The organism is Leptolyngbya sp. FACHB-60, from assembly GCF_014695775.1.
GTDB lineage: Bacteria > Cyanobacteriota > Cyanobacteriia > Phormidesmidales > Phormidesmidaceae > Nodosilinea.
This window is the reverse complement of sequence record NZ_JACJOX010000077.1, coordinates 1-57671: the sequence shown is the minus strand read 5'-3', so window position 1 is coordinate 57671 and position 57671 is coordinate 1. Positions and strand designations below refer to the sequence as shown.

Below are 57671 nucleotides of genomic sequence, written 5' to 3'. Positions count from 1 at the left end.
GCAGGTCATCGGGATGGGTGCGGCTGGCCCACATCTCGTAGCTCGGTTCGCATTCGTCGGGTTGATAACCCAGGATAGTGAAATGCCCCGCCGACCAACGCATTGTATTGGCCTGCATGTCCCATTCCCAGGTGCCCATGCGGCCAATGTTGAGGGCGAGCTGTAGCCGTGCTTCGCTCTCACGCAGTTCGGCTTCGGCCCGCGATCGCTCTACGGCCAGCCAGGTTTTTTCAGCAATGCGCTCTATCATGGCCACGTTGTCGGCCGTCCAGCGGCGTGGCGTGACGTGATGCAACACCAGTATGGCAACAAACCGCCCGCGCTTTACCAGGGGCACACAGAGCAGCGACCGGGTCTCAATGGCGGCAAAGGCCGCCGCACTGGTCCTGGTGCGAGGGTCGCGATCGACATCATCGACCACAATGGTTTTGCCCTGCTTGAGCTCGGCGATGATGTCAGCCCCAAACGAATCCATCTGGTGGATTCCCACCACGCTGGTGACGCCATTGCAGTAGTCGCGCTCAACGATTACGTGCTCTTGGGCGGCATCAATTTCACCGTAGGCGCAGCGCGTGACGTTGAAGTGCTGACCGGTGGCGTTAACGACCTGCCAGACAATTTCCTCTGAGTCTTGCAGGGTGCGAGCGGCATCGTTTAGCTCAATCAAAAATTGCTGCTGCTGTTCTTTGCGCTGGAGTTCTGCCAGTAGGGCCTCGCGATTGGCTTCGATGTGCTTGCGCTCGGTGATGTTGATTGAAACCCCGGCCACGCGTACCGCTTGCCCAGCTTCGTTGAGGTAAACCTGCCCCTGAGCCTTAAGCCAGCGCACTTCACCGTCGGCAGCGACCACTCGATACTCTTGGGCAAAGGACTGATCGCCCACAATGGCCTGCTCGGTCGCCTGCATCAGCAGGAGTCGATCGTCTGGGTGAATCGGAGCCCGAAACTCGTCTGCGGTGCCCACCTCCATGCCCCAAATTTCTTGGGCATTGGGAGAACAGACGACCTGATCTGTTTCTACATCCCAATCCCAAGCGACCATTTGGGCTGATGAGAGGGCAAGCTGTAGGCGCTCTTCGGTCTGGCGTAGGTTCGCCTCAATTTGTTTGAGGCGGGTCACATCTTGAAACATGCCAATGCCGATCGCCCCATGCCCATACATGGCGGGCATGGTTTCTCCCCAGCAGAGGGTGGCCCGAACGCCGTCGGGGGTATGCCAGTTCATCTCATAGTTTTGTAAGCGCTCCCCCCGGGCAACTAGTACAGCTGGCATTTGCTCGGGGGCAATGCGATCGCCCTGGGCATTGGTGCAGTAATAGGCGTCGGTATATTCCTCTAAGGATTTATTTTTGGGTAAATCTCCCCCGGCTAACTCATTCGCAATTCGGTTGGCAAAAATGACTTTTGCGGTGTCTGGTTCAACAAAAACCGTTGGCGTTGGCATTAGATCGAGAACGGCTTCTAACCATTTTTGCTGGTTTTCAAGATCTTCAGCCTGCTGCCTGAGTAGCCTTTCGGTTTGCTGACGTTCGGTAATGTCTTGAAACACGACGGCAGCCGCTAAAATTTGCCCTTGCCGATCCAAAATTGGGGCTGAACTGACGCTAATTACAGTCCGCTGACCGTCTTCTTGGCGGAGCTCTATCTCCTCGTTGATGATGACTTCACCGGCTCTCAGCGATCGCGGCAGGGGATAGTCATGGGGCGCATACTTCTGCCCATCGGGGCGAAACGCTTCATAGGGAGTGATGGGTACATAGGCTTCTAGTTCGTAGGACTGCTCATAGCTACAGCCCAGCGTTCGTTTCGCCTGCTCATTGGCCAGCACTAATTTGTTAGACCCGGCCTCGGCAATCAGCACGCCCGCCGGCATCTGGCGTAGCACTGCTTCAAACTGGGCATGTTCTGTTTCTAACTCGCGGAGCAATCGCTCTCGTTCTACCTCGGCCTGTTTGCGTTCGGTCACATCTCGAAAATAAACTGTGAGACCCTCCGATGAAGGGTAGGCTTTTGCCTCCAGGCAGGGATGAAGAGGCTCGCCGAACTCTTCCCAGGCTACCGGAATTTGCTCAGCGATCGCCCGATGCATGGCCTGGTAGGCCACCCCGCCCACCAACTCAGGAAAAACGTCGTTCCAAACCTGTTTGCCAATCAGCTCTTCAGGGGTTTTGTGCAAAATTTGGGCGGCGGCCTGGTTGACGTAGGTGTAGTGCCAATCGCGGTCAAAGGCCACAAACGCATCGGTGATGCTTTCTAAAATAGTGACGACTTTAAGCTCTGTTGCCCGATCAACTTGACCTGGGGTATGGGCTAACCGCGCCGCTAACGCCTGGCTCTGCTGTGGCTCAAGCAGTTGGTTTTGCAGCCTCACAACTTGAGGACTTTCTCCATTGGAGCTGCCGTTGGAGTTGATGCTATCCTTCACCTCCAAACTGCGGGCAAACCGTTCAATCACTTCGGAGCGAGACGTACCTCGCTGTTGCGCCGCTTGATCGAGCGATCGCCAAGCTGTGTGGGTTAGGGATAAGCTGACTCGATGCTTGGTCTCTTGATCCCAATTGTTCACAAACTTTCCGCTCGCGTCGCGTTTCATTGAGGGTGGAGCCGTATACATAAACGGTAAATCCATTCAACTCGACTCTGACGGAAATATAAATCATCCCCAAGATAGACGTTTTAATTTAAGCAAGACTTGTTTAGTGCGTGCTTTAGGCCACATCTAAGCCATCCGGCTTGCCCCTGCGCGACCCTCGACCAATTGGGGCAACCTAGGTTCAGCATATTTGCGATACATCCTGAGAATTTCCCACCAGCTGCACTGGCTGGTGGGATTTATTTTGGTCGGTGCTGACCCACTGGCTAAGATTGCGAGCCCTTACAAGCGCTCACTTAAGTTGACCACAACTGCAATAAATTCAGCGGGCTCTACTGGCTTGGGGACATGGGATTGAAAGCCAGCCGCCAATGCTTTGATGCGATCTTCCGTACGTGCATAAGCGGTAAGGGCAATGGCTGGCATTCTGCCTCCCTGCTCTGGCGTTAGGGCACGCACTTGCCGCATCAGCGTATATCCATCTACCTCGGGCATGCCAATGTCACTCACCAAGATGTCAGGTCTTTGCTCTAACGAGCTTTGGGTGATGGTAGCCAACGCTTCCTGCGCCGATGCCACAATGGTGACCACGGCCCCACTTCGCCTCAACAGTGTAGCTAGAAGCTCTCGGGCATCAGCTTCGTCATCGACAATCAAAACCTTGATCCCAGCCAGGCTGGGTGTGTCTATGAAAGGAGCCGTATCGCAGACCGTCGGATGCACACGTTCACTAGTAGCTGGTTCGGGTCGAAAGATCGTAATGGGTAAATTAACTATGAAAGTTGTTCCCTTACCTTCCCCCGCACTCGCCACATGAACCTGTCCGCCATGAAGTTCAACCAAATGCCGTACAATCGCTAAGCCTAACCCCAACCCACCATGAGTTCTAGTGGTGGTACTGTCCGCTTGCTGTAAGCGGTCAAACACATAGGGCAGAAACTCGGGGCTGATACCCTGTCCGGTGTCGCTGACTGTGATCTCAACGTGTGAATTAATGCGCTCTAAGCGAAGCTGAATGCGACCGCATTTCGGGGTGAACTTCACGGCATTCGACAACAAATTCCAAAATACTTGCTGAAGCCGGTCTGGGTCGCCAGAAATGGGTCCCGCAGCCGGGTCTAGAAGACTTTGCAGGCGAATGCCCTTGGCTTCTGCGGCCGGCCGGATCGAATCGATCGCCGCCTCCAGCACCGAAACCAGCGCAACAGGACGCACATCTAGGCGAAGTTTGCCAGTAATGATCCGAGAGACATCTAACAAGTCATTAATCAGTTGGTTTTGCGCTCTAGCATTACGCTCGATCGTCTCGATCGCGCGCTGTTGAGTGGCGTCATCCAGCTGTTTCTCACGTAGCATGGTTGCCCAACCCAACATCGCATTTAGGGGTGTCCGCAATTCATGGGAAACGGTCGCAAGAAACTCATCTTTCAGTCGATTGGCCTGGGCTAAAGCCTCCGCTTGTTGGCGCAGTAAGACCTCAACTTGCTTACTTTCTGTAAGATCCAAAACAAAACAAACCCAAGCCAGTTCGTCGCTTTCGAGCTGTGCGGCACCGAGTAGAATAGGCACATGGCTGCCGTCCTTGCGGATGTATACTTTTTCAAACGGGGCACAACTGCCAGTGCTCGCCAGTTCCTGTAATACTTGCTCGTCTTGTTGACGGTATTCTAATGGGGTCATCTCACCCCAATGCATCAAGCCATTTTTCAGGTCTTCACGGGTGTAACCCACTATTTTGAGGAAGGCATCATTCGCCTCCAGAATGGTGCCGTTAGGTGCGGCCAAAAGGACGCCAATAATATTGGCTTCTACTAAGCGACTGAAGCGGGCTTCACTTTTCTTCAGCGCAATCTGTTGTGTTCTTAAATCTTCTGCTAGCGCTTCGGCTTGCCGCCGGGCCACAACTTGAGTGGTGACCTCAAAGCTAAAGGTAACGATCCCTTCTACCGCACCGTTAACGTCGAAAAGCGGCTGATAGACAAAGTTAAAAAACCCTTCCTCGAGCGTGCCATTGCCTTGTCGGTCAAACTGAGCAGCAATTTCGTTGCCCACAAACGGTTGGCCGGTTTCAAACACTTGATCCAGCAGTTCAAAAAAACCTTGTCCTTCCAATTCAGGGAAGGCTTCTCGCGCCGTGAGTCCAATTAATTCACGATGCCCTACCAATTGAGAGTAAAGCGGATTGGCAAACTCGAAGACATGCTCAGGACCGCGATCGATACAGATAAGCGCTGGGGCTTGCACCAAGAGCGAATGCAGCCGATTTCGCTGCATTTCCGCTTCGGCTCGGGCCGCTTGCTCTCGCAGCAGCGATTGTTTACGTTCGGCTTCTGCTTGCTTGCGGTCGGTAATATCGCGAGAAATGACCACTACAGCGTGTGTTGATGAGGCTGTACTCAGCGGCGTAAGAATATATTCGTAGGACCGTACCCCATTCCCTGTGACAAAATCAGTTTCACTTTTGAGCGACCGCCCGGTAGATATCACCTGCTTTCGCTGGGCATCCACTGGCTCCATGAGCGCAGCGGGTAAACCAATGTCTCGCCAGGTTTTGCCCAGCAAGGCATCGGGTGAAAGACCAAGTACCTGAGCAGCACCATCGCTGACATAGCCATAGCGCCCCTCTTGATCAAAAACGTAGATATGGTCGACGGACGCGGAGAAAATTGCTCTTAACGTCTTCGCCTGTTCCTGCGACTGCGTGGCAAGTCGCAGGTATTCCCCTTCACTGCTCCGTAGCTTTGACAACGTGCGCTCAAGCCGGTGCTTAGCCGCCCGCAGTTTGCCAGCGAGGACACTAACGAGCACACCCTCCAGTAAAAATAAACCCAGCCGCGAGCCGCTGGACCAGTTGAAAGAGAGGGAATAAAGGGGCGGGATAAAGTAGTAGGTGCTAATCAACCCAGATAAAGCCGTGGCAACCAGGCCCGGACCGAGGCCGCCAGACCAAGCGCTGACCGTAACAGCGCCAAAGAATAACAGAAAAGGACTCTGAGTCATGGCCAGCATAGGGTTTAGCAGCAACATCAGCAGGGTTGCTAGTAAAACGCTGAGACCAGCGATGCCATAGCGCGATAGTTGAGAGCGGGTCAGATTTGGCATCCTCTTGGTTGAAATCACGTTGCGGAGCAATGTAGCGGGAGTAGGTCGGACGGCTAATACCTAGAGAATCACAACTAGATAATACCGATCGCTGAGGGCTCAATAGGTAATGTTTATGCCTGCAAGCGCGTCAGCTCCACCGACTAAGCCACCTGGCCGATTGCATCCTGCCCCGGCTACCGCGCCCCAGCGACCGGGGCACCCTAACCACAGCAGCGAGTTCCTGAGAACGTCCTGTAGATGCACCCTAACCTCCACCGGCACCACTAGCCCGTGGGGGTTTTTGTTTGGGCATCATAGTCTGGCCAGATCGCGCAACTCCTAGGGCCTAACAGTATCAGCATGACAGCGCAGCCTGAGCCACATGTACCACCCCAGCGATCGTCTCCCTCGACTTGAGCACTATAGACCGACAGCGGCGACTGCCATATCAAGGTAGATGCACTTTAAGCGCGAACCTCCAGCAAGCCAGCGGTGCCGGTGGGTTTTTTGTTTTGGAACGCTCCTGTGTTGTCGAGCGGTGTTCGGTAGAGGATGCCCTTTGGTTTTTCTGTGATGGATGAGAAGCAAGTGCGGGCTATGGATTTTGCCTATTGTGATGAGCGTTGCCCTAGAATGCCCATTAACCAAAATTGCAAGAGCGCGCGCGTTTATGAAAAATATTGGACCGGTTTCTCGCGAGTGGCTCGCTGAGATTGAGGTATACACGGCGGAAGACCTCAATCGTGTTGGCGGTGCAGCTTCGGCCTGGATGCAAGTAAGAGATCGTCATCCAGGCAAAGTGACAACGAACCTTTTGTGGGCGCTTCTTGGAGCAGAGGCGGGTATGGACTGGCGAGAGCTACCACCTGATGTGAAAGAGAAAGCGCTCGCTGAGGTCAATGGCCTCTTAGTGTAGGCAAAGCTACAGGCTAGAGCTAAAAGAATCTGCCTAAAGCACCGAGCCACGCGCTGTCGGTGGCGCCAGGAGACGTAGATATTCATGCCGAACACAGAATTTCCTGGCGCTAGCTAGGGCTCCATGCTAGCTATTTCAAGGCAGTTCATAGAGCAGTGAACGAGTAGTTAGTTGAGGCGATATAACCCCTACTAGCTGAAGGGCTTAGCTCTACTGCGAGTGAATGGGCTCGTCTTTTGATAAATCACTGTGGTGCACCAGTCTTCCATTTCTCCCGCTCCCGACGACGATGATGCCGAGCAGCTCTGTCTCTTTGATGCGGAGGGACCGGCAACTATTGATGAAGGGGATGGTGTTGATAATGCCCGGGTGGAAGCGTTTGTGACCAAGGTGCTCAGCGAGGTGCCGAAAGAAGACCAGCGATATTTCCTGTTACGGTTTCGGTTTAAGGCCTTGCTCCAGGAGCTTGAGCGATTTTCACAGCGGGAGCGAGAGCAGTTTACTGTTTGGCTTGTTGAGGCTGTGCTTAAGACGCCGCCAGAAGAGCAAAACGAAACGCGGGGCATGAATAAATGACTGGGCAAACTCCAGACTTCGTTGCGTTCGATCCCCCTTCTCCCCTTCCCTTAGAGTTTGAGCATTTCTCACGCTGGAGTACTCCTAATACGACGAGCGACGAAGCTCACCACTACGCGGCAGCAGATTTGTCGAGGCCAGAGTACACGCTCCGCGTGAAAGACATGGCCTTAGGAGAACGCCCTCGCGAGCGGCTCATTCACCTTGGTCCCAAAGCACTTTCCACCGCAGAGCTTCTATCTATCCTCATTGGCCCCGGTCAGGGTTTTCCAGGCCCTTCAAGCATTGAGATAGCCCACGCGATTATCGGTGCCTTCCATGAAGGTGGTGGTGATGCTGCTGCTGATAGTGGTATTGACCGGCTTCAGAGGATTACCTTTGAGGAGCTGCTCCACATCCCTGGTGTAGGGCCAGCGAAGGCAGCTGGTATCGTAGCCGCAATTGAACTTGGGAAACGGGTGTTTTACCGAGCACCTTTTCCTAAAACTGTGGTGGACGATCCGGCAATTGCAGTAGCAGCGCTTACCCCGTATCTCATGTGGGAGCCCAGAGAGCATTTTGCTGTGGTGTGCCTCAACGTTAGGCATCAGATCCTAGCAACGAAAGTGCTCACGATAGGAACTGATACAGAGACCCTTGCGCAGCCGAGGGATATTTTTCAGGCTGCGCTTAAGGTTGGGGCAGCACGGATAATCGTTGCGCATAATCACCCTTCCGAGAGCCTTGAACCGAGCCCAGAAGACATGGCTCTTACAAGACAGATCCTTGAAGGGGCTAAGATTATTGGGGTGTCGGCGCTCGATCACCTTATTTTGGGTGGGGGCACGTACCGGAGCTTGAGGGAGACAACGAGATTGTGGCTTGAGGAAGCGTAAGAGGGATTGGGAAAAGCCACATTCCATAATCTATTTTCTAGAAAATAGATTATGGAAAATAAATTCTATTTTCCTCTGCAATTTTCCTTAAGTTCACTGAGCTTAGCTCGCAGTTCGTCTAGGTCGCCAATGTCCGTCCAATCGACTGGCATCGAGCGAAGTAGCTCGATACCAGCTTGGATGATGACCTGTTTTTTAAGTTTCTTGCCGTGTTTGCGTCGGCCTTCTTTGACTACCTCATCGAGCCAGTCATTGACATCGCGTGTTACTTGAAGACCAATGGACTCCTTATCACTTCCTTCGACCCCCACCAAAAACTCTGGCGTTGTTTCCTGCGAGGCAGGGGGCTGTAGTGGTTTTTGGAGCTCACTTGGTTTAGCAATGGAGACGACCTTCTCCACTGGCTGCTCTGATTCCGGTTCTGGTTCGGGCTCAACCTGGACAGGTACCCTTTCCTCTGGATCAGTCGTTGGTGAGAACAGGCTAAGAGGGCTATCTCCTAACCCGGACCTTTTCTTGGCTGATTGTTTATCTGACACGCTTCATAACCTCCTCTGTTAGCTGCTGGTAGGCCATGGCTCCAGAGGAACCTGGAGCGTGGTCAAAGATGGAGGCCTGAAAGCTAGGAGCCTCTCGAATCTTGACCGTTTCAGGGATCACCGTTTCGAATAGGCGATCACCGAAATGTTTTTCGAGGGAGTCGAGCACGTCTTTGGCAATATTGAGGCGGCTATCATAGCGAGTCGCTAACACTCCCAAAATCTCAATTGGATGTTCGAGGCGGTTTTGGATCAAGCCCAGAATTCTCTCAATGACAGGGATCCCTAAGAGGCCTAGGTAGCTCATATCGACTGGAACGAGCACCTGTTTAGCGGCCATAAGAGCGTTAACCGACAGAATGCCTACGTTTGGAGGGCAATCGGTCAGAATTACGTCATATTCATTGATGATTGAGGAAACAGCCCTTCTTAGGAGCACCTCGCGGCCATGAAGACCAGAGATGGGAATCTCCGCTTCAGCCAGGAGAATATTTGAGGGGACTACGTCAACCCCTGCTTCGGTCTTAACGATTGTGTCTTTGATAGAGGCTTTCTCTTGCAGCACCTCGTCAATACGGTGCTGTAGATCGGCAATGTTAACGCCGAGCGCGACACCAGCGTGACCTTGCGGATCAATATCAACTAGTAGTACGCGCAGGTCGTGGAACCGGTGGAGGCCAACGGCGAGGTTATACGAAGTAGAAGTTTTCCCTACCCCACCTTTGGCGTTAAAAACGGCAATGGTATGTGCTGGCACGGCCCTGCTCCTTAAAGAAGTGCGGTAGATAGAAGGCCAAACATAGGAATTATAAACTATAAAATAAACTCTACAACACAGAATATATTTTCTAGAAAATAGAAGTTGCATAGACAGGGCATGGGCCGTACCTCATAGTGAGTGGCTGCAACAGGTGTCTCCACCTAAAGGTTCGCCAACGGGATCGCACTATGGCTCATAGAAGTCTCCTTCCTGATCGGCACCGCCAGCTTGATTTTTTTGTGTGCGACATCATCGATACTGCGCCAAAAGACGATCTGGGCAGTATGGAGCATCCGCTTTTTACGCTGGCGAAAAACCCTGATACGCGCATTCGGCTGTACGAGCACAACGGAAATACGGTTAAGATTGTGCCGAGCGTGCTTGGGCTTGCGACAATCTTTGACAAAGACATTCTGATCTATTGTGTGAGCCAGCTTACGGAGGCTATCAACCGTAAGCGTGACGTGAGTAGAACGGTACGCCTCACGGCCTATGATTTTTTGGTCGCTACTAACCGCGATACTGGGGGACGAAGCTACCAACTCCTGGAACAGGCCTTCCAGCGGCTTACGGGGACGAAGATTTTCACCAATATTGTGGTGGGTGGCCGCCGGTTCCGTGAGGGGTTTGGGTTAATCGAAAGTTATCGGATTATTGAGAAGAGTCCCAATCATGCCCGTATGGTGGCAGTTGAGGTGACTCTTTCAGAGTGGCTTTTTCAAGCAGTGTGCTCGCAAGAGGTGCTTACCCTGCACCGCGATTACTTCCGCCTGGGGAAAGGCTTAGAGCGGCGGTTGTATGAGCTTGCCCGCAAGCACTGCGGCAGCCAGCCACAGTGGAAGGTAGGACTCGCTCTTCTACACAAGAAATCCGGTTCTAGCTCCTCTCTCAAAGAGTTTCGGCGCATGGCGAGGAATATCTGTGAGGCCGACCATCTACCCGGCTATCTTCTTAGCTTTGATGAGCCATCAGATTCGGTACTGTTTCAATGTAGAAGTGAGCGAGCGCAGGCAAGAGCTGCTATCAGACAGTTCCTCGATCTATAAGCTCAAAGGCGGTAAGGAGGGCAGCAAGACATAGCTTCTATTTTCTAGAAAATATATTGCAGAAACTTAAGACCTGGTCAAAAGCCTCTGTTGCTGTGGCTTCTAGCTTACTGTGAGGTGCGGAAACCTTCGCACAACAATGAATCTACAAACTATTTTCTAGAAAATAGTTTGTAGATTCTAGGTGTAAGGTTGCTTTAGGCTTTATGTAGATGCGTTGCTTCCTTCGTTTTGGTGCAAGGAGCTGGCCCATCGGCAGGAGCCTTCGGGCTGTGGATATGTTGTTGGTATCATGTGAACAACCTGTGAATTGTATCGGTATTTCACCCACCAACAAGCGCTTAAACTTCGGTACTTCACCCACCAGGGGCGGAGGTGACTTCGGTACTTCACCCACCAGAGGTGATTTTTATCGAAGTGATTACAGGTAGTTAGAGATGATTTTGGATCCCTTAACTTCGCGCGCGCGTTTCTTTAACTTATAAAACCTTTTAACTTCTTAGCTGGCTCCTCCTTGAGGCAAGGAATACTCTCTGGCCACGAAGGTGTGTCTGAATAGCAGAAAGGCAGGCTTTTAAGGTACTTAGTCTGTAGGGCTCTGCCAGGTGTGCAAAATAATATATTTTCTAGAAAATAGCTTTTGAGAGAGACACGCATGGGAGTGACAGGGGCAAAAGCAACGCTTTGGATTTCAGAAGAGCCCAACCGTACTCGATTGGGCCCAACTGTACCCAATTGGATCAGTTCTGGTTTCCCAAGGGCGGGAGTTCCTCGGATTGGTAGAGCTAACAAAATTCTGAGGCTCTAGGCGGCCTTGTAGTCGCCGATTTCTCTTGGGCCTAGGGGTAGGATAGGGGCAAAGGCTAGAAGTGATTCTAGTGGCATTTACGGGTTCAGCACCCACTGGACCTTTTTGGACGTAAATAGGGGTTTTAATTGGTAGGGAGGAAACGGTCATCTATAATTAACTATTTTATAGAAAATAGTTTCTATGAATTAAAAAGAGTCTGAAGGCCTTAGATTGATAGCTGCTGGTATCAAGCCTCACAACAGAAATTAAATATTTTCTAGAAAATAGGAAGTATTGAAAATTATATTTTACTAAAGTAGTCGGTGCATCACCCGCAGCGAGACTTCCTCAAGTACGGTCTATTCCCCGCAGGAGGTGGCGGGAAGACTTGACTTGCTTCTATCGCTAGCAGGGGAAGGCCTGCTGCCTTCCGTTTCAGATTAATGGCGCGAAGAAGTTCTAGTTTCTGGCGCACAACACCGGGGAACCGATAGAAGGGGAGGGACGCGAGTGCCTTTTCAAGAGGCTCTTTGCCAATAAGCGACATGTTCTGGAGCTTCGTTCTAGCTTCCTGCCAGACTCTGCGCTCGACTTCTACAACGACTGTGCCCCGGGCGAGACCAACTGAATACCCGCCGAAGTGAAGCGGAGATTCCCTGATATCCCGCATTGTTATGCGGCCAAGTGCGTCCTGATGCCCCTCGGTTGCGAGGAGCACGAACGCGTGGCCAAAGCGTAGGTACTGGACAGAGGCGATGCCCTTTTTTCGGCAGCGCATCCGGGTCATGCGGCATGAGGTGACCCCGTAGATAGCTTTCATCTTGGCATCGATCGTCAGCATGTCTTTCCCCTGGGGAATGGTCCTAACGGCGTATCGGAACCAGCCGTGACGGACGTAGTCGATAGCGATGCGGCGGAGAAAATCGCCGAGGGTACGTGCTTCCATACAGTAGAGAGAGATAGCCCTGTAAAATTAGGCATCACCAAAAGAGGGTTGGTTGATAGGCTCAACCAACCAAAAGCCGTTATAGAACCCGTGGATGCCCACCCTTCAACGAACGAACTAACGAACTAACGATAGCCACACGCAGACCAGACAGGGCCTGCGGGCACGCGTCCGTCCATACGTACGTGCGTATGTCGGGTGGGCAGAGACTCGAACCTTTGCGTCGAGCCGTCCGGATCCACTTTCCTATAAGCAGTAACAAACCGCGTCTTTTCAATCAGTTAGAAAAACTAAAAGACAAGGTTTGTTTCCGTTTTGCTTTGAAAAACAACAGTTGTTTGAACTGTCTTGGTTGCTAGCTAGTGAGCTGTCTTTTCGAGTTTCCGTTTCGCCATATGCCTTCCTTTGCAATAAGCAGACAGTAGTCGTCATTGTTAATGGCCGTGCTGGTTTACCAGGCACCCGTGTTTCAGAGTGCCTGGTAAGCCCAGAAGCGGCGAGATGAACTACCGATCGTGTGAGACCCCTCAGCGCTTTCGTAGTCTGTTAAAAAGATGCGGCTACCACCCCGCATCCAGAATGTCGTTGGGAGCAGCCTACTCCCCCGCTGACACGCCCCACTCGATATCGAGTGGGGCCACCTACTTGCGCCACGCTCCCAGACTTTGAGGTTTGACCGTTAGTCGGGCATGACTAACCTTTGCGGGAACCACCCGCCAGCCTCGAAGTCCTTCCCCAGTTCGTGTCAATCGTTCCACGTGAGATCCTGTCGCTAGCGGATTACTATCCGCAGTGGTAATCGTGCTGGTGGCTTACCCACTCACCTTGCAGTTTTCGGGGGCAGAAAGCGGAAAGCTCCCCCTTACAAGCACGCACCGTTTTTGCAGTTCGGCATCAGCTTCTCACGCAGTTACCAGGAAGGGCATGGTTCATTTGTGTGAACTTGGTGCCCCTTTCACCGTTGAGCTTTTTAGCGGCTCTGATTTCCAGAGTCCCCGAAGTTACCATTCTCCTCCGGTGGGCCACATTACTGTGCCCAGCCTCCCGGCCCTGGGATACGTTACGCGCCATTACAGCTCGTCCCGTACCACGGATTAGTCGGGGTGTAACCCGACGCACATCGGCGGCCCGATGTGGATTTCACCGCTTCGACTGCTATTCCCTACGACTCTTATCCCCCTTTAGAGGAGTGGAGCCTTCAGGTTGCCACGACCTTACGCACAAGCGACGACTACGACGTCGCTCTGACGCAAGGCATTCCCTGGTCGCCAACCTTCAAAGAAAACAACCGAAGGGATGGCCCCTTCCGCCAAAAAATCACCGAGTCGAATGGAAGGGTTACTCCTTACTCCGGAAGACGCTGCTTCACTCTAGTAAGGGATTAGTCTCCCAAGCCCTCGTTACGCACAGGCAAGCCCCTCTCGAGGCACCTGGCGCGAAGGTGCAGTGGGTTGTGGGTGGTTAATCCCACGCCCTTAGCCTTGGCTTGGTAATATTGCCAAGGTTTACCGGGCTCCACCGTCACACGATCTGGCAGCTGCCTCGTTGCTCTGTTTAAGCGAACTGGTAGACACAGCCCCTGGGTATGGAGGCTACCCGATAGGGTGAGGAATTTACAGGAAAAAGTGACGAGATAACAGATAGTTGCAGACCGGGGGAGTTTGGGCTCAGAGGGCCTGTGTCGCCCAAAAGTAGTAGCGACGAGAGGGAGAAAGAAAGGCGGGGACACACCCGCGAAGAAAAAAAGACAGCTCACGGGTATGTCCCCATGAACCGTAAAAAAGCCAACCGAGAGAGACGGTAGCACGGGTAGCCTGCGATTGGGAAGAGAAAGGTGAGTGCTATTAGTGGGATAGGGGTTTGTAGAGCCGGTGGAAGGGGGTGCTCCTGGTCGAGCCCGTGGATAAGTGGCGGGAGCTTGGATCTTCGTGTGTTTCTAGGAGTGTTCCACGCTCTTTTTATAGGCATGGCGGCGCTAAATCCGAGGGGTTGTCTTAGGCACGCTAAGAGGCGGAAATTACGACCTTAATGCATCTATCTAGCGCTCCTTTGAGAGGGCTTTGGGGGTGACAGAAGCGTGGAACACCCGTAGACTTTGCCGCAAAATTACTTGGCTGCTCGATAGTTGGTGAAGGTATGAATCATGGCTGCTGCTGCTGCGGCTTACGCGAGAAGGCGCAGGCGCTTCATGCCGCTTTAGTAACAACCCCGGAAATCTGCCAGCGTCTGGGGCTTAGTCTTGATAAGGTGATGGCGCTGCTCCTCCCCCCGGCACCGACGGAGAGACGAAAGGACGTGCCTCGGGTTAAGCGCCCCGTCGGCCGGCCTCCCTGGAGTATAGGGAAAGAGGATGGGGCGCGGCTGCTTGGCCGGCTCGTGGGCCATGGTAATAACAAGGCTCCCATCTGGACGATCCCCCAGCTAGTTGGCGAACTGCGGGAGGTGCTTCCTTCTTCCCATCCCCCTTCACCAGATACGGTGCGGCGAGTGCTCTTCGACGGGTTAGGTCTTACTTCTTTTGCAGCACACGCCGAGCGGCTCCGCGTCACTTCTTCTACTGACCGATTGTTTCCTCCTTGGCGAGGCAAGGGTGGGGAAGTGTCGTCATTGTCGTTGTCCCGGCGATCGCTTCTTTACCTGGTGACCCACCGGACTACCCGGCAACTGGGGCTTGTCTCGCCGCTGTTTCCCCCAGCGACGATAGTAGTGGGCCTGACGCCTGGGAATCGAGTGGCGATCGCAGTGCGGATGCAGAGTCGGATCACCCCAAAGTTTCTCCAGGAGTTTTTAGATGGCCTCTCCACCTTTCATCCCAACAGGCGGGTAGTGGCGCTCCCTGCAAATAGGCTAGACAGCTCACTTTTTCCTTGAACCACCACCGCCCATTTCGTTATTTTCACTGCGCACCATATCGACACGGGTAGAAGTCGGCTTGTAGCTTCTTGGGCCAGGAGACCATGCAGGGTAGATAGCCCCACGGTTTTTCCTATCGAGGGTTTTTTATCTTCCGCATGGGCCTGCGGTATTAGCAGGAATGTCCTTTGCGTGTAGAGAGGGTCTTAGCCGATGGCGAATCCATCATATTCGCTGACTGAAGACGAGCTTTCGCAGTTTACCGGTACATCACAGTACTACCAGCACCCGTTAGGCGTGCTGTATACCGATGGTGTACAGTACATGGCGGAGCGAGGCGGGGGGTACTGGATTATCGATGTGATTGCTGCGTGGCAGTTGCATCCGCAAGTGGCTCTCGATCCTATGCTCCAGCAGATCCAATTCTGGAAGCTCATCGTTCACGATGATGGTTCAGCTACCATGCTCTGTGAGCGGGATACTGACGATGTCGCAGTCTCCCAACGGATTCCACTTACGGATTTTCCGCTCAAACAACTTCGGCTCTACTTCCAGAATGGGGTCGTGCTACTCCCTTCAGAGTATTGAGCTAGTTAGTTAGAGAGAGTCGTCTTTGTCATGCAGATGATAGGAGTGTGAAGGTTTTTTGCGCTGCTACCCTGCATGATCTCCTGGTCTAAGGCCTCTTCCTACGTGATTACGAGTTGGTCTCGGTAAGCGGGTACCACTATGACCAGTAACACCGCTGTATTGGGAGGCGAGCGAAGGTGCTTAAGTTCCTTCCTGATGGTTGTTTGAGGTAGACTCTTGAAAATGCTCCAAGGGAGATTGAAGAGAGCATGCCTCAGCAAAGAATTTGTTATTTTTGAGTGCCAAGCGTGGGTTAAAGGCTATCTTTGGCTCAAGCCTTTATTCCTCTGAGCAGTGGTTAACCCAGACCCAAGTAACCAAGTTTCTTTATCAAACGTTGAGCGGCTAAAGTTAATCCAAATGCTCAATGGCTTGCCTGTGACGCAGTTTGAGGAACTGATTTTTGGATTAAACTCACCCTCTGGTGTTATGCCACCTGGCTTTGCCTCTCAGGGAAATCGCACACCAATTTTGCTCCAGTGGGCAGAAGGTCCAACCGGGCCAGGGCTATTGGCCGTCCAAGATATCTTGGGACTAGTGATGGGACTTACTAAAGAAAAAGATTCTGGGAGGGAGCATAGTACTGTCCAGTCTGGAGCAAAACCTACATCTATGGATGATGCAGAATTGCAGGTGGTTGATTATCAACTTCCCTCATTGACACAATTAACCGGAGAGCAATTTGAGCAGCTAGAGCAGGCTCTGTTATGGGCCTTTCCGCACAAAGAGAATCTCACTCGATTGGTTCGGATCGCTTTCAACACACGGTTGCAAGCGGTAGCTGAAGGAGCTACTCATACTGATCGGGTTGATCAACTCATTGAGTGGGCTGAAGCTGAGGGACGACTATCTGATTTGGTTGCTGCAGCGCAGAAGCAAAATCCTGGAAATCCAAAATTACAGGCCTTCATTATCTCTCTAACTGCTGATACGCCACCGCCACCTGTGTCTGGGGTGATCGCGCCTAAGCAAGGGCCGTCCTTTGATTGGCGTGGGCCAACGGATGAGCGCGAACTAGAAGGGCTACTGCGGCCCCAGCGAGATGTCACATCCTATGACATGGCTTTTATTCAACAAGCCAGCCAGCCTGCGGCGGCAGTGTGTCGTATAGAGCTACCGAATCAAGAAGCTATTGGTACGGGCTTTCTGATCGCGCAGAACCTAGTCTTAACTAATTACCACGTGATTGCTCCCTACGAAGATTCAGATCCCTATGCTCTGTTGGAGAAGATTACGTTACGGTTTGGTTACTTAACCATGGAGTCAGGGCAGGGCGCTGCGGGACAAACGTTCAGGTTGGCTCCCAATCCTCTACTCCGCTTCAAAACGGTTGAGCAAGGATTAGACTACGCTTTGCTACAGGTTGAGGATGGCATCCTATCTGCCCATGCCTTACAACCTATTATCCGGCAGCCAAGTCGATTGCCTGACCGAGATATGAACATTCATATCTTGCAACATCCGGACGGGCAAACACTGCGAATTACCTTTAGTAATAACGGGATTACTGGCGTCTATGAGCGAGATGGCCTGCTCCAGTATGTCAGTGATACGTCGGTGGGTTCTAGTGGGTCGCCCTGCTTTAACGATAAGTGGGAGCTTGTGGCTGTACACCATGCTCAAGTGCCTGCCACCTTTGGCGTTAAGTGTGAGGGCATTCTGTTTCAGGCGATATATCAAGATATTGCCGATATTTTGGACAAATCTTTGGGACACTGAATCAGGTACTGGGGTTAGAGGTAACAGATATGAGCCGTCGCATTGTTACTCGTCGTCTGGAGGGTCTACAGGGAGGAGCCCAGGTTGACACTTACTTTGATAAGGTCATCAAGTATATTCCTGCCGATGTTGTAGCGGCTTGGACGGTGGTTATCAGCCTAATTGCCAGTGCTGGAGATGAGGTTCCTAAAGCGACTGTCCTATGGGTAGCCTATGCATTCGGTATTGTCATGACTGGCTTCTGGACGTTGGAACGAACTAAAGAGAAGGGGAAGCCTCCAGCTAAAACTCAAATTGCTGTTGCTACGATCGCCTTTGCAATTTGGGTCGCCGCTTTGGGTGGCCCCTTCGAGTTTTGGCCTGGTTACCAACCCCTCTACGGGTCATTGTTGCTGATTGGCTATACGCTAGCTGTTGGGCTCATTACTCCACCGGAAAACTAACCATTGAGCTTGAAGTAGATTGAGAGACCTATTGCTGACCGTTGCGCATCATCTGACATGGAGCTAACTGGACCCCAATTTGAGCAGTTAGAGACTGCTCTGATGAAGGCATATCCTGATGAAGGGAAACTTAAGCGGATGGTGCGAATTGTCTTTGGTAAAGCCCTGCAGGCGGTTGCTGAAGGCTCAGATCATACTGAACGAGTGGATAAGTTAATCGAATGGGCTGAAGCAGAAGGAAAAGTTGTGGATTTAGTGAGGGGGGCTCATCGCCACAATCACCTAAACGAGCAGCTCAGAAACTTCTGTAGCACCTATAGTCAGGAGCTACTTAAAGAGAGCTGTGCTGACATGCCTAACGTCTTGCAGCAAGACACAGTTTTTGCGTTTGTAGGTCTGCCGCTAACCGCTGCTATACCCATTGCTCAAGTCGTGAGTACTGGGCTCGCAGTGCTTCCATCAGGAGCTAGCGACAATCCAGACGATATAGATTTTAAGGATTTTAGCAATGATGAGCTGCTCCCTGTAATGCGGCTCTATGGTTTTTTAAGGCTAGCGCTGGCTAAGTTTCCTCAGCCAAAAGACCAACCACCGACCTTGCTGCTATTTGCCCGAGAATTACACCAGGCTGTAGAAGAACCAGCTAAAACCCCTTTAGTTGAATGGATTCGGCGAGTAGAGGCAGAGTATAAAATTTCCGCTGAACCCGCTTCCTCCCAGCCAGGTGCCTCAACGAAACAAGGCATGCTCGAAGTGTCTTTAATGGTTACGGTGCGGCGATACTCCAAGCAGCTCCCGAATCAGCCCTTGCAATATCAGGTAGACGGCTGTCTCTACTTTGACCAGGTTGTTGGTCGTCCTTCTCTGGGTGAGCCTCCTAAACCACCGGTTGCACTCTCTCTCCCTGAAGCTCCCGATGAGCTTGGTGTTGTTTGTCCCTGGGAACAGGTTGCAGAACGTACTGATCAGTTTCTTTCGGCTGCGATACGCCAGCTTAACCATCCCGTGAAGCAGGAGCTTGGCTATAAGTACTACAGGCTTTCGATTGAATTGTTTTTGCCCCTCGACTACATGGGTGCAGAGGTTGATCGATGGCCTCGTGTATCTCGGCAGGAGCCTTTAGGAAAGGCCTATGGAGTGATTGTTCGTTTCTGTGACCGTATCAATGATGACGAGCGGTTGAACGAACTCTTCTTGGTATGGGACAAACTTCAGAGTCTACTTAAATCTCCTAACGGTAACATTGATCTACATAGGCAATTCGAATCACCTACTAATTTGGGCGAATACGCTTCCTGGCAGAATTTAGAGGCCAACCTCAAACAGAAAATAGGAATTAAGCTCTGCTGTGGATTGCCTGAATCAAGCCCCGACCAAAAAGGGCTGTTTGAAGCTATTCTTTACAGTGATGTTCCAATAGCGGTTTGGACTCGTAGCACTGACTTGGTAGAGCCTGACCCCGAATCCGGTGAGCTTCGGGCAGTTGAGATCTCAAAAGCGCTGGATTCTTTTTTGACAGTAGAGCGTTTTCGTCAGCCAGTTACCCTCTCCGATGAACTGAAACGAGTACGTCAGGCAGCCTTATCTGTCAGTGCAGAAGGGATCAAAGGCCGGTGCTTAGGTGATCACATTTCGCTTTTGCTAGATAACCCAGACCGATTACCGCTTTTCCCGCAGCTAGGATCCTAACCATGACCGACTGGAAAATCTTTCAAGGTAGTCAGGACTCTGCCGACGAGAAGCTCAAACAGTTGCTATCGGTTGAGGCCCCTAGCTGGCGTCAATTTATCGATGCCGAAAAAGCTGCTGTATGGGATGATAAGACTGACGAAGAGTATTTGCATAACTTGCAAGAGATCGCGGCTAAAAAGACACGCGATATTCAACGCGGCGAAAGGTTTCGACTTCGCATCGCTGCATCACCACCACCAACTAGTGACCCCGTGGATGCTGAAATGCCGGAGTCGCTTAACCTCAACAATGAATATGATGAAGTGATCGAAGCGGTAAATGCAGGCCTCTACCTTCGCCGCCCACTGATGATTGCCGGTCGGCCTGGCTCTGGTAAAACGTCACTGGCTTACGCGATTGCTCATGAGCTTAATCTTGGCCCCGTTCTCCTCTGGCCTATTACTGCCCGCTCGGTGCTAAAAGATGGACTCTACCAATATGACGCGATTGCTCGCCTTCAAGATGCCCAACTCAGCGAGCAAATGATGAAAGTTGGGCAGAGTAGCGATGTGGGGAAAGTAGCGGCAGATTTCAAAAAAATTGGACAATACATTCGTCTTGGGCCAGTTGGAACAGCCTTTCTTCCATCCAAATATCCCCGAGTATTGCTAATTGATGAGATCGATAAAAGTGATATCAATCTCCCCAATGAACTGCTCAATCTTTTTGAAGAAGGAGAGTTCGAAATCCCTGAATTAAAGCGTTTATCTAAGGCAGAGACATCTCCTCAGGAAGTTGAAACTGATGATGGGTTACTCCGCGAGATTCCGAAGGGAAAAGTACGATGTAGAGAGTTCCCAATTATTATTATGACCAGCAACGCTGAGCGAGATTTTCCCCCAGCCTTTTATCGGCGCTGTCTGAGGGTTGCCATGCCGAATCCCTCTAAAGTCGCCCTTAAAGAAATTGTCAAAGCCCATCTTGGTCCAGGTAATGTTGAAAGGTTTAACCATGTCATCCAGGCATTTGTGGATGAACAAAATAGCGATGAATTTTCTAGCTTGCCTACGGATCAACTCCTAAATTTAATTTATTTATTCGCCAAACAGCCTCAAGCTGCCTCTCAAAATCTGGAAAAATCTACTCTCAAAAAGCTTCTTTTTAATCCCACAGACAATATGAGTGGAGGAGCTAGAATAAGTCGAGGAGGGTCTCCCCAATAACGCGAATGAAATTAACGTTTGAACGATGGCTAGAGGTATTTGGCGGCGATGAGTTTAATCTCACCGCCACTGAAATCGCTGATATTTATTGGCTGGCTCTAATACAACACCGATTTGGGGTTGAGCCGTCGCAGCAGTCTCCTGCCTCAACGGGGGCGTCTACATCGGTGCCTCAAGGAACGTTAGCCCCCCCAGTAAGTGACCGGGAAAAACCTCCAGAATTACCTGTACCGTCCTCTCCTTATCGACCTCCCCCATCGGCTGGTGGATTGTTTACCCGAGAAAACTCGCCGGTCCCCCAAACAGATTCAAAATTACTACGAGTACCTACTGCTCCGGCTTTCCGTGATCCGCTCTCCTTAGCTCGGGCGTTACAGCCTCTCATGCAGCAGCGACTTTTGGCTGGAGGTCTGCAACTGGATGAACCCGCTACCGTCTATAAGATTGCTGAAGAAAGGGTGTGGTGGCCAGTCACTAAGCCAGTCACAGAAACCTGGTTAGAGTTGGCGTTGGTGGTTGATGAAAGTCCCTCGATGCTAATTTGGCGGCGCACTATAAAAGAACTCAACCAGTTCTTTAAGCATTATGGCTTTTTTCGCGATGTTCACCTATGGGGACTTATCGAGAAAACAGCTTTGAATAAGAGGTCGTCTTCTGCGTCGACCACGAGGCCAGCAGCTAAAGAAGGTAACCTCGATGCGGAAGCACCCGAGGGTCAAACTGAGATCTGTTTGCGAGCTAATCCCTTTTCCCGATTTCATACCCAAGATCTGCAACGGCCCGAAAGTTTAATCGATCCGAATGGGCGGCGGCTTATTCTCATTGTTACTGACTGCGTCGATCCTCTTTGGCAGACATCGCAACTACTTTCAACCCTTAAGCTATGGAGTGATAAAGGCCCCACAACTATTTTGCAGATGATGCCAGAGTGGCTATGGTCTCGTACCAATCTGCGGCAAGCTACACCGGTTAACTTTCAAAGTCCAACAGCTGGCAGTGCTAACCAGGCTCTTGATGTGGTATTGGCGAGCACTACTTACTACCGAAGATCCAAAGCTGAAAAAAAGGCTGATATTAAGATTCCTATTATCACACTGGAGTCTGACCGAGTTTATTTGTGGACTCGCATGCTTACAGCCCAGGGGGCGCATCATGCCCCTGGCGCAATTTTTAACCCTCGTGCCCAGAGAATGACGGTGGCTGTTCAGCAGCGGCAGCAACAAAAAACACCGTCATCTTCTACAGGAGCGTTTAAGGCTCAAACCTTTAGAGGTGGCGCATCTCCTGTCGCTCGACGACTAGCGAGCCTTCTAGCGGCTTCCCCTACGATTACCCTGCCAATTGTTCGCATGGTGCAAGAGACGTTGCTGCCTCAATCCAAGGAGATTCATGTGGCAGAAGTATTACTTGGAGGTATCTTACACCCGAAGCAGCTCCCGTCCCTTGAGACTCATCCTGATGACGTACAGTACCAGTTTGTTGATTCAGAGATTCGAGCAACACTCTTAGCTGAAGCTCCTGTTTCAGACACCACAGCAGTGTTCTCCCGGTACATTGAAGAGCGTTTCAATAAGTCCCTCTACGATTTCATTGTTGAGCTGCGACAACTTATTCGCTCCGAAAGGGGGAGTGAAGACGAGCTGAAACCCATTGCTACTATTGCGGCTGAGGTTTTGCAGTATCGGGGGTCTGAGTATGCTGATTTTGTACGGGAGGTAAACGAGCGCTTTGGCAAGTCAAGTGGCCCAGAGGGAGGGCAGCAGCAGCTTCATGACTTACCCGAACTTGAACCGTTTGATTTCATAGATGCTCAGCTGGTTAACAAACTTTCCAGAAATTCTCTGCCAAAGATTCCCTCAGCCACCTTACTGATCACGATAGATGAGCTTACTGGACAATCAGATCGGTATTATGCTGATGGTTGGTTGGTTCCCAATCCACAGACCTACAACCCCAGTACAGGAGTAGGCTCAGTGGCATTGTCCATCCTAGGCATCGGCCGCTATATCGATATATCTAATGATCTACAGTTGTCTCGGGGTATTACGGTTCAAGATATTCCTAGTGCCATTGCGACATTTCTGGATCAGGCTAGCGGTTCTTCCCCAAAAAGAACATTTTCTATTCATATTTTTCTGCCCCTGAGCCTGCTGAATATACCGATTGAGCAAATAGGCATACCGCCTCAATCTCGCAGAAGAACGAGGCTAGCGATTGGCCCGCGCTGTCACCATGTGGTGATTCGCTCCATGAGCCGATTGCAGTTTACCCGAGGTGCAGCAAGATGGCGCTCAAAGTGGAACCAGCTTCAAGCAAGTTATCAGAATGCAGCTAAAGAGGTATTCGTCAGTGGAACTGGCGATGCAGCCCAAACGTATAGAGTATTAGAACAAGCTTTGGGGCTGAAGCTGATGAATAATACTTTTGCCCGTTCTACCCCCACTGAAGAACTTGAAGTCTTTTTAGCAACTGGCGCACCCATTGCTATTTGGAGCCGAGGTACCGAACAAGCCGAGGATTGGGACCGATTCATTGATGATCACATTTTAAATGGAACTATTGAGGAAATCCCTGCCAGAGTCTTAGCCTTGCGCCGAGCGGTGGTGCCGGGAAGAGATCAATCCCTAGAGCTAAGAAGTCAGATGGCTTTCCTGTGGGATGATCCAATGCTGGTTCCACCTAGGCCAGGGCTAAACCCTCCACCCCTGCAAGATGAGTCTGCCTTCCCACCACCTTTGGAAACTGAAGAATTCACCATCATCACCTTCGATGATGGTGATAGTGAATCAGAATCTTTTGAGTTCACCATTGCCACCATGCACCATGACGGCAACCGGTGGGAGATTATTCGCCAGCAGCAACGGGTCTATCGCTTGATTGAGCCCCTGCCCGGCGATCTCCCCCTCGAAATGGTGGCTATTCCCGACGGCACCTTCCTTATGGGCTCTCCAGAGGATGAGCTAGAGCGCGATAGAAGCAGCGAAAGCCCTCAGCACGAAGTCTCCATCAAATGGTTCTTGATGGGGCGCTACCCGGTTACCCAAGCCCAGTGGCGAGCCGTGGCCAGCTTGCCTCAGATAGGACGGCAGCTACAGCGAAATCCTTCCCGATTCAAAGGCGATAACCGCCCTGTAGAGCAAGTGACCTGGGATGACGCTGTTGAGTTCTGTGCCCGTCTCTCGGTTCATTCAGGCCGCCAATACCGGCTGCCCACAGAGGCTGAGTGGGAATATGCCTGTCGAGCTGGTACCACTACCCCCTTCCACTTTGGAGAAACGATTACCTCAGAGTTGGCCAACTATAAAGGTAGCACTACCTATGATGACGGACCCCAAGGCGAGTTTCGGAGAGAAACGACTCCTGTAGATCACTTTGGCATTGCTAATGCTTTTGCCCTTACCGACATGCATGGCAATGTGTGGGAGTGGTGCCAAGATCATTGGCATGACAACTATAACGGTGCTCCCATTGATGGCAGTGCCTGGATAGAAGGCGGAAATTTATCCCGGCGAGTCCTTCGCGGCGGCTCTTGGGACAACGAGCCGTGGTACTGCCGCTCCGCGTACCGCGACGGCGACGGGCCCGACTTCGACGATGACCCCCTCGGTTTTAGGGTTGTGTGTTCGGCCCTCAGGACTTAATTGCCCTTTACCCTCCTGCCCTTTTGCTCTCTATAGAGAAAAACATGGAGCCTCCCTCAGCCCAACTCACGATCAAGAAACGTCAAGGGCGGAACCAATACTCCGACCAGATTATCGCCGAAGATATCTTACCCCTGCGGATGATGCTCATTCCCGCAGGCACCTTCTTGATGGGCTCGCCTGAGAGTGAGCTAGAACGACAGGATGATGAAGGCCCCCAGCATGAGGTAAAAGTGCCTCAGTTCTTTATGGCCAAGTATCCGGTGACCCAGGCTCAGTGGCGCGAGGTGGCCAATATGCCGAAGGTTAAGCAGGTGCTAAAGCCCGATCCATCCTTCTTCAAAGGCAAACTGCGCCCGGTTGAGAAGGTTTCTTGGTATGACGCTGTGGAGTTTTGCGACAGGCTTACTTTGCACACTAACCGCCAATACCGCCTGCCCTCAGAGGCCGAGTGGGAATACGCCTGCCGGGCTGGCACTACGACTCCCTTTCACTTTGGTAAGACCCTCTCTACCGATTACGCCAACTATAAGAGTGTTGATAAGAGATTTAGAGCCTATAGTCCTGTTACCCAAGGCAGATACCGCAAAGAAACAACCCCTGTAAACCACTTTGAAGGGGCCAACGCTTTTGGTTTATTCGACATGCACGGTAACGTCTGGGAGTGGTGTGAAGACCGCTGGCACGATGGCTATGATGAGGCTCCTGATGATGCCAGTGCCTGGATAGAGGGGGGAAATTCGTCGAGCCGAATCCTACGCGGCGGTAACTGGAGTGCCTACCCAGAGATTTGCCGGTCGGCGGTCTGCATCTACGACGAGCCTGACATGGTCAGCAATACTATCGGTTTCCGGGTTGTATGTTCGGCCCCCAAAACTTAATAGCCATTTACTCTTCTTGCCCTTTGCTTCCCCCCGGTTCCGCCTCTAAACCAGGTAAAATCAAACTGGGCAAGCTATTCGGGTAGGGCAACGGAAGATCTAGCTGGCCCATTCAAAATTTAGAAAGCAAAGAAAAGCCTCGGAAAGCTGCTATGGAGTTATCCACAAAAGAGTCTTATAAACTACTACATGAGGCTTTGATAAGCGCTTTTCCATCGCAAAGACACTTAGCTCAATTTATTGAGGATAGTTTAGATGTTAATTTAGAGCAGATAACAGGAATTAATCCTGATAATCAACTCGTTTTGGAGCTTATAAATTTCCTTGATGCACGAGGCAGGCTCAATGAACTAGTTGAGGCCGTCTCTTGGTCTAATTTTAAGAGTCCGGAAGTAGATGCGTTTCTGGGTAAGTTTTTAGATTCTAGACCGACCATCCGTCGAACTCCCCGCACCGGCCAGGGTTTTATTGAGCCCCTGCTAGTTGTTGCCGATGCCCTGCCGCTCCACATGGTGCTGATACCAGGTGGCACTTTTAGGATGGGTTCTCCTGACGATGCGCCTGAGCGAACGGACGCCGAAGGCCCTCAGCATGAGGTTACCGTGCCGACATTCTTGATGGGCCGCTATCCCGTTACCCAAGCCCAGTACGAGAAGGTGATGGCGACAAACCCAACTACTGAATATGATACCGATCGCTTTGTCGCCCCTAATAAGCCTGTTGTTGGAGTGACTTGGTATGACGCCGTGGAGTTTTGCGACAGGCTCACTTTGCACACTAACCGCCAATACCGGCTGCCCTCTGAAGCCGAATGGGAGTATGCCTGTCGAGCCGGTACCAAAACACCTTTCTATTTCGGTAAGAGCATCACGACTAAACTGGCTAATTACGATGGCCCCAATGGTGACTACCGCGAAGGGACAACTTCTGTAGATCTCTATGGCATCGCCAATGCCTTTGGCTTGAGTGACATGCACGGCAATGTTTTCGAGTGGTGTCAAGACTACTGGCACGAAAACTACGAGGATGCTCCTGCTGATGGCAGTGCTTGGATAAAAGGCGGAGATTCATCCCTGCGAGTCATACGCGGCGGCGCTTGGAACGACAATCTGATGCTTTGCCGTTCCGCTTTCCGTCTCAATCTTGGGCCCGGCTTTGGCCCCGACGCCGTCAGTTTTCGGGTTTGTTGCTCGGCTCCCAAAGCTTTTTGATAGCCCTCTACACTTCTTGCCTTTTTGCCATTTAAGGTGCGGAGCGTCCGGAAGTTTTTTTACAGTGATTGGGCAGTTAGATTCGTGAGTGTCGCTTCTTTAATCACCATGTCTTGATAGCTGCTGGAGATGGCTCTCCTGAGAAGCCAGCCCACCCCTCCTGGCATCTGTGATACCAGACCCACAGCCTTGGCCAGTAGCTACAGAGGTGCTGTAAGGAGTAGATGGGCTAGGATAGCGATAATTTGTACACCTTTAGTGCTGAAAGTGACAGGAACAGAGCAACTAACCGGCCACAACAAGCTATTGGCCCTGGCTGGCAAAAAGATGACCACTATTGGCCAATGGCTGACAGAAAGCTTTGGTGTACACCAGAAAGCCTTGGTATCAGACTTGGTTGTTGAAGCTTCGGAACCAAAGCGTGTTGCTCTAGCGCAAAAAACAGACTTACCGACAGAAGAGAGGCTTCGGCTCCCCCGCTTGCTCAATGGCCTGCCCCCCAGCCAGTTTGAAGAACTGGTATTCGCATTGAATCCATCTGCAGGTATCGTATCAGCCAACACTGCACCACAGGGTAATCGCGCAATCGAGTTCCTGGCGTGGATTGAAGGCCCGACTGGACCAGGGTTTGGGAAGCTGTACGAAGTCCTTGAATATTTTGGTATCAATGATCTGGCACCGCCTCAAGCGGGTACGGTGAAGCGCCTCTCCTTCGCATTTGCCGGAAACATAGACAAGGTAAATTATGCAAAATTAAAAGCAGTCGTTGCGCTCTTGCAAGACATGGCAGAAGACACATCCATCTCTATCTTGGACATTGAAGAAGGTAGCATTAAGCTTACTTTGGGTGGCTCTTCGGAAGGATTAGCTAAGCTGAAAGCACTGTTTGACGAGAAGGAATTAACTGAAATCGCAGACGTGGAAGTATTAGATGTAAGCTTCTTGCCAACCCAATTGGATAGAGATTGGAGAAGCAGTTCTCCTTCAGAATCACTAACAGAGATGGAAATGGATGGACAGCAAGGTGCTTCCCCAAATAACTCTAAACACCAGATTGGCACATCTTTATTGCCGACGCAGACAATTAAGGAAGATGGTAGAACGGGCGATCTGGGGGCTGATGGAGTACGTTTGTCCAGCAGTCACACCTCAGACCATCCTAGTCATCCTTCCATCTATAATCCATGGAAGCGTTCGCTTGATGTCATTGGCTCGGTGATTGGCCTTTCGTTTCTTATCGTTATCTTCATACCTATTGCAATTGTCATCAAAATAGATAGTCCAGGCCCCATTTTTCATCGCCAAACTCGGTGCGGTCTACATGGCCGTCCGTTCCATCTTTGGAAGCTTCGCACAATGGTTGCTAACGCTGATGCGTTAAAGCATTCAGTGTCAATAGAAGGCCAAGGTCTTATTTTCAAGAATGAAAATGATCCACGAGTTACTAGGGTCGGCCGCTTTTTGCGTCACAAATTCTTAAATGAATTTCCATCTTTGTGGAATGTTTTAAAGGGGGATATGAGCTTGGTCGGTCCCCGGCCTCCAACATTGGAGGAGGTAGCACATTACACTCCCCGTCAATGGAAAAGGTTAGATGTCAAGCCTGGCATCACTGGTCAATGGCAACTTGAAGGGCGTGCATCAATTAAAAACTTCGAAGAAGTTGTCCTTTTAGACTTGAAGTATCAGGAACAGTGGACTTTACTGCTTGATCTGAAGCTTATTTGGAAAACTCTAGTTCTTTTATTTGACAGCATTCCAGAAGACACGCCTGTTGTGTAAAACGTGCTGCGTTATTGGTGACGTAAAAAATGCTGTTTGAGGGCGATGCGCTTTCCCTAATTTCATAAAGTTGGCAATAAGCAGTATCAATCCGCGTTGTCTGCATCAGCGTATCGGTAGCCTTTGAGGTCGGCCTTGTGTGCCTCGGCGGTGGGGTCATTCTTAATGAATCGCTTAAGCGTCGTTGAATTTTTCCACTCCTCATGAAGGCCGCCGAAATATTTCTCGAGCATTCCTTTAGAAGTCTTCCTGCACTCAAGCGCGGGGAGATGCCGGGTAACGAGCCGGTTCATCGAAGGGATAAAGAATCCCAACGCGGAATCTAACTTTGGATCCGATATGTAGCAACGCATGCGAGGAAAATTGTCGGTTAAACGAACCCGAATAAGAGAATGTTGGGTATCGTCTTTAGCAATTTTTTTCCATTCCTGCATAATCTTGACGATAGAGGCGAGGGTACTTTCACATTCTTGCTCTACATCGCGAACGTTTATACCTAGCTCTTCAGCAAGTGTTTGACGGCGCTTTGAACTTGGATTGAAAAAAAGGATGCGTAGCGTGACTCCTCTCTCAAGGGTACCGATAAAAAGATCTGGGTTAGCCTTAAGAGATGTCTCAAGCGATGTGCCAAAAAACCACGACTCGTTCGTAGCACTATTGAGAATTTTTTTCACTAACTCGATAGGGTTTGGCTCATTATGAACTTTTATAAGTCCGGCAGATGAGCTGTTTGGCGTGTTAGTTTGCTTTGTTGCAGATGCAGGGATGGGTTTCTCGTCTTCTTTAAGGTTTGATATCCATACATCAAAAGATGTTTCCATAATGAGGAGACAAAGAATTTCTAGGGTCTTTTTAGAAAATGTGAGAGATTTTGAGCTGAGGAAGTTTTTAAAGTTTTGCTTCTCTGGAAGCTCAACTTCTTGTCGAAGCGGAGCAGGGACATTCTCCCATGTCGATTCTACTTTGTCTTTGTATTGTAGGTTACCGTCTTCGTAGAATTTGGCTTCAAAAATATCTCTTAAAGAAATGTACGTTTTTTCCGGAAGACGGTATCGGTTAGTCATGGATAGGGTTTTTAAGAATAAGTAATTTTGAAGGGTTAAATAGGGGTAAAACAGGGGGCAATTAGCCCAACGTAACATTGGAAAAAATTTGCTATTGCTAAGGTTTAAGCGCCTTTACCGAAAATTTACCTATGGGTATTGCGAGGCAGGGGTAATTTTTCCTTGAGCAACAGCGGTTAGTTCCTCCGTACTAAGTGTGTCTGGTAGGCTAAATCCCAACGCGAGATGGTATGAGGCGTATCGCCAATCTCGACGTGTTGAATCAGGGTCATAGATAGACAAGCACACCAACGTTCGGAGAGCTGTTTATGCTTCAATTCCTAGACCACTTTGAATTAATGGTGGTAGTTGTACCAATTGGATTAGTTACGCTGCGCCAGGAACTGCGGATTTCAAAGCTGTTAAAACGTATAGCTGCCCTTCCTAGGCCTGTGTCTCCACAAAATGAGATGACGCAGCAGCTAGAACCTGAGGACCGAGTTGCGGTTTTTATTGATGGCCCAAACATGCTTGGGGCAAGTTATGAGTTTGATGTTTGCATCCACTATGGTGCACTTCTCGGGCTTATAAATTGTCGGTCTGAATATGTCGTAAGGTCAGCCTTCTATACCCCGTCAATAGTTGGAAATGCTGGGCACGATACCTTTGTCCGCAGCCTTATAACAAAAGGATTCGAGGTTGGTCAGCCTTTGGCTGGACCCTCAAAGCATGGCAAGAAGCACCCCGACGTGGATTGTCAGCTTTTGTCTGACATCCTTATCCACGCTGACATGTTTGATACTTGCATTCTTTTGAGTGGCGACATCGATTACCTCCCTGCGTTACGCCATTTGCGATCTAAAGGTAAGCGCATTGAAGTGTGGGGATTTCACGAGCGTACTGCCTGTGAAATGAGACAGGTCGCACATACATTTATCGATCTACAGACCCTTGAGGATGTTTGTAGGCCAAGGCAGCAACATCACTAGAGCAAAGAGTAGTTATCTAGAGATTTCGAATTGTCATCAGGTAGTGGTGGTCCTGCTGTTCACAGGGCTTTTGAGAGGGGGGATCGATCGTTTGTAGAAACTTTAGGCCCCCTTTTTCTCACCTGGTGTAGTCAGAAGCTTGTTGTAAACGTCCGAGTTCGATTGTGTAGCCAAAAGGTGAGCATCTATGGCGAAGAAGAAGGATTCGAATAGTGGCAATAATGGCAGGGTGAGTAAGCCTGCAACAGAAAGCTTTTGGATTGAGAGTGAGCCCAGAGCGGATCGTCACGAACAAACTGGTGGAGCGCACGCCCGACAACGTGGCACCGCCCACGTTGATAAGCCTGAGACTGCACCGTGGTGGAAGGTATGCCTCATTCTTGACGGAGCCGATCTCCACGGACCTGCTGCAAGTAGCATGACCAAGCGTATGGCATCACTGACAGCATTCGCTGGGATGTTTGCTCAGATTATTAACCTCGTCACTGGCTGGCCTTTTGCGGTGGCGATCGCAGACGGCGCTATCCGGGGCGCGGTGCTGTCGCTCCTAATTTACGGCGTGTCGAACATCTTTCAGAAGCAGGCGGCAATGAAGCCGTTTGAAAGAAACGCTTGGGCAAACATAGCAGTAGTCTCCTATGCCGTAGTGAGTCTTGGCTGGAGTATTCCAGGCCCTATTGGGGTAGGCCTTATGCAGTACCCCGAGGATATTCAGAATCAGTACGCCGAGCGAATCACGTTTGAGCAAGCGCTGTCTGGTTACCAGGTGGAGCTTGATGAGGCAGCGCTTAAGGGGTCGTATGCCGAAGAGGTTCAGGCTCAATGTGATGAGAAGGTGAAAAGCTTCGAAGAAAAAAAGCGGACTGGGGATCCGTCATACCACAATGCGCACCTTGAGGCATATGGACCGTACGACACCGTCATCACCCCAGGGTACTGGGATCGCCTTCCAGTGGAGGCATTACCCTTGTGCCCGAAAGCAAGCCGGCTTCGGAGCGAGGCTCAAGCAATGAAGGAAGGTGCCGAGGCCGCTCTTGGAGAGGCGAAGGTAGCGATTCAGACGAAGTATGGGGAGAGCTTTGTCGCATACCTCAAGGCTGAGCAGCCAACCCTGTATGAAGCGTACTTTTATCCAAAAAGTGGGCGCATGCGGTTTCGGCGGGAGGAACTAAACGAGCTTGCCGCGTTGATAGAGAATGGCGAACCCGGGGTGCAGGCGATGCTGTGGAGCGCCGGGATGTTGAGTGGTGTGACAAGCCTTGCTTCAGTGTTAATGACCTGTGCACTTGCTGTGCTCCCTGCGGTTAAGGTGAGCTGGCGCTCGAAAACAGCCCTCAAGTACCAAGAGCGTTTAGCTGAACAACAACAACTTCGCCGTCGTGATGAACAGCAGCATGGAGGAGGTGGCTTCCATGACTAATAATGGATTCGCGCAGAGGCATGATAACGACGAAGACAACGCTCCAGAATGGCTTCGTGAAGACGCGCTCCTTGAGGAGATGGTCGATGGTGAGATTGAGGCTAATGCTCGCGCCAGTAGTGACTTTGATAGCGCTCAGTGGATGGGTGAATCGTCGCACCCAGCGCTTGATGCCTTGGTTGAGCAGTCAGCCCACGAGGGACCTCTGGTGTATCTGGAGGCGATTCGGAGCGGCATTGCCTATCAGATTGCTACGGCCCGTGAGGTGCTCCTTGCGCTTCGGGTAACGGAGGGCAAGGGAGATCAGTTAGATGCCTATGCCCAGTTTGCATATGCGCGTGATTCTCTCTTGTGGGTGTTCCATAGCCATTTCCCAAAACCGCCGTTTATGGCTCTCCGGCGGATTGTTCCCATTCGTCGCAGCCTTTTACGGGTTGTGTGGATTCGGACCGGGTTTACGTGGAGTTTTGTCGAACAGGCTGTGTACGTGCTTATCGACGACACTACCTCGGTGAAAAAATATCTGGTTGAAATCGAGCTCCTGCCACCGCTTCACAGGCGGCAATACCTGGCTCGGTTCTATAGATGGCTCATTGTTGATCGGTGTCGGCGGGTAAAGCGGGCTCGCTATCTTCGGGCGCTTAACCGCCTTCGTATTGCAACTGATGATGTGGGTGCGTTTCTCACGAGCTATCTCGATCACCACCTTTTGAATATGGCTGTCCGAAGAGACTGCGATGAGCCGCCTACCTTCGATTGATTTTCACGCTTTGTGAACGCTGGTTTTTGCTTTTTATCTCTTAAGGAATGTGTGTCATGCCACGGAAAAAGACTCAAAAAATCACCGTTTTTGTTGAAGAGAATCGGAGTGAAGAGGTACGCCTCTCATCAAGACGGCAGTTTGCAATTACGGTTTCTGTCGATGATTCTCTCCTTAACGTCCCCGATCGGATGGCGGAACTTGGCGCAGTTGAGGCTCTCGTCGATCTGCTGCGGGAGGGGGTGATAGACATTGTTGAGGCCTATGTACAGAGTGCTGAAGATCTTGTGCGACAGGCAGCGCGGTTACGGACTGAGGGAGTCAGTGAACATCGCTTCGATGAGTACGACGGTAGTGCCGAAAGAGGGCATGAGGAGGAAGAAGGGGTACTCGACGACCACTATCAGCCTGAGCAGCAGCAGCCACAGCAGAAGGATTTGTTCTATTAAACGAACACGACAGTTTCTATTGACTTTCGCCACAGACGCCTTAAACAGAGTCTGTGGCGATTTTTTTGACTATCTCCTGCAAGCTTCAACTTGATTTGGCCCAGCACCAGAAGGTCGAGAATACCCTTGCTGCGTTTAGCATTGCCTGCACCTATATCAACGAGCAGGTAGATCCAGCAGTACGTAATAAACTCAAGCTCCAGTCGCTTATCTATCATGATGTGCGTAAACACGTCCCTGAGCTTCCCGCTGATTTGGTGGTTGCGGTTATGGGGCGGGTGGCAGAGAGCAGGAAATCGGCCCATGAGCGGAAGTGCCGGGTGCGGCGGTTTCGACCAACAAGTGCGTCGATTAATACCAAAGCGTTTCGGATTCGGGAAGCTGATTGGACGGTAAGTATCAACCTGGTCGGGGGCAGGGAGAAGACGATTCCGCTTGTCCTTGGGGAGTACCAGCGAGAGCAGCTTCGGGGACGAAAGCCGGTAAGTGCTGTGCTCGTTTGTCGCTCCGATGGAGGCGTGTATCTCCAGGTGCAGGTAGAGTATCCAGTACCTGAAGTTGTCCCACGTGGGCAGGTGCTTGGTGTTGCTCTTGGGATGGATACCATTGTAGTGATGAGCACCGGTGAGGAGATAGTACGGGAGGAAGTAGGGAGTGTTCGAAGTCGCTATCAGCGGGTGCGATCGTCTCTCCAAAAGAAAGCCTCGAAAGGCACGCGGACCACACGACGGAACTGCCGTCGGGTCTTGAAACGGTTGTCGGGGCGGGAGCGACGGTTTGCCACTTGGGTAAACCATACGGTCAGTAAGCAGGTTGTTACGAAGGCAAAAGACATTGGTGCAGCGATTGCACTCGAAGACTTAACCGGGGTACGCGAGCGGAAGAATAAGCGGGTTAAAGTGCAGACGGAACGTGCTCATATAAACACCTGGGCGTTCCATCAGCTGCGCTCGTTTATTGAGTACAAGGCAGCTGTGTGTGGCGTTGGCGTGGTGGTGGTGCCAAGCGATAAAAAGACAGAAGGGACTGCTGATAGTAGAAAGGCAGTGAAGATTAAATTTCGTGGGGCGGCCTGTAAACCCGCCTAAACGTTCGCTCACAGGAGGTACGTTGTATCTGTTGGTGGCAGGACGAAAGTTCGTGTTTGGAAACAAATACGGTCTGTTTACACCTGACGCATTATTCAATAGCTTGCTTAGCAAGCTGACATAAAAAGCTCAAGCCGTTTTTGCAATTCGTTGCCGTTTTTCTCCTTCAAACTCTTGATAGCCGTATTTTGCTGCGATGGTGCCAAAGTTGGCACCACTGCGGCCCCTTCGGTACTCGCCAGCGTGCCAGAACCACTTCTCTCGGGTTGAGTGCCAGCGAAGCCCCACGGCCTTTAGCTGGTCCTTCACGGGTCTTGTTTCACCATCTACCCATACCCAGGTACCCACAAGCATGATGCGCACACTGGGCAGCCCAAGCGCGATAAGCTCGCCGAGTTTATCGATCACCGCTTGTTCTAAATTGTGGTCGTAGCGGTAGGTATGATCCTCGCCATCGCTTCCCCTTGACGTAGCACCGTGGCAACCTTTGAGCGCTTGGTGGTACTGCTGATTTAGTTCCTGCATCGCCTCTGTGGTTCCACCCCGATCAGGGTGGAGACTAAAGGCGAGCCTTCGATATCGCTGCTTGATTTCTTCGACCTGTGAAATTCCTAAAAAGTAGTTCATGGTGTAGCCTCCCCATCTGCCGATTAATACTCGGACGGAAGCATGACCACGCCGCGCTGGAGGTACAGCGTTACTTTCTTTAAGGTGAACCCCGCGCAGCTTACCCGGTGGGAAAGAATAGGCTCGTTTGCGTCACGCAAGCATTCCACTAACCCACTTGAATCGTCGTCGAGAGAAACCCGCCAGAACTGCATGTGCTGGAGGTCGGGATTCCCCGCGATAAGCGGGTGAAGTTGACACGCGACAATGTGAGCGATAAGCCATAAGCCGCCCCCTTCTTTCACTAGAAAGGCCACCCCATCAGTGAGGAAGTAGTGTGGTGAAAAGGGGAGTGGATGGTACTGCTCCGTACCGGTAAATCCCCGCAGGTCTGATTCCTTGATGGTTGTTGTTGCTGTTCCGTTTTCCATGTGTGTACTCTCTTTCAATCGTTTGTTGTCATTGCTTGGGAAACGGGTTTTCCACACCGATGGATAACCCGCCTTGGCCCGTTGAGGGGGCCGCGGGTTATCCACAGCGATGGAAAACCCTTCATGCAGGGTGCGAGCCTTTCCTAGTGCGCAACGCCTCCGCCGCCGTTTACCTGCTGCCTTTGTTGTGGGCGCGCGCGGGTTGGTGGCGAGGCTTCAACGTGCGGCGCAGTTTCTGCCCAGTCAGTACGTCGTGATGCCTTGCCAAGCTCGCGCACTTCGCCCGCAAGTCGATTTACTGCATCAGTAAGCGCAAGCGTCTCCCGCTTGCTGCCCCAGCACCGCCCAGCAAAGCTCCGTACAGCCTGAATCAACGGCGACCCCACAACGACAATCCCTAGCCCTGCAACTGCCCCTAGCCATCCGCCGAAGCGCATTCCATCGATGTAATCCATACCCCTCCAAATTTCGGAGGCGGGCTCTCGAAGAGAGCCCACCACACCTGACGCACCCAGTAGGTGCCTTTGGGAGAAGGCTAAAACCCTTGCAAAATAAGGAATTGAAGGCTGTCTACACTGTGTTTACAGCGTAGTGTCTACAAATCTGGAGACCTCCGGAGCGTGCGGGTTTACGCATGTAAACAGGTACAAATGCTCTTTTTGAAGGTGCTACATTCAATGGCAAGTGAGGATAAAACCCCCGCTATTAGCTTTCGCGTCTCCCGCGAACAGTATGAGCGCCTCAGAGAACTCGCCGAAGCGCGGGCGCGAGGCCGAAGAAACTACAGCGTTAACCTTTATGCAAAAGACCTGGTACTAGACACGCTTGAGAGTGTTTCATCGGGCGCAAGCAACACTCCTGAATTAACAGCCCTGCGCGAAGAAGTGCACGAGCTTGAAAGTCTTCTCCTTCAGATCGGCCGAAATCTTAACCGAGCAACTGAAGGGGTGCTTGCGTCAGTAGCAGGTATACCGAAACGGATCGACAGTGAGACTGACCCTGAGGTGACCACACGCCTTAAGCGGGAATATGTCGAATTGGCACGGGAGTGGGTCGCGCGAAATATGCCTATTACCTAGCGGCTTTAAGGGTTTCTCCTCACTGATTGTGCATCTCAGCAGTCGGTGAATTTTATGCTTACAGTCAGTTCCATGACGGCAGGTCAGGAGAACTACTATTGCCTACTGGCCCAGGAAGACTACTACCTTGCAGGGGGAGAGCCACCGGGTATCTGGCATGGCCGAGGTCTGGCTCACTTTGGCATATCGGGGGTTGTTGATAAGGAGCAGTTTAGGAATCTGTTTCGAGGATTCTCTCCTGATGGAGAGAGAAAACTTGTCAGTAACGCAGGAAAGAAGAACCACCGGTCAGGTGTTGATCTCGTCTTTAGCCTCCCAAAGAGTGCCAGCATTCTGTGGGGTCTTGGATCCCAATGGCACCGGCAAGAGATTCGCGATGGAGGACTATGCGCAACGAAGCGGGCGCTTGAATACCTAGAGGACTCTGCCTTTATTCGTCGTGGTAAGGGCGGTGTTATCAAAGAGAAGGCAAGCATTGTTGCTGCCATCTGGGAACATGGGACAAGCCGTGCCCAAGACCCTAATCTTCACTTCCACGCCACGGTGCTCAATGTTGGAGTGCGTGACGATGGGAAGACCTGGGCGCTTGAAACAAAGCCATTCTTTGAACGAAAGATGGCAGGAGGCGCACTGTTTCGTGCTGAGCTTGCGCACCAATTACGTACGCGATTAGGACTCAAACTCATTCGGAAGCGGAGCTGGTTTGAGGTGGATGGGGTTCCATCAGATCTAATTGAGCGGTTCTCGACACGCCGTAAGGAGATACTTCATGCACTCGGTATCAGCGACTTTTCACGGGAACACGGGACGGTCGTTGATGCCAAGCTTGCAGCGGTAGAGGCGGTACGAACGAGGAAGAAGAAAACCCTTGTTGCACGTGATGCTCTTCACAGAGCTTGGCACGAGGTGTGCCGCGAACTTGGATATGACCCGGCCCAATTAGCACCTCACTACGAGCGATATCAACGAACAGTTGAGGAGGATAAGCAAACGCTTTCCACTGTCATTGGGGACCTGACCCGTTGGGATAATAGTGAAGGTGAGCGGAAAAGTCTGCTTGCCCATGAAAGTTATTTTTCTGAACCACAGCTTGTGCGGCGAGTTGCAGAAGAAGTGCAGGTGCTGGGCATTGGTGCAGATGCAATCCTTACGGCAGTGGGAGAGTTTCTTCGATCAACAGGAGTAGTCGCACTCACTCGGGGGAGTCAAGAACTCTACACGACTGAGGATGTACTTAAAGTTGAACGAGAGCTGCTCGATAAAGCAGAAGCGTTACAAGCAAATCACACTCACAGTGCGAATCCGCGAGTAGTCGATCGTGTGGTTGCGTCTATTGCTCAAGAAGTTAGTGGCCGCAATCGGGCAAGTACAGAGCCTCGGGGCCTCAGTGATGAGCAGGAGCGAGCGCTGCGCCACATTACCGAGACTCCCCAGGGACTAGCGCTTGTTGTTGGCGCTGCTGGGGCGGGAAAGACGTTTATGCTCAACGCTGCGCGAATGGTGTGGGAGAAAGAAGGGTACCGCGTTATCGGAGCAGCAGTTGCAGCAAAGGCTGCGGGAGGGCTTAAGGAAGGTGCTCGTATTGAGCGCTCCATGTCGATTGCAAAACTTTTGAAAGAGATACAGCGAGGGAACCAGACTGTCTCTCCTAATTCAAAGGGAGAAAAGGGAATTTCGCTTGATAGTCGCACTATCCTCCTCATCGATGAGGCAGGAATGGTGGGCACTCGGCAAATGGCACAGCTTGTTTCCCACGTGCATCGTGCAGGGGCAAAGCTTGTGCTTGTTGGTGACCCTAAGCAGCTCCAACCTATCGACGCAGGGGGGCCATTTCCAGCGTTTCAGGATCGTTTCGGTGCAGCAGAATTACGGGAAAACCGTCGGCAAGTAGAGGAGTGGACCCGTGAGTCCGTTGACCTTTTCCGCACGGGGCATGCCGAGGCAGCGCTTGAGCAGTACGAGGCAAGGGGCATGGTTGTTGTTCGGCAAAACCGGATGAAAGCAATTGAGTCTCTAATCGCTGACTGGGCAATGGAGGCACGGCGAAACCCGCGCGATCACCTCATGATTGCAGCGACCAATGAGCAAGTGACCACGCTAAATCGTAGGGCACAACAGGAACGATTTCGGAACTTTGAGCTCGGATTGGGATTTCTTCGTGTAGGAAAAGAGCGGTTCCATGTTGGTGAACGAGTGCTCTTTACTGAGAACTCGTACCGGGACGGGGTGTTTAACGGCGACCTGGGAACGGTGAAAAAGATTAACCCTCTCGATCGAAAATTCACCATCAAGCTTGATAGTGGCAAGACCGTTGAAGTGAATGCAAATCGGTACAAGGGCTTAAAGCTTGGGTATGCCATTACGACCCACAAGGCCCAAGGGATGACGATTAAGCGCAATGCTTATGTGCTTGTAGAGAGCCTGATGCAGGAGCTTCAGCTGGTCTATGTGCAGGCGACACGGGCAAAGGAAAAGACCAAGTTTTACGTTGATAAATCGACCTACCAGCATTTCCGTACAGCAGCAAGTCAGGGGCGGGAGAAGCAGCTTGCGACCTCTGTTCTTAATGAAAGAAAAACACAGCGAAGGCACGAACAATCTTTAGAACTCTAGGCGGTAACTATCATGCGGCATGGTGTTATTTGGCTTCTGAAAATGATTGCCCTTGTGGGCCTCATTCCAATTGCAGTGGGAGGATATCGAATAGCAGATTACTACCTCTCCGATTCACTCCCTACTTCCATTGTTTGGTTTCTGAGTGTGTTTGCGAGTGTGCTCGCCTTACAGCTCTACAACCACTACCTCGGGGGTATGTTCTTTCAACTCGACATTGATAAGTCCATCCGCCACATCTGGATTGTGGTGTGTGTGGTGAAGTGGACCATCCTGTTTGGGCTTGGCGTTATATCCATTCCACTCTGTGTCTACTTTTCGTACAGCATCTTTCTTCATCAGGTAGGAACGTCTTCATTCTTAAGCTGGGCACTCGGAGGCTTTTTTGGATTTGGGATTTCGCTCGTGCTTCAGGAATCGCTCGTGGTGATGTACCGGAATGCAATCGCCGAGAAAGTAGGAACCGAGTACCCCCATCGGAGAAAGTGATGAACAAGATTATTTGGTCGTGCGTTTCGTTTGCTCTCTATGGATTGGTTGGTCGTGTTCTTTGGCAGGGAATTCATCCGGCAGCATTGCTTGTAACTAAGGGACTCACATTCCTTGGGTTTGAGTGGATGACTGAAGGGGGGATTATTCCGTTCTTTATTTACGGAGGGTATGCCCTGTGGGTGCTTTCGGTCGTGGGGTACAGCCTCACCTTGGTGCGGATTCGAGGGGAAGGTAAAGGGCTCGGATCTTGGCTCTTACTTTGCATTGGGGCAGGTGCTTTGGCGATGCTCTTCTGGGTACTTCCCATTGTGGGCGGTGTTCTTGTGTATCGGCTCGCGTTGTCTCAGTTGTCTGATGCGCCGCGATTAGCGGTGTTAGTCGGTATCATTTTTGGCGCAGGGGGAGTGTTTGGTTTTTTGGGGCCAATGGTAGTGCGGGTGCCTGAGCAGCCATCAAGGGAGTTTCATCTTCGGGGAAGTCACAAGATTGGTTTCTCCAAAGTGCGGCGGCTCCTTCAGAAGAGGGAGCGGTTTAGCCCCTTTTTGGGTGGCGTATATCTCGCAGTAGCAAGAGCTACCCAACACTTTCTCTTCATCGGGCGTACGGGGGCAGGGAAGTCGTTCAGTATTGATGTGCTTCTGTGGAACGTGCTTCCTGCTGTTGGGAGAGAGCCTGATCACCGAGCGCTAGTGTACGACCATAAAGGGGTGGCCACTTCCTTCGTGACTCGAATGGATGTGCCGTGGAAGCTTTTTAACCCCTTTGATATGCGGTCAGTGGCTTGGGACATCCAGGCTGATTGTGAAGATGAAGCCGGGGCTCGCGAGATGGCGGAGATACTTCTACCGCTTCGCAAAGATGCACAGCCTTTTTTCCCTATGGCAGCACAAGAGCTTTTTGTTGGGATTGCCATGACCTTCCTTACCAACGAGGAGACATGGGATCTGTTCGATGTGGTGAGCACGATGCGCGATCAGGAGAAGCTTAAAGGACTGTTAGCGCGGACGCCTGCAGGGCGTAATCTCATGGGGCTCTATTTTGAGATGCGTGAAGGTATTGAATCAAAGAGCGGCCACGATGTAAGAGCGACGGCGTTTACCTACTTAGGAAGGCTTGCCACGGTTGCTGCGGCATGGCGGAAACTTGGGGAGAAAAACGGCGCTATAAGCCTCCGGGCATGGGCGAACAACCGAGGCCGCGACAACTATGTGCTTATCCTCGGGCGCGCGAACCGAAACGATGTCGTGATGCAGGCAATGTATCAGCTCATTTTTGCGCGTGTGGTTCAGGAGATTGAAGGCCAGCGGGATTCAGTGAAGCGTAGAACTTGGGTAGTTTTTGATGAAGCATTTATGGTGGGGCGTTTGCCGAAGCTTGAAAACCTCCTTGTGTTTGGGCGCTCCAAGGGAGCGGTTGTTGTGTGGGGCTTTCAATCATGGCTTGGAATTGAAGAGTTGTATGGGCGAGAGCTAGCAAGCCAGATTATTGGCCAGTTCGGGCATTGTGGATTCTTCAGGATGGATGCTGATTCTGCGAAGAAGGTCTCCGACGCGATTGGGCAGCAGCAACTTGAGCGGTATCGGCAAAGCCGATCGGTGAATGGGAGTGATCGGAGTATATCGATCTCTCACCAGTGGGACGAAAAGACCGAGCCCTTGACGCTCCCCAGTGATCTGTCTGGGAAGCAGATGCAGAAGCCAGGTGTCGGGCTCCCCGGTTCTTATATGTCGGTTGACCTCGATACGGAGGTCGGGATGCTCTGGGAGCATACACTGTCGTCTTTGTGGGTCGGGTGGATGCGGCACCAGCTCTACGGTGAGCGGTTTCTCATCTTTCCTGCACAGCAGTCAAAAGAAGTGCCTGTAGAGCGTATTCCTTCTAACTGGGCAACGTCGGGGGACTGGGCGTTTGACGGAGAAGGAGGGGGTGCGGAGGATGGTGCGACGAGTATGAGTAGTGGTGAGGAGGGGCCTCCGGCAGCGTATCCACTTATTTGGGTGGAAGATGATGACGATGTCTCTGAAAGTGTGGAACTTGGTGAGGCCGATAGCGATGAGCCTGGGTATGACTTTCCGCCGATGTGAGTAGTTTTCGGCGGAATAAAGGTAACCATAGGGCGGCGTTGTCTTTATTTCTGAAGAGGGTCCGCTCACGTTGAACGGAAATGTTAAGCGGTATGTCGCCTGTGAACACTTGGAAAAAGTTAGTCATCAGGTTTACACAGGTTCCTACTAAGTAAGACCTACGCTAAATGGAGCATACGATAGCCGTTTAGCTGTGACAGCATAAGTTTTTAAGAAATATACTGGATTTGTTGGTATAGCTCTGCCTCATTTGAAATTGAGAGAGCTATAAATCCAGGTAATATGAATGAAAGATGGCATAGTTGATCAAAGAAAAAGACGTATTTTATCGGTAGATGGTGGAGGAATACTAGGAACATTCCCTGCTGCTTTTCTTGCTGGAATTGAAAGCCAGCTCGATAGACCCATTGGCGAATACTTTGACTTGATTACGGGTACCTCTACTGGAGGTATTATTGCTCTTGGCCTTGGGATGGGGCTACGAGCAGCTGATATCCTAGACCTTTATGAAAGGCGAGGCCCAGAAATTTTTGGACAACATCAGACCCCACTCCAAAATCTTCTCAACAATAAGCTGCGTGCTATACGCTGGCTCTATCAGCGAAAGTATAGCTCAGATAGCCTCCGCGCAATCCTCATTGAACTTTTTGGGGAGAAGCGTTTAGGTGAGGCTAAGCATCGGTTAGTCATCCCTGCGTGGAATCCGATTGCGCAGAGTGTCTATATCTACAAGACACCCCATCACCCACGGTTTAAGACAGATTATAAATCTCTCGTTGTGGATGCAGCTCTTGCTACCTCAGCAGCTCCTACTTACTTTCAGCAACACATCACACAAGAGAGTGTTGGTCTTATTGACGGAGGAATTTGGGCTAACAATCCTATTGCTGTTGGGGTTACTGAAGCTGTTGGAGTTCTCAACTGGCCTGGAGACCAAATCTCTGTATTGAGCTTAGGGTGTTTGGATGAGGTCTACACATTACCAAAAGCAGCGGGTATCGGCTCTCTTGGAACAAAACTCGTTTCCTTATTTATGAGTGGCCAGTCTCATGGGGCTATGGGAATCGCTAAGCTTCTCACCGGACATGAACATGAGCGAGAAGCTATATTTAGAGTCAATCAGGCAGTCCCATCAGGAATCTACTCCATGGATGGAGTGTCTGCAATTAAAGATCTGAAGGGCCTTGGCTTTTCTCATGCACGAGAGAGGTTCCCAAGTTTGGAGAAAGTTTTCTTTACTGAACTTGCTGAGTCCTTTGAACCCCTGTACACACTTCCTGAGAATTAGTCATGAAACTAACTGAGCAATTTGAGACTTTCCTAGAGGATGTCGTAAACCTCAATCAGACCCGGATAGGTAGACTGGAAGACCACGTCAAGGCCATTCAGGAATTCCTTGAGCCCAGTAGCTATGAGGCAACAATTATCAGATTTTCGCCTCAAGGGTCATGGGCACATCAGACAATTATCAAGCCGCAGCCTGACAAAGAGTTTGATGCCGATCTGGTGATGTTTGTGGAACGTCATCCTGACTGGCAGCCACAGGACTATGTGAACAATCTGTATACTCTGTTTAAATCCTCTGGAGTCTACGCAGATAAGGCAGCTCGTGGAAACCGCTGCGTTGTGCTCGACTATGCAGGCGACTTTCACCTGGATGTCGTTCCATGTGTTACTACGGATTACTACAGTCAGACGTTTGAGGTTTGCAATCGCAACGACAATGAATTCGAGGATGCAGCACCTGAAGCATACTCTGCATGGTTTGCGCAGAGAAATGAGTGGACGGGAAACAACATGCTCATTCACTCAGTGCGGCTACTGAAATACCTTCGAGATATCAAAGGTAGGTTTGGCGTTAAGTCAATTCTGTTGACTACCCTTGTAGGAAATATGGTTAAGGGTCTCGATTCCTATAATCGGGCTTTCTATTACCCAGATTTGCCTACGTCTCTAAAGACATTGGTAGATCGGCTGGATAACTTTCTTCAAGAGAACGAAGAAATGTCTCTAGTCGAGAACCCAGTGTTGTCCACCGAAACCTTTAACCGTCACTGGGATCAGGCGAAATACGATAACTTTAGAGACTGTATTCACCGGTACCGGGAGTGGGTAGATGATGCCTACGATGAAGAGGATGAGAACGAAAGTATTCGGAAATGGAGACGAGTATTTGGTGATGACTTTGCTAAAGGTGAAGTGATTGCAAGTGCTACCTTTTCAAGGGCCTTACTACTACAGACATTTCAAAGTCGTGATGTAGTAGCCGCAGTAATTTATCATGGGAGTGGCATCTTAGATGGGCTAATTTCGCCGAGGTTGCCTTATGTAGAGCGACTTCCTTGGCGGGTTGAGAATCAACTTAATGTGGCGTTGCGAGTTACAGAGGTTTCTGGAAGACGGCGCAACGATGACCTGAGGCTTCTTCGCTCTGGGGATGTGCTGGAAAAAGATCGATGGATTCGGTTTGAAGCATTTCAGGAAAATGGACTTTCCCTGTCAGTCAACAGCTTTGATGTACATTGGCAGGTTGTAAACACCGATCAGGAAGCGGCAATAGCAGATACTCTGCGAGGGGAGATCTATTCCTCTCATGATCCTGGCGTGCGGTGGGAATCAACCGAGTACCACGGAGCACACTGGGTAGAGGCTTTCGCGGTGTCTAAACGGACTCGGACATGTTGGGGAAGGAGCGGTCGGTTTTTCGTGGTGATCCAGTAACTATCGAGGGTGCTGCCAGGGCTACTTCTGCCAAGGCTCTGCCCAGGCGTCTCTCGATGGCTTCGATATGTTCCAGTTGACTCATGCGCGTGCTCGTTTGTTACCTATTCTGTCGAGGGAGTGCTGTATCGGGCCACTATTCATCAGATCGTTGCAGCACCTCTGGCACGTAGACTCTCTTTAGCGGCAGGAGTCCCTTATACCGCGAATCGAATTGCTCGTAGTGTTGGAGCACAAGTTCCACTAACTCGTTGCCATCGATGAGGCGGAGGTTACTCTTGCCGAGGGCAAAGGACACCGCCTGCTTAGTAAAGGTGCCCAATGTGACGATGAGGCCAAACTCGCCGGGGCCGACGTTGCCGTACAGAGCAGAGGCAATGGGGTTCCCGATGCTTCCCTCATTGCTCTTGACCTGCACTTTGATGATGGGTGGCTCGAAGCCTAGTTCATCTTTATGGGCTATGATATCGACGCCGCCATCGGGGCCGGGTGGGCTTACACGAGTGCGGTACCCCATGGTGCCAAGTAAGTGGGCAACGAAGTCGGCAAAGTCATGGCCCTTTAATTCTTGGGCTAGCTGCTTCAAAATGAAGTCGCGGGTAGTTTGCTCGATTTCATCAGCAACGATCGGAACGGTTTCATCGTCAGTGCCTGCTTGTGGTGCTGGAGCACCTTGAATGGCTGAGATAAACTCCTCTGCGTAGGACTTTACCTGGAATAAGCTCATTGCTGAGCCTATTTCGTAGAGAGCTCCTTGGGAGAAGCGGGTGCGAGGAACGCTTTTTAACCACTTCACCTCGTGAAGGTGAGGGTATCCAGGCTCGATAGTCGGGTCGTATTGATACGGGCCTGTAACTTCGCCGATGTGAATTTCGCGATCGCGCTTTGAAGGGTAAATGATGAGGTCACCCAGCTTTATCTCATGGACGAAGCGGAGGAGCTGGCCTGCATTATTGGGAATCGCACCAGGCTTTTTCTCGGGGTAGGTTTCCGCAACGCGGGCCTTAAACGCTTCTCGGTCTGGAGGAAGAGAAGTGAGATCACCTACTTTTGACCAGCCAACGGCCACGAACTTTTTCTTGAGAAACAGGGTGTCTGCATCACCAGTTTTCCCCGCATGTATGCCCCAGATAGTTACGTCGCCCATAAATGAATGGCTCTGCTACAGATAGAGATTATCGAAAGTGAATTGCCCTACGGTTGGGATCTGTGGTCTGAGAATACGCCTCCAACCCCCACTGTTGTAACAGTCATGATGAAAAATGGGCCAGGAGGTATTGTCGATTGGTGAGCAGCAAGTAGAGGGTACGCGCGTAATACTCGCACCACTGGTACGAGTGCCGGATGGGTGAGAATAAGCGTTAATTGGCCAACAGCCTGTTGGCCAATTAGAAAAATGGGCTAATCGTCGGGAGATTGCTCGTCCTCTATCTCTTCGATAGCAGTGCTCAGTTCTATCTCAAACTGTTCCACCGTAGGCAGGCTGCTCTGAATATCTGGGGGAAGTTGGCCCTGGGTTTGAAAGGTTGAAACTCCTATCGGCTGTTGGGTTCCCTGGAGCGCATATTCCACAATGGTTTTGTCTTTGCTTCGACAGAGAATAATGCCGATCGTAGAGGCATCACGTTCGGTGCGCATGAGGTTATCGACCGCAGCAACGTAAAAGCTCATTTGGCCTGAGTGCTGCGGTTCGAACTCGCCCATCTTAAGATCCAGCACCACATAGCAGTGGAGCTTTACATGGTAGAAGAGGAGATCGAGGCGATACTCTTTATCACTCACCACAAGGGGATACTGACTGCCTAGGAAGGCAAAGCCCATACCGAGTTCGAGAAGAAAATCGCGGATGTGATCAACGAGTCCACGCTCAAGTTCTCGCTCTTGTGCATCTTTGCTGAGGGTGAGGAAATCAAAGTTGTACGGGTCTTTGAGGAGCTGCTGTGCGAGGTCAGATTGAGGGGCAGGGAGCGCTCGCTCGAAGTTGGTGACAGCACTACCTGTTCGTTCAAAGAGGCCGCTTTCGATCTGCATCTCAAGGATGTTTCTGCTCCAACCGTTTTCAACAGTTTGCTGGACGTACCAGAGCCGTGCCTCCGGATTTTTTACCTTCTCTATAATGCGGATGTTGTGGCTCCACGGAATTTGGCCAACAGCCTGTTGGCCAATTTGCTCCTCGGTGTAGGCCTCGGCAAACACCCGCATTGATTTGAGATTTGAGCGAGAGAAGCCCTTGATATCTGGGAATTCGCGCTTTAAGTCCCGAGCTAAATGGTCAATGACCTTACTGCCCCAGCTTGCCTGCTTCTGCTTGGCTATGATCTCTTGCCCAATATGCCAGTAGAGAAGGATGAGTTCTTGGTTAACAGCGAGGGCTGCTTTGACTTGCGCTGTGCGAATGCGCCGCTTTAATCCATCAAGAAAAGCAGTGTAGTTGCTATCTAACGAGAGGGGGGACTCTTTCGGCATGAAGAAGACTATAGCAGGAGACTAGGCTTCATACTGCCTATGCAAAACGGATCCAATAATCTCAAATAATTATTTTGGATCCAACCCTCCTATCCATAGCTTTTCTATTACATAATTCCTTTTTATGTCATAGAATAAGCGCTGACTAATACACGTGATCTCAATGCGTTAGAGGATCCATTTTGAGTAACCTCATTCGACCCCCGAGTAGTTCGCCTGTACTTTTGGGCAGTGAATTTCTCTTGCCAGCGATCTTGGGCCGGGCCGGTGAGCGAACTACTTACCGTTACCTTGAATTTTTCACGGCTGGGATCCGAAACCCGAACACCCGGCTGGCGTACTACCGAGCCCTTACCCGTTTCTTTGATTGGCTTGAGGAGTGTTATCCCGGACTCGAACTCTACCAGGTGAATTCGATCATCGTTGCGCAGTACGTGGAGATTCATCCAGGGTCTGCGCAAACGAGGAATCAGCATCTCTCTGCCATTCGCTCGCTCTTCCGGTGGCTGGTTACTGGTAGTGTCGTGCCTGAGAACCCAGCTGGAGAAGTGCGTGGGGTGAAGCATCGAGTGAAGCGTGGTAAGACGCCGGTGCTCAGCGATGACGAGATGAAGGAACTCCTCTCAAGTATTGACACCGACCACATTGTGGGCCTGCGCGATCGGGCACTGATTGCGGCGATGTTTTTTAGCTTTGCTCGCATCGGTGCGGTGCTTGGGATGAATGTTGGTGACTACTTCTCAAAGGGCAAACGGTACTGGTTCCGGCTCCACGAAAAAGGTGGCAAGTATCATGAAGTGCCGGTGCACCATACCGCTGAAGAGTACCTCGACCTCTATATGGATGAGGCACATCTCCGGGACGAGAAGACTACTCCCCTCTTCCAGACCGCACCTCGCCGCTCTCGAACGCTTACTGGTGTTCGGTTACAGCGCCAGGAAGCCTGGGCGATGGTTAAGCGCAGGGCGCTTGCTGCTGGTGTCAGTACCGATGCGTGTAATCACACGTTTCGTGCGAGTGGTATAACGAACTTCTTACGCAATGGCGGTAGTCGCGATAATGCCCAGAAGATCGCAGCGCATGAAGATATCCGGACGACAGCGCTGTATGACCGGCGAGAGGATACAATTTCGCTCGATGAGATTGAACGAATTCGTCTCTAGGTCCATCTGGTACAAAATGTTAAACCCTATTCCTAATTGGGTTCTATAAAACATATGTGGGGAGATAGAACTTTGGCTTACGTAGGAATGCTTCCCTTCTCTTTGTCAGAAGACATCTGAACAGGCGATGAGATAGATGAAACACTGTACAAGCGCTTGCCAAATTCTAGAGTTGTCTGCACCGCAGGGAGACTCAGGTGACTGACGACTTGCAAAATACGGTGGATTTCTCTGCTACCGACGCCGCGCTTGGATATTTTTACCAAGCTCGCTTAGCTCTATTGTCATCTCTTCAACGCCTTTCAAAGGATGCGGTGTTTGCCGTTTATCTTGAGACTCTTGACGACGTTGTGTTTGATAATGATGGTTCTCCCCTAGAGTTGTTGCAACTGAAGCACCATCGTGAGCATTTAGGAAACTTGACTAATGCAAGCCCCGATCTTTGGAAGAGCTTACGCATTTGGATGGCGGGTCGAGCAAATGGTGATATACCCTTAGATTCACATTTGTACTTGATTACTACGAGTAGTGTTAGCAGTGGCTCTACGGCCAGCTATTTAATGTTGAATGAGCGCAATGAAGCTGAGGCGGTTAAGCGGTTACAAGAAACAGCGGCTACATCTACTAATCAGACAAATGAACCTGCATATAATCTTTTTAGAAACCTCTCACCTAAGGAACATGCAGCACTTGCTAGCTCAATAGTCATATTTCCTAATACTCCCGATATTGCTGATGTTCATGAATCACTCCGTGTTGAGGCCCGCCATGCAGTTCGTCGCAATCATCTTGATTCCTTCCTCTCAAGGCTTGAGGGATGGTGGTACAAGAGAGTTGTTGAACAACTAATTTCTCCAAATACTTCTCCGATCCTCAGTGCTGAAATAGAAAGTAAAATCGACAGCCTTCGAGATCAGTTTAAGGAGGATTCTCTTCCAGTGGATCGGGATATTCTCGATGCCGAGGTTGACGCCGAGATCTATGAGAGCGCTGTTTTTGTGCAGCAGGTAAAGCTTACTGGCATTGGAACCAAGCGCATCTTCGCTGCTATAAGGGATTACTATCGTGCCTTTGAGCAACGGTCTCGATGGGTACGTGAGGATCTGCTCCTTATTGGAGAGCTGGACGATTACGAACAACTCTTGCGTGAAGAATGGGAGCTACAATTTGACCGACTTTCTGATGAGCTAGGTGAAGCTGCTGCTGAGGATGCTAAGCGCGAGGCAGCTAGGAAAATATATGCTTGGGTCGAAGATAGTTCTTTCCCCATTCGCCCCCAGGTGCAGCATCCAAGTATGACAAGAGGTTCATTTCATATCTTAGCTGACAGTCTTCGGGTTGGATGGCATCCCGAGTTCATGCACCGCCTGCAACGGGTTCTTGAACCACAAGGGGTCTTATGAGTACTTCTTTGTGGCCAGAGAGACCAATTGAACAAGCGCGACTTCTAAATCCAGCATTTCTTGCTTCACTTATTTGGGCATGTGCTGATGGGTATGGAAGTGTTAACGAACAAGGAATGCCATACCCATTGCTGTTTGTTGCTATGCCAGTAATCCTTCACAAGGTCACGCGAGAAAATTTACCACGATCAATCAGCACATCTCTAGCAGCTTGGATTGGAGAGAATCCACACGTTCATGTTCGCTTTACTGAACGGGCAATATCATTGGTACCACTTCTCAAAGAAGGGGTATTATTTGGTGCTAACGGTCAAATAATTGAGGTTTCCAATTCTTTCATTATCGCGGCCCCTCGACCTCGAACAATGACGCGCTTTTTAGCCCAATCTTCGGATGAAGTGAGAACCTGCATGTTGAAAGCTAAGTTCGTTGGTAAATGGTTTGCTTCCAACGGTGACTATGTGACTGTTATGGCTCTCTGGGGGGTTGCACCTTGAGTATTCAGATACTTGATATTGTCCTATATTCCAGACGCGGTGAGCGGCGTGTCTTATCGCTTCGCCCTGGGAGAATGAATATTATTACGGGTGATTCAGAAACTGGTAAAACGGCTCTTATTCATGTTGTAGACTATTGTCTCGGAAGTTCATCATGCAATGTTCCTGAAGGAATCATTCGGAACAGCGTGCTTTGGTATGCGTTGCGAATCACAGATGGTTCCGCAGAGCATTTCATTGCGCGACGCGCACCGGATACTGGCCGAGCTAGCAACTCGGGCGTCTACTATTTGGTAGGTTCAGCGATAACTATTCCTGCTATAAACGAAATCTCTGTTACGACTAATATTGATACTGTTGTTGCAAGAATTAAAAATGTCACTGGTCTTGCACTCAGCATTCATGAGCCTCCCGAGGGACAGACTCGGTCACCAATTACTGCAACGCTTCGACACGCGCTCGCGTTCTCATTTCAGCCTCAAAATGAGATTAGTCAGCCAGGCTTTTTGTTTCACAATCAGGGCGATAATTGGACGGCACAGGCGATCAAAGATACATTGCCCTACTTTTTAGGAGCTGTAGATGACGACTACGTTGCTAATAAGGCGCGACTAAGAGCGCTGCGCCAACAACAGAGAGATAAAGAGCGCACTTTATCTCGATTAGAAGCTGTGGCTGATGGCGGGCTCAGTGAAGCGGCAAACCTACTTACAGAGGGACGAGCCGCAGGGCTTTTGGAGCCAGATTTGGCACCAGATTCCTGGGCGTCAGCTGTTGAAACGCTACAAAGAGCGGCAACTGCTTCACCCGAGGAGCAACTCATCCGCTACGAGCAAAGTTCGGATCAAGAAGAGCTTACAAGACTAAACGATGAGCGAGCCAGTTTGCGCCAGCTACTAACTCGGTCTCAAGACGAACTCAGTGCTATGAAAGCACTGCTTTCTGAAGAGAATGGTTACACCCGAGAAATTACTGAGCAGGTCTCGAGGCTAAGAAGCCTAAATCTTTTCACGAATAATTCAGACACGCCGTGCTGTCCCCTGTGTGATCAGCCTACAACAGAGCTCCTTCCATCAACCGAAACGTTATCAGTAGAGCTGGATCGAGCATCGGAACAACTCGCCCGCGTTACAAGGCATACGCCAGGCTTAGCAGCATTAATAATTGAGCAAGAGCAGCGGATTAGCGACACAAAGGGACGTTGGCAGGAAAATCGAAATGCTCTCGAAGCCTTACAACGCAATGATGATAGGTTAATGCAACTACGCGATGGAGCTTCTCGCCGAGCTTATGTGCTTGGGCGGATAAGTTTGTTTCTTGAAACCCTTCCGCAGGTTGCTGATAACTCTGAGCTTCGAAACGAACTCGCCCAACTTCAGCAGGACATTGAGCTGTTGGAAAGAGATCTTAGTGATGAGATGATTCAAGAGAGACTAGATTCCATTCTGTCCTTTATTGCTCGATCTCTAACTGAATGGGCCGAGCGACTTGTGCTTGAGCATCGAGGAAACCCATTCCGCTTGGACCTTCGTCATTTACAGATAATTGCAGATGTAGCTACTGGACCTATACGGATGGACCGTATGGGGAGCGGTGCTAATTGGTTAGGCTGTCATCTCATAGCTCATCTTGCTTTGCACTCGTGGTTTGTCCGTAAGTCGAGGCCGGTTCCACGTTTTCTATTTTTAGATCAACCTTCGCAGGTGTATTATCCTGCCGAGGAAGAGGTTGAAAGCTCGCTGAGAAATATTGAGAGTGAAGACAGGTTAGCAGTTCTAAGAATGTTTGAACTTATACGTGATGTTGTGAACGAACTTCATCCCGATTTTCAAATCATTATCACAGAGCATGCTGATATTGCGGAGGATTGGTACCAGGAAGCTATAGTAGAGCGATGGCGCGATGGAAATGCTCTTATCCCTAGTAGCTGGATATCCAATGAACCTTAATCAAATAAGGGTGGAGACATTCTAAAAGATGTTGATCATAAGCGTTAATTATTTCTAAGTAGTGAACGTGTTTGAGGAAAGTAAATTGTTTCTTGTTTATATAAGGACAATGTTCTGATCCTGAATGCTCATTACCTTACTGCTTAAATCTCACTACTTGGTTCTCGGGCTGTACTTTCCAGCACTCAGCTCCCGTTCCTTTAACGATCGTCTGATCAGCACGAATAATCACGCACCGTGCTGATGCTGTTCCTTTAGTAGTAAGTTGAACGTAGAGCATGAAGCCGCTAACAAAAGCGGCTACAGGAGCAACGCACCAGGCGAGGCGCTTCCATCGAATACGTGGTTTATCTTTCATCATCATCGGGCCTCACAGCCAAGACCGTCGGCATCGCCATCAAAGCCATGTGGGTCATCGCCTGTAACAGTGAAGTTGCGGTGGGTGATGTCAGGGCAGTCGAGATCTGGTGGTGGTGAGGGAATGCAGACGTTGGGATATGATGGGTCGCAGTCAGTGCCCGTAGCCTTGATGAGCTGCTGGTTTACTGTTGTAAGAACAATGGGATTACCGGAACTAGGAGCAGCTCTTTCATAAGGCATAGGTGGATTTGCGCTTAGAGTGCCCGCTTCTTCTGCTTCTGCGGCACTTTCAATGGCGCTTCATGATTACGTAACGAATCTTGCCGGTAGATATGGCTTAGCCCAGGCGTTTTATCCTAATCGGTCGCTTCTTGCATGATGGTTAGCGATAGGCATAGGTGCCATAGGGGAGGCTCAAACGCTCGATGTGGAAGCATTACGCTTCCTATATCGCTCTATATACTGCGTGCTCACTACACCATCAAAAGGGATGTTTATCGCTATACCTTGCACTATGGCGTCGTTGCGCATGAGCTGCTCGATAGCCCCGCTCTCTCTCCACGAACTAAGACTCTCTACGGCGGAGCGCTAATTTCAAGTGGTTAGAAAAGGCATGTGGCTCTTCGGTGAGCGGGTAGAAAGTGCGCTAAAAGACCATATTTAAGCGCGATCGCCACAGTCCATCTCCTATGCTCTTTACCGATCGATTGGCGCGATCACGCCAAGTGCGCTCCCTCTCCTCCTTATGGGTGGCCAGAGAGAAAGCCCAGCTTGCCCTCCAGCGCCTAGCGAAATCATGGAGCAATAACGCTACCTAATGTCGCGTTGTTAGAGCCACGTGGAAGGTCCACAAGACTATGGCCAATAGTCTACGGAGTGAATGGACTGGGAATGCTAATCAACATCAAGTTTGAAAAGCACAAATGATTCTGGATTCCAAGCACGATCCCCTTTTTCCAGACGGGGTGCATCTCAGTTTTTTAAGTCTTGACTTGAGACAAACCCTAGAAGCGCTTATCTGGCAGGGCTTGACATCTGAGTGCTTATACTCATTTGCACCCAATGGAATGCACCCATGCCAAACTTTAAAAAGAGAGCGCTAGATCCGGAACTTGAATTCCTGTGTTGTTAAATAGAATAGCTCTTGTAAACGTCAAGCCCGATATCCGGGGTTGTTTACAAGGAATATGACACCTTGCTGTATATTTGGAGACAATTTCAGTGGATCCTGCAACTCTAACTGCTTTTTTGGTCCCTTTTCTGCCCTACCTGCTCAAGACAGGATCGGCTGTTGCAGATACGGCCAGTAAACACTTCAGTGAGACAATGGGAACGACTCTAGGCACTCAAGCCTATGAAAAGGCTAAAGCGTTATGGTCTAAGTTGCAGCCTAAAGTAATTTCAAAACCAATGGCTAAGGGTGCTGCTGAGCAGCTAGCCCAAACTCCGGATAATAGCGAGGCTCAAAAACTTCTTATTTCTCAACTTAAACAGCTCTTAGCCGAAGATAAGACTCTGGCAGCAGAGATCCAAGAAATGATGAGTGAAGATGAGGAAATGGTTTCACAGGTTATTACTAACACCATTACTCAACAAACCAAAGGCGACCATAACAAAGTCATTGGTGTTGTCCATGGTGATGCACATCTCTAAACCTCTCTCGATAAGGCATTTAAGCTAGTTAAGAGTTAATGACATCTTCCCCGCCTTCTCCTCTGCAATTATTACAAGCACATCTGGCAAAAGCGACTGCGATACCAGGATGTCAGGTAATCATAAAGCGAAAAGAAAAATCAGTATTAGAAATTTTTCTGGAGACACCGCTTTTGCCTAAGAGCAAAGTGGAAAAAGAGCAGTTAATAAGTAGACTGCTTAGGGTGCTTTTATCTCCACAATTATCGGTGCTGTGTAGAGTCGATATTGATGCACGACATCCAGAAGATGTGCAGCATCGCTGGAAGTATTCGGTCGATTTGGCGCGATATCGAGAGAAGCAAGGGCAAAAAAATCAAACTAAGACAGCCTCTTCACCACCTGAGATCATTACTACAAAAACAGAGATTCACCAAGAGAACACAGGTAACTACAATAAAACAATTGGCACTGTTGGGGGAGATGCCTATTTAGGGGATATTATTCATCATCACTACAATCGGCCTGAGTTAACCAAGCACTTTCAGGTGCCAGAGCTCCCTGATAAATATGTTGATAGACCAGAGGTGACCCGCCCTCTTAAAGCCCAATTACTTAATTCCATTCCTGAATATCAACGGACAATAGTAACAAGTGCCATCCAGGGGTTAGGGGGGATTGGTAAGACCACGCTAGCCCTGGCAATGGTTCATGAGAAAGATATTCAAGATTACTTTGCTGATGGTATTTTTTGGGTGTCATTAGGTCGAGAACCCAATCTGGGAGCACTCTTGAAATCTTGGCTGGAAGCTTTAGGAGACTATCAATACTCAACTCAGGATTTGAAAACAGCCTCACAGCGCCTAAATAGCTTGCTAGAGGAGAAGCAAGCCTTATTAGTGATTGATGATGTATGGCGCACGAGTGATGCCAACTTGTTTGCAGTAGGTGGGCCTAAGTGTAAGGCTTTAATCACCACTCGGGATGACGGAATTGCGCAAAAGCGCGGCGTGCCGTTTCATCTAAAGGTGATGGATCAGGCAAAATCGCTAGAGTTATTAGACATACTCTTGCCAGATTGTGATGTGCTTGGCGCTAATCGTGAGCTGGCAACAGCCTTAGCAGATCGTCTAGGAGGTTTACCCTTAGCCCTTGAATTAGCGGCTGGGTTAATTAGAGATCGTTGGCAAATCAGGGGTAAAGCTAGCTTCGAGAGGGTTATAGCTCAACTAGCCGATGAAAACAGTCGGCTGAAGGCGCTAAAAGAAATTGGTAGTGAACTGGATGATCCGAATGTAGAAGAGCTGAAACGGTCTAATTTGCTAGCCTCGCTCAACCTTAGTATTGATGCATTGAGGGAGGCTGACCCAACGGCCTATGAACGATTTATCTGGCTAGGGGTGTTGCCAGAAGATACCAGCATTACCCCGCAGATGGTAACAACGCTATGGAATGCTAAAGAATGGCAATCCGATGAGACGCTGATCTTGCTACGCAAGAAAGGGTTACTAACGCCGAGCCAGCACCAGACCTATCGTCTTCATGACTTATTGCATACGTTGGCTCGGCTTTTAGTGCAGGCTGCACCCAAAGAGAATGCTAACGCTCTGCTTCCGCCCGGACTGGGGTTAAAGTTCAAGGATGCTCATGCTCAATTGCTTAGCCGCTACGCTCAGCAGCAAGAAACGGTTGGGCAATGGCACACACTGCCGACCCAGCCTGCTGATGGCTATATCCATCGACATTTAGTGTGGCATCTAGAGCAGGCGGATCAGATCGATGAGATTCATGCCTTACTGGGTGAAACCAACGAGACTGGCAAAAATGGCTGGTATTCAGCCCGTGAGCGGCTGGGGCAGACTGCCGGGTTTATCAATGATGTTAGTAAAGCCTGGACGTTGGCAGATCAGGCCGCAGACAAAGACTTGAGCCCCGAGAGTATCGTTTGGCAATGCCGCTATGCCTTAGTCATTGCTTCGTTGAATAGCTTGTCTGATATTCCAGGATCCCTCTTAGTCGCCCTAGTGAGAGCAGAGTTCTGGACTCCAGAACAGGGGCTCACCTATGCACGACAGTTAACTGACCCTAAAAAAAAGGCAAATAACTTAAATGCTCTGGCTAACCTTTTGCCCTCGCAATTGTGTCAAGAAGCTTTGGGCGAAGCCCTAGACGCGGCCCAAGCGATTGGGGATGATTCGTTTCGAGCCGAGGCCCTCTCGGCCTTAGCGGGTAAGTTGCCAGATTCCCTGTTGCCCCAAGCCCTGGACGTGGCCCAATCGGTTGAAACTGATTGGGCTCGAGCCTATGCCCTCTCGGCTTTAGCGGATAAGTTTCCAGAGGTGATGCCCCAAGCTCTGGAGGCGGCCCAAGCGAATGGGGGTGATTGGGCTCGAGCCTATGCCCTCTCTGCCTTAGCGGATAAGTTTCCAGAGGTGATGCCCCAAGCCCTGGAGGCGGCCCAAGCGATTGGGGGTGATTGGTCTCGAGCTAAGGCCCTCTCTGCCTTAGCGGATAAGTTTCCAGAGGTGATGCCCCGAGCCCTGGAGGCGGCCCAAGCGATTGGAGATGAGAGGTCTCGAGCCCAGGCCCTCTCAGCCTTAGCGGATAAGTTGCCAGAGGTGATGCCCCAAGCCCTGGAGGCGGCCCAAGCGATTGGAGATGAGAGGTCTCGAGCCGAGGCCCTCTCGGCCTTAGCCGATAAGTTTCCAGAGGTGATGCCCCAAGCCCTGGAGGCGGCCCAAGCGATTGGGGATGAGCAGTCTCGAGCCAAGGTACTCTCTGCCTTAGCGGATAAGTTTCCAGAGTTGATGCCCCAAGCCCTGGAGGCGGCCCAAGCGATTGGGGATGAGCAGTCTCGAGCCAAGGTACTCTCGGCCTTAGCCGATAAGTTGCCAGATTTCCTGTTGCCCCAAGCCCTGGAGGCGGCCCAAGCGATGGGGGGTGATTGGTCTCGAGCCGAGGCCCTCTCGGCTTTAGCGGATAAGTTTCCAGAGTTGATGCCCCAAGCCCTGGAGGCGGCCCAAGCGATTGGGGATGAGCAGTCTCGAGCCGAGGCCCTCTCGGTCTTAGCCGATAAGTTGCCAGATTTCCTGTTGCCCCAAGCCCTGGAGGCGGCCCAAGCGATGGGGGGTGATTGGTCTCGAGCCGAGGTACTCTCGGCCTTAGCCGATAAGTTGCCAGATTTCCTGTTGCCCCAAGCCCTGGAGGCGGCCCAAGCGATTGGGGATGAGCAGTCTCGAGCCGAGGCCCTCTCGGCTTTAGCCGATAAGTTTCCAGAGTTGATGCCCCAAGCCCTGGAGGCGGCCCAAGCGATTGGGGGTGAGCCGTACCGAGCCGAGGCTCTCTCGGCTTTAGCCGATAAGTTTCCAGAGTTGATGCCCCAAGCCCTGGAGGCGGCCCAAGCGATTGGGGATGAGCAGTCTCGAGCCGAGGCCCTCTCGGCCTTAGCCGATAAGTTGCCAGATTTCCTGTTGCCCCGAGCCCTGGAGGCGGCCCAAGCGATGGGGGATGAGCAGTCTCGAGCCTATGCCCTCTCGGCCTTAGCCGATAAGTTGCCAGATTTCCTGTTGCCCCGAGCCCTGGAGGCGGCCCAAGCGATGGGGGATGAGCAGTATCGAGCCTATGCCCTCTCGGCCTTAGCCGATAAGTTGCCAGATTTCCTGTTGCCCCGAGCCCTGGAGGCGGCCCAAGCGATGGGGGATGAGCCGTATCGAGCCCAGGCCCTCTTGGCTTTAGCGGATAAGTTTCCAGAGTTGATGCCCCAAGCCCTGGAGGCGGCCCAAGCGATGGGGAATGAACAGTCTCGGGCCCAGGTACTCTCGGCCTTAGTGGATAAGTTTCCAGAGTTGATGCCCCAAGCCCTGGAGGCGGCCCAAGCGATTGGGGATGAGCAGTATCGAGCCAAGGTACTCTCGGCCTTAGCGGATAAGTTTCCAGAGTTGATGCCCCAAGCCCTGGAGGCGGCCCAAGCGATTGGAGATGAGAGGTCTCGAGCCCAGGCCCTCTCGGTCTTAGCCGATAAGTTGCCAGATTTCCTGTTGCCCCAAGCCCTCGAGGCGGCCCAAGCGATTGGGGATGAGCAGTATCGAGCCAAGGTACTCTCGGCCTTAGCCGATAAGTTGCCAGATTTCCTGTTGCCCCAAGCCCTGGAGGCGGCCCAAGCGATGGGGGATGAGCAGTCTCGAGCCCGGGTCCTCTCGGCCTTAGCGGATAAGTTTCCAGAGTTGATGCCCCAAGCCCTGGAGGCG

At 50.9% G+C, this 57671-nt stretch carries 42 protein-coding genes (1 of these 42 running past the window's edge); 31 read left to right on the top strand and 11 right to left on the bottom strand.

Annotated features, from left to right (window positions below):
• Positions 1-2593, bottom strand: the beginning of a protein-coding gene (locus H6F57_RS26365; protein WP_190632225.1) for a PAS domain S-box protein. It extends 2696 nt beyond the left edge of the window; 2593 of the gene's 5289 nt are visible here — the first part of the coding sequence; its start codon is at positions 2591-2593; its stop codon lies off the left edge, out of view.
• Between the two features lie 282 nt (positions 2594-2875).
• Positions 2876-5695, bottom strand: coding sequence for a PAS domain S-box protein (locus H6F57_RS26360; protein WP_190632223.1), 2820 nt, complete (start codon positions 5693-5695; stop codon positions 2876-2878).
• Positions 5696-6293: 598 nt separating this feature from the next.
• Between H6F57_RS26360 and H6F57_RS26355 the strand changes: the two genes are divergently transcribed.
• The 3 genes from H6F57_RS26355 (at position 6294) to radC (ending at position 8044) form a co-directional block, all read left to right on the top strand.
• Positions 6294-6593 (top strand): TfoX/Sxy family DNA transformation protein, encoded by a 300-nt coding sequence (locus H6F57_RS26355; protein ID WP_190795052.1) that lies wholly within the window; start codon positions 6294-6296, stop codon positions 6591-6593.
• A gap of 249 nt (positions 6594-6842) precedes the next feature.
• The gene (locus tag H6F57_RS26350; RefSeq protein ID WP_190795051.1) at positions 6843-7169 is read left to right on the top strand and encodes a hypothetical protein; all 327 of its coding nucleotides are present in this window, start codon (positions 6843-6845) and stop codon (positions 7167-7169) included.
• Positions 7166-8044, top strand: coding sequence for a DNA repair protein RadC (radC, locus tag H6F57_RS26345; RefSeq protein WP_242043006.1), 879 nt, complete (start codon positions 7166-7168; stop codon positions 8042-8044). Before H6F57_RS26350 ends, radC begins: the two co-directional genes overlap by 4 nt.
• Positions 8045-8109: 65 nt before the next feature.
• Here the strand turns inward: radC and H6F57_RS26340 are convergent, their stop codons facing one another.
• Both H6F57_RS26340 and H6F57_RS26335 read right to left on the bottom strand, forming a co-directional pair.
• Positions 8110-8583: a hypothetical protein gene (locus H6F57_RS26340; protein WP_190632217.1), complete on the bottom strand. Its 474-nt coding sequence runs from the start codon at positions 8581-8583 to the stop codon at positions 8110-8112.
• A complete protein-coding gene (locus H6F57_RS26335; protein ID WP_199294928.1) occupies positions 8573-9340 on the bottom strand; it encodes a ParA family protein in 768 nt (255 codons plus the stop codon). The genes H6F57_RS26340 and H6F57_RS26335 overlap by 11 nt, the downstream gene beginning before the upstream one ends.
• Before the next feature lie 191 nt (positions 9341-9531).
• Between H6F57_RS26335 and H6F57_RS26330 the strand changes: the two genes are divergently transcribed.
• A complete protein-coding gene (locus H6F57_RS26330) occupies positions 9532-10389 on the top strand; it encodes a replication initiator protein A (protein WP_190632214.1) in 858 nt (285 codons plus the stop codon).
• Positions 10390-11507: 1118 nt separating this feature from the next.
• On the opposite strand, the gene H6F57_RS26325 is transcribed toward H6F57_RS26330, so the two are convergent.
• The gene (locus tag H6F57_RS26325; RefSeq protein ID WP_190632212.1) at positions 11508-12125 is read right to left on the bottom strand and encodes a hypothetical protein; all 618 of its coding nucleotides are present in this window, start codon (positions 12123-12125) and stop codon (positions 11508-11510) included.
• A 2250-nt stretch (positions 12126-14375) separates the two neighbouring features.
• Here H6F57_RS26325 and H6F57_RS26320 point away from each other — a divergent pair.
• The 10 genes from H6F57_RS26320 (at position 14376) to H6F57_RS27805 (ending at position 28179) form a co-directional block, all read left to right on the top strand.
• Complete coding sequence (locus H6F57_RS26320; protein WP_190632211.1) at positions 14376-14996, top strand: hypothetical protein; 621 nt, start codon at positions 14376-14378, stop codon at positions 14994-14996.
• 195 nt (positions 14997-15191) lie between these two features.
• Positions 15192-15566 (top strand): DUF6876 family protein, encoded by a 375-nt coding sequence (locus tag H6F57_RS26315; protein ID WP_190632209.1) that lies wholly within the window; start codon positions 15192-15194, stop codon positions 15564-15566.
• Positions 15567-15902: 336 nt separating this feature from the next.
• Positions 15903-17327 carry an effector-associated domain EAD1-containing protein gene (locus H6F57_RS26310; protein WP_190632207.1) on the top strand — a complete coding sequence of 475 codons (1425 nt, stop codon included), beginning with the start codon at positions 15903-15905 and terminating at the stop codon, positions 17325-17327.
• A 29-nt stretch (positions 17328-17356) separates the two neighbouring features.
• A complete protein-coding gene (locus tag H6F57_RS26305; protein ID WP_190632205.1) occupies positions 17357-17770 on the top strand; it encodes a hypothetical protein in 414 nt (137 codons plus the stop codon).
• A 57-nt stretch (positions 17771-17827) separates the two neighbouring features.
• A complete protein-coding gene (locus H6F57_RS26300) occupies positions 17828-19459 on the top strand; it encodes an effector-associated domain EAD1-containing protein (protein WP_277874307.1) in 1632 nt (543 codons plus the stop codon).
• Positions 19460-19461: 2 nt separating this feature from the next.
• Positions 19462-20664: an AAA family ATPase gene (locus H6F57_RS26295; protein ID WP_190632202.1), complete on the top strand. Its 1203-nt coding sequence runs from the start codon at positions 19462-19464 to the stop codon at positions 20662-20664.
• 167 nt (positions 20665-20831) lie between these two features.
• Complete coding sequence (locus H6F57_RS28500; protein ID WP_347279989.1) at positions 20832-24305, top strand: SAV_2336 N-terminal domain-related protein; 3474 nt, start codon at positions 20832-20834, stop codon at positions 24303-24305.
• Between the two features lie 44 nt (positions 24306-24349).
• Positions 24350-25186: a formylglycine-generating enzyme family protein gene (locus H6F57_RS26285; RefSeq protein WP_190632200.1), complete on the top strand. Its 837-nt coding sequence runs from the start codon at positions 24350-24352 to the stop codon at positions 25184-25186.
• 152 nt (positions 25187-25338) lie between these two features.
• Positions 25339-26397, top strand: a complete 1059-nt coding sequence (locus tag H6F57_RS26280; RefSeq protein ID WP_190632197.1) for an SUMF1/EgtB/PvdO family nonheme iron enzyme — start codon at positions 25339-25341, stop codon at positions 26395-26397.
• A gap of 258 nt (positions 26398-26655) precedes the next feature.
• The gene (locus tag H6F57_RS27805; RefSeq protein WP_313933705.1) at positions 26656-28179 is read left to right on the top strand and encodes a sugar transferase; all 1524 of its coding nucleotides are present in this window, start codon (positions 26656-26658) and stop codon (positions 28177-28179) included.
• Positions 28180-28265: 86 nt separating this feature from the next.
• Here H6F57_RS27805 and H6F57_RS26270 read toward each other — a convergent pair whose 3' ends face one another.
• Positions 28266-29243, bottom strand: coding sequence for a hypothetical protein (locus H6F57_RS26270; RefSeq protein WP_190632195.1), 978 nt, complete (start codon positions 29241-29243; stop codon positions 28266-28268).
• A 308-nt stretch (positions 29244-29551) separates the two neighbouring features.
• On the opposite strand from H6F57_RS26270, the gene H6F57_RS26265 reads away from it, so the two are divergent.
• From H6F57_RS26265 to H6F57_RS26245, 5 genes are all read left to right on the top strand, one after another.
• Positions 29552-30211 carry an NYN domain-containing protein gene (locus tag H6F57_RS26265; RefSeq protein WP_190632193.1) on the top strand — a complete coding sequence of 220 codons (660 nt, stop codon included), beginning with the start codon at positions 29552-29554 and terminating at the stop codon, positions 30209-30211.
• 418 nt (positions 30212-30629) lie between these two features.
• Positions 30630-31631: a hypothetical protein gene (locus H6F57_RS26260; RefSeq protein ID WP_190632192.1), complete on the top strand. Its 1002-nt coding sequence runs from the start codon at positions 30630-30632 to the stop codon at positions 31629-31631.
• Positions 31624-32391: a hypothetical protein gene (locus H6F57_RS26255; RefSeq protein ID WP_190632190.1), complete on the top strand. Its 768-nt coding sequence runs from the start codon at positions 31624-31626 to the stop codon at positions 32389-32391. The genes H6F57_RS26260 and H6F57_RS26255 overlap by 8 nt, the downstream gene beginning before the upstream one ends.
• Positions 32392-32447: 56 nt before the next feature.
• On the top strand, positions 32448-32840 hold the full coding sequence (locus H6F57_RS26250) for a hypothetical protein (protein WP_190632188.1): 393 nt from the start codon (positions 32448-32450) through the stop codon (positions 32838-32840).
• 53 nt (positions 32841-32893) lie between these two features.
• Entirely contained in the window at positions 32894-33928 is a 1035-nt protein-coding gene (locus H6F57_RS26245) for an RNA-guided endonuclease TnpB family protein (RefSeq protein ID WP_190632187.1), read from the top strand.
• Positions 33929-34057: 129 nt separating this feature from the next.
• Here the strand turns inward: H6F57_RS26245 and H6F57_RS26240 are convergent, their stop codons facing one another.
• Both H6F57_RS26240 and H6F57_RS26235 read right to left on the bottom strand, forming a co-directional pair.
• Positions 34058-34555, bottom strand: coding sequence for a J domain-containing protein (locus H6F57_RS26240; protein ID WP_190632185.1), 498 nt, complete (start codon positions 34553-34555; stop codon positions 34058-34060).
• A gap of 23 nt (positions 34556-34578) precedes the next feature.
• Entirely contained in the window at positions 34579-35070 is a 492-nt protein-coding gene (locus H6F57_RS26235; protein WP_190632183.1) for a DUF6876 family protein, read from the bottom strand.
• 545 nt (positions 35071-35615) lie between these two features.
• On the opposite strand from H6F57_RS26235, the gene H6F57_RS26230 reads away from it, so the two are divergent.
• The 6 genes from H6F57_RS26230 to H6F57_RS26205 all read left to right on the top strand — a co-directional run bounded on the left by H6F57_RS26230 (position 35616) and on the right by H6F57_RS26205 (position 43954).
• Complete coding sequence (locus tag H6F57_RS26230) at positions 35616-36044, top strand: hypothetical protein (protein ID WP_190632181.1); 429 nt, start codon at positions 35616-35618, stop codon at positions 36042-36044.
• A gap of 54 nt (positions 36045-36098) precedes the next feature.
• Entirely contained in the window at positions 36099-38657 is a 2559-nt protein-coding gene (gene mobF, locus H6F57_RS26225) for a MobF family relaxase (RefSeq protein WP_277874309.1), read from the top strand.
• 12 nt (positions 38658-38669) lie between these two features.
• Positions 38670-39146, top strand: coding sequence for a hypothetical protein (locus H6F57_RS26220; RefSeq protein ID WP_190632177.1), 477 nt, complete (start codon positions 38670-38672; stop codon positions 39144-39146).
• Positions 39146-41233, top strand: a complete 2088-nt coding sequence (locus H6F57_RS26215; RefSeq protein WP_190632175.1) for a type IV secretion system DNA-binding domain-containing protein — start codon at positions 39146-39148, stop codon at positions 41231-41233. Before H6F57_RS26220 ends, H6F57_RS26215 begins: the two co-directional genes overlap by 1 nt.
• A 286-nt stretch (positions 41234-41519) precedes the next feature.
• Positions 41520-42521 (top strand): CBASS cGAMP-activated phospholipase, encoded by a 1002-nt coding sequence (locus H6F57_RS26210; protein ID WP_190632173.1) that lies wholly within the window; start codon positions 41520-41522, stop codon positions 42519-42521.
• Between the two features lie 2 nt (positions 42522-42523).
• On the top strand, positions 42524-43954 hold the full coding sequence (locus H6F57_RS26205) for a cyclic GMP-AMP synthase DncV-like nucleotidyltransferase (protein ID WP_190632171.1): 1431 nt from the start codon (positions 42524-42526) through the stop codon (positions 43952-43954).
• 136 nt (positions 43955-44090) lie between these two features.
• On the opposite strand, the gene H6F57_RS26200 is transcribed toward H6F57_RS26205, so the two are convergent.
• Together H6F57_RS26200 and H6F57_RS26195 are read right to left on the bottom strand one after the other, a co-directional pair.
• On the bottom strand, positions 44091-45101 hold the full coding sequence (locus H6F57_RS26200; RefSeq protein ID WP_190632170.1) for a restriction endonuclease: 1011 nt from the start codon (positions 45099-45101) through the stop codon (positions 44091-44093).
• Between the two features lie 254 nt (positions 45102-45355).
• On the bottom strand, positions 45356-46420 hold the full coding sequence (locus tag H6F57_RS26195; RefSeq protein ID WP_190632167.1) for a PDDEXK nuclease domain-containing protein: 1065 nt from the start codon (positions 46418-46420) through the stop codon (positions 45356-45358).
• A gap of 182 nt (positions 46421-46602) precedes the next feature.
• Between H6F57_RS26195 and H6F57_RS26190 the strand changes: the two genes are divergently transcribed.
• From H6F57_RS26190 to H6F57_RS26175, 4 genes are all read left to right on the top strand, one after another.
• Positions 46603-47583 (top strand): tyrosine-type recombinase/integrase, encoded by a 981-nt coding sequence (locus H6F57_RS26190; protein WP_199290059.1) that lies wholly within the window; start codon positions 46603-46605, stop codon positions 47581-47583.
• 197 nt (positions 47584-47780) lie between these two features.
• Positions 47781-48986, top strand: coding sequence for an ABC-three component system protein (locus H6F57_RS26185; RefSeq protein WP_190632165.1), 1206 nt, complete (start codon positions 47781-47783; stop codon positions 48984-48986).
• Positions 48983-49483 (top strand): three component ABC system middle component, encoded by a 501-nt coding sequence (locus H6F57_RS26180; protein WP_190632164.1) that lies wholly within the window; start codon positions 48983-48985, stop codon positions 49481-49483. The genes H6F57_RS26185 and H6F57_RS26180 overlap by 4 nt, the downstream gene beginning before the upstream one ends.
• A 74-nt stretch (positions 49484-49557) precedes the next feature.
• Positions 49558-51432: a DUF3732 domain-containing protein gene (locus H6F57_RS26175; protein ID WP_199290058.1), complete on the top strand. Its 1875-nt coding sequence runs from the start codon at positions 49558-49560 to the stop codon at positions 51430-51432.
• A gap of 360 nt (positions 51433-51792) precedes the next feature.
• On the opposite strand, the gene H6F57_RS27240 is transcribed toward H6F57_RS26175, so the two are convergent.
• Positions 51793-52032 carry a hypothetical protein gene (locus H6F57_RS27240; RefSeq protein ID WP_199290057.1) on the bottom strand — a complete coding sequence of 80 codons (240 nt, stop codon included), beginning with the start codon at positions 52030-52032 and terminating at the stop codon, positions 51793-51795.
• A gap of 981 nt (positions 52033-53013) precedes the next feature.
• Here H6F57_RS27240 and H6F57_RS26165 point away from each other — a divergent pair.
• Both H6F57_RS26165 and H6F57_RS26160 read left to right on the top strand, forming a co-directional pair.
• The gene (locus H6F57_RS26165) at positions 53014-53445 is read left to right on the top strand and encodes a hypothetical protein (RefSeq protein ID WP_190632162.1); all 432 of its coding nucleotides are present in this window, start codon (positions 53014-53016) and stop codon (positions 53443-53445) included.
• A 1331-nt stretch (positions 53446-54776) separates the two neighbouring features.
• Positions 54777-57671 (top strand): hypothetical protein (locus tag H6F57_RS26160; RefSeq protein ID WP_242043005.1); only part of this gene is annotated, 2895 nt, incomplete at its 3' end.

Coding starts and splice junctions, on each gene's coding strand:
- H6F57_RS26360 (WP_190632223.1), bottom strand. CDS start 5,695: ATGCCAAATCTGACCCGCTCTCAACTATCGCGCTATGGCATCGCTGGT.
- H6F57_RS26355 (WP_190795052.1), top strand. CDS start 6,294: ATGAGCGTTGCCCTAGAATGCCCATTAACCAAAATTGCAAGAGCGCGC.
- radC (WP_242043006.1), top strand. CDS start 7,166: ATGACTGGGCAAACTCCAGACTTCGTTGCGTTCGATCCCCCTTCTCCC.
- H6F57_RS26330 (WP_190632214.1), top strand. CDS start 9,532: ATGGCTCATAGAAGTCTCCTTCCTGATCGGCACCGCCAGCTTGATTTT.
- H6F57_RS26325 (WP_190632212.1), bottom strand. CDS start 12,125: ATGGAAGCACGTACCCTCGGCGATTTTCTCCGCCGCATCGCTATCGAC.
- H6F57_RS26320 (WP_190632211.1), top strand. CDS start 14,376: ATGGCGCTGCTCCTCCCCCCGGCACCGACGGAGAGACGAAAGGACGTG.
- H6F57_RS26315 (WP_190632209.1), top strand. CDS start 15,192: ATGGCGAATCCATCATATTCGCTGACTGAAGACGAGCTTTCGCAGTTT.
- H6F57_RS26305 (WP_190632205.1), top strand. CDS start 17,357: ATGAGCCGTCGCATTGTTACTCGTCGTCTGGAGGGTCTACAGGGAGGA.
- H6F57_RS26300 (WP_277874307.1), top strand. CDS start 17,828: ATGGAGCTAACTGGACCCCAATTTGAGCAGTTAGAGACTGCTCTGATG.
- H6F57_RS26295 (WP_190632202.1), top strand. CDS start 19,462: ATGACCGACTGGAAAATCTTTCAAGGTAGTCAGGACTCTGCCGACGAG.
- H6F57_RS26285 (WP_190632200.1), top strand. CDS start 24,350: ATGGAGCCTCCCTCAGCCCAACTCACGATCAAGAAACGTCAAGGGCGG.
- H6F57_RS26280 (WP_190632197.1), top strand. CDS start 25,339: ATGGAGTTATCCACAAAAGAGTCTTATAAACTACTACATGAGGCTTTG.
- H6F57_RS26270 (WP_190632195.1), bottom strand. CDS start 29,243: ATGACTAACCGATACCGTCTTCCGGAAAAAACGTACATTTCTTTAAGA.
- H6F57_RS26265 (WP_190632193.1), top strand. CDS start 29,552: ATGCTTCAATTCCTAGACCACTTTGAATTAATGGTGGTAGTTGTACCA.
- H6F57_RS26260 (WP_190632192.1), top strand. CDS start 30,630: ATGACCAAGCGTATGGCATCACTGACAGCATTCGCTGGGATGTTTGCT.
- H6F57_RS26255 (WP_190632190.1), top strand. CDS start 31,624: ATGACTAATAATGGATTCGCGCAGAGGCATGATAACGACGAAGACAAC.
- H6F57_RS26250 (WP_190632188.1), top strand. CDS start 32,448: ATGCCACGGAAAAAGACTCAAAAAATCACCGTTTTTGTTGAAGAGAAT.
- H6F57_RS26240 (WP_190632185.1), bottom strand. CDS start 34,555: ATGAACTACTTTTTAGGAATTTCACAGGTCGAAGAAATCAAGCAGCGA.
- H6F57_RS26230 (WP_190632181.1), top strand. CDS start 35,616: ATGCTCTTTTTGAAGGTGCTACATTCAATGGCAAGTGAGGATAAAACC.
- mobF (WP_277874309.1), top strand. CDS start 36,099: ATGCTTACAGTCAGTTCCATGACGGCAGGTCAGGAGAACTACTATTGC.
- H6F57_RS26220 (WP_190632177.1), top strand. CDS start 38,670: ATGCGGCATGGTGTTATTTGGCTTCTGAAAATGATTGCCCTTGTGGGC.
- H6F57_RS26215 (WP_190632175.1), top strand. CDS start 39,146: ATGAACAAGATTATTTGGTCGTGCGTTTCGTTTGCTCTCTATGGATTG.
- H6F57_RS26210 (WP_190632173.1), top strand. CDS start 41,520: ATGAAAGATGGCATAGTTGATCAAAGAAAAAGACGTATTTTATCGGTA.
- H6F57_RS26205 (WP_190632171.1), top strand. CDS start 42,524: ATGAAACTAACTGAGCAATTTGAGACTTTCCTAGAGGATGTCGTAAAC.
- H6F57_RS26200 (WP_190632170.1), bottom strand. CDS start 45,101: ATGGGCGACGTAACTATCTGGGGCATACATGCGGGGAAAACTGGTGAT.
- H6F57_RS26195 (WP_190632167.1), bottom strand. CDS start 46,420: ATGCCGAAAGAGTCCCCCCTCTCGTTAGATAGCAACTACACTGCTTTT.
- H6F57_RS26180 (WP_190632164.1), top strand. CDS start 48,983: ATGAGTACTTCTTTGTGGCCAGAGAGACCAATTGAACAAGCGCGACTT.
- H6F57_RS26175 (WP_199290058.1), top strand. CDS start 49,558: ATGAATATTATTACGGGTGATTCAGAAACTGGTAAAACGGCTCTTATT.
- H6F57_RS27240 (WP_199290057.1), bottom strand. CDS start 52,032: ATGCCTTATGAAAGAGCTGCTCCTAGTTCCGGTAATCCCATTGTTCTT.